We start from the raw sequence: 57671 nt of genomic DNA on the forward strand, positions 1-57671 counted from the left end.
CCGACGGCGCCTTTTTCGTCCGCGTTACCGTGGGGGACGTGGAAAAGCAGAAGACGCGCCGCTTCGATCTCGAACGGGGTATCGTGGAGATCGACGACCGCGCGGCGCGCACCGGATAGGCGCCTCGACCCGCGGTCTGTGCCCGGCTTCACGGCGCAAGCCCGTTCCCGTCCACCTAATCAGTCGTTGGTCGACCTATGTCTGCCCCCGATCTGAAAACCGGACCAGCCCCGGTAAAACCCACCGATATCGTTCCGCCGGACCGGCTGAGCGAACTGCTGTGTCGACGCAACCTGCCGGGCTTCGTTTTCCTGACCGGGCATCTGGCGGCCACCTTGCTCACCGGATTCCTGGTGTCGCTCTCCCTGGGCACCTGGTGGCTGGCGCCGGCCCTCCTAGCCCATGGCGCCGTCGTGGTGCACTGGTTCGCGCCCTTCCATGAATGCTCCCACGGCACGGCCTTCAGAAGCGCGGCGATGAACCGGATCGTCGGCTGGATCACCGGCACCGGGCTGTTTCTCATCCCCGCGTACTTCCGCTACGAGCACCTGGCCCATCATTCCCACACGCAGATCACGGGGGACGACCCCGAGATGATCCCCATGGCGGAAAGCCTGGGAGGCTATCTCTGGTACGCGACGGGGATTCCCTATTTCTACAGCAACCTGACCGCCCTGGTACGGATGCTCTTCGGGCGGTTCAACGCGGTCGAGCGGAAGTTCCTGCCGCGGCGGGAACGGGGCAACGTGGTGATGGAGGCCTGGAGCATGGTCCTGGCCTACGGCGCGCTGGCGGCCGTTTCGGTCTGGTTCGACACGATGGCCGTGGTCCTGTACTGGCTGGCGCCCCGGTTCCTGGGCGAGCCCGTCATGCGTCTCATCCGCATGTCCGAGCACACGGGCTGCCCCCGCATCCGCCATATCCTGCTCAACACGCGCACCGTGCTGACCATCCCCCTGGTCCGGTGGCTGAACTGGAACAACGCGTACCACGCCGAACACCACGCCATTCCTACCGTACCCTTCCATGCCCTGGGCGATCTGCACCGGATCATGGGCCCCCACTTCGAGGAAGTACGGCCGGGATACGTGAATACGCAACTCCACCTGATGGCAAATGGGATGAAGAACAGCGCTGCGAAGGGCGGGTGACCGGCGCGAAGGGCGGCTGGCCGGCACGAAGGGCGGGTGACTGGTGGCTAGCCGTCGGCCGGTTCCGGGGAATCTCCTTTGGGCGTCAGAGGGTCAGCCGACACCAGGTCCGGAGGGCTCACTTCGGCGGCACGACGCACAGGAACCCGAGCGGTTCCTCGCCGATGCTTTCGAACTGGTGCTGTTCGTTGGGGGCGATGTATACCACGTCGCCCGGACCCACGTCGTGCACGTCCCACCCGATGAGCACCTTCGCCCGCCCCCGGAGGATGTAGATGCCGTGGTCGTGGGGATGGCGGTCGAAGGATGACTGTCCGCCCGGTTCGATTTCGAAGTAGCGGACGGAGAAATTGTTCGCCCCGTCGTCGGGACCGATGACCACCCGCACCGATCCGCCCACCGCCCCACCTTTGCTGTAGGGCTGCTTCTCCACGCCGGACCAGTCGTTCGCGCCTTGCTGTCCCTGGTGCTTATGGACGACACCCATTTCAAGCCTCTCCCAAAGACGGGCTATTCACGATGTAGTGAACGGATTACATGAAGTTCCGCACGCCGCTGCCGTGCAGTTCCGATATGCGTTCGGCATCCTTGCGGTCGAATCCGATGGCCACCAGTTCGCGCACACGCTTGCTGTGCATCTCTTCGTAGAGACCCATCACCGCGTCCCGCCCCCGCGCCAGTTGCTCCGGGTGCGAGCCGCCGCCGGCCAGCGTCATCATGGCTTTCAGCACGAAGGGACTGGAACCGGAAGCCTGCTGAAGGAACAGGGTCCGTTCCTCGGCCGCCCGCATCAGATCGTCCTTTATCGACGGGTCCTGCTCGATGTGGTAGGCGAAATGGGATATGCCGTACCCGACGTGCCGGCCCTCGTCCTGGCGCGCCAGCTTGAAGGTACGGGCGGTCACCGGGTCAGGCGCGACCTGCTCCAGGAACATGAGGAGTTCCATGAAGGTCCCCTCGCCCAGGACGTGCATGAGAAAGGAACCGTTGGAGTAATCGTCCTGCGCCAGCAGGCTGCGCAGGGACCATTCGGTCGCGGCCGAGACGTACTGCAGGCCGCCGCCGTTGGCGAGGGCGCGCTTGGTGAACACCTCCGCGTGCCGCGCCTCGTCCATGACCTGCGTGGCCAGGAAGAGGACCACTTCGGAGAACTGGGGATCGATGCGGTTCATGAACTTGGCGGGCAGGTACATGGCCAGGTATTCGTTCTGGATGAGGAAGGTCATGACCTGGCACACCGCCTGCTCCAGGTCGTCCGGCAATACGGGCAGGTCATCCCACGGGATGTCCGTCGTGGCGTCCCACTGCCCCGCCTTGCCCTGCTCGTACAGATCCGCGATGTTATCGGCCCAGACCAGCTTCTTTTCCCGGATGGCGAATCCGAAATCGGGCGTTCCGGGATCGACGACCGAACCCCGCTGCGCCAGGCCGTGTCCGTCGAGCGCCACTTCCGGCACTTCGCCCGCCCTGCCGACCTGGCAGTCCCGCATGAGGATGCCGCGGCCGTCCGCGGGTTTCACGCGGATGTCTCGGTCGGGCTCGCCCCAATCGGTCGTATCGGGCAGTGGAATAGCGAAGTCGGAAGGTTTGTGCTCGTCGGGCTTGGATTCTTCGGACACGGGGTCTTCGGACACGGGGTCTTCGGACACGGGGTCTTCGGACTTGTAGTTTTCGGACATGTTCAGGCCTGTTCCCGAGCGAAAATTGACTTAATGATTCTCGGCAAGTATATGTATGATACTGGGTTTGCCGTTCGATGACAAGATGAAGGTAGAAAGGCGCATCATGAATCTGTCGAGGCTCCGGGTGTTTCGTCTCTGGCGCGTGATGGCGAGGCGCTTCAGGCAGCGCCTGCACGCCAATATCGAGCGCATGCGGACGACCGACCAGGTCTTCGTGATCAGCGCCGCGGTACTGATCGGCGTGCTGGGCGCGGGAGGCGCCATCGCATTCCGCGAACTGATCCTGTTCATCGAGTCCGTGGCCTGGGGCGGTGGATTGTCCGATCGTGTTTCGCTCACCACGCTGGCGGTGCTCACGGTGCCCACGGCCGGGGGCCTGATCGTGGGCATCCTGATCTACTTCAGCACCCGGGAAGCCCGCGGGCTGCCGGACGTCATGGAAGCCGTGGCCCTTCGCGGCGGACGCATCAGACCCCGGGTCGCCGTGGAGACCTCGCTGGCTACCGCCATCAGCATCGGCACGGGGCTGTCGGTGGGCCGCGAAGGCCCCATCGCCCAGATCGGCGCCGCCATCGGCTCCACCTTTGGCCGGCTGTCGCACGTCAACGTCCATCGCATGCGGACCTTCGTGGGGTGCGGCGCGGCCGCGGGCATCGCGGCGACCTTCAACACGCCGATCGCCGGCGCGCTGTTCGCCCTCGAAGTCATCCTGGGAAATTTCTCCTTCAGCCGGTTCAGTCCCATCGTGATCTCTTCGGTGGTGGCTACCGCCATATCCCGCTATTTTCTGGGCAACCAGCCGGCCATCATCGTGCCCCCGCACGGCGTGAACCACCCGCTCGAATTCGCCCTGTACGCCATACTGGGCATCCTGGCCGCTATCGTGGGCACCCTCTTCGTCCGGGCGTTATATGGCGTGGAGGACCTCTACGGAAAGGTGCCGCTTCCGGATTACCTGAAGCCCATGACCGGCGGTCTGCTTGTCGGCGCCCTGGCCCTGCTCTATCCCCAGATCCTCGGGGTGGGATACGATACCATGGACCGGGTCCTGTTCTCCGAACTGGAGTGGCAGTTTCTGCTCATCCTGGTCTTCATGAAAATCGCCGCCACGTCCTTTTCCCTGGGATCGGGCGCCTCGGGCGGCGTGATTGCCCCCTCCCTGTTCGTCGGTTGCATGCTGGGCGGTGCTTACGGCGCCCTGGTCAACCACCTGCTGCCCGGAACGAGCGCATCCGGGGGCGCATACGCGCTGGTGGCCATGGGTGCACTGGTTTCTTCGACCATCCGGACCCCCATGACGTCGATACTGATGATCTTCGAAATGACCGGCAACTACGAACTGATCCTGCCGCTGGCGATATCCGTCATCGTCAGTACGGCACTGTCCGCCTACCTGCTCAAGCCTTCCGTATACACAATGCGCCTCCTTAGGAGAAACGTGGACCTGGAAAAGGGCGAGGAGACGAACATCCTCAGATCGTTGAACGTGGGGCAGGCCCGGGCGGGCTCGTTCGAGACGATACCGCCCCAGGCGCCGCTCGACGACCTGATGTCCCGCCTGGCCGAGAGTACGGACACGGAGTTTTACATCACGGACGATGCGGAGCGTTACCAGGGCACGGTCACATTCGACCGCATCCGAAGTCTCGTCGCGTACGGTGAGGATCTCGAAGGCGTCGTCGTGGCCCACGACATCGCCCAGTTCGACCTGCCGACGGTCACCGACGGCGACACGCTGGACCGGGTCATGCTGCTCTTCGGTAGGCACCAGGTGAACGCCTTTCCCGTCGTCGATCCGGACTCGGGCCGCCTGGTCGGCGTCATCAGCCGCGAGCACGTCATGGACGCCTATAACCGGGAGACGGCCAGACGGGACCTGGCCGGTGAATTCGGGAGCATGGTCGACACGCTGAGCGAAGGACGGGTCGTACAGCTGGGGGACGACTACGCCATGGTCGAAATCAACGCGCCCCGGCAGTTCACGGGCCGTAGCATCCGGCGCCTTCAGATCCGCAGCCGGCACGGGGTTCAGATCCTGCTCATCAGGAAACGGGAGCACCGGGCCGGCCAGGCGAACCAGGCAGAACAATCCGACCGGGACGGCCAGGCGCACTTCGTCCCTGAACCGGACTATGTGATCCGGGAGGAAGACGTCCTGCTCGTCGCCGGAGAACGCGACTGTATAGAACGTATCGTTAACCTGTAATATCTACTTGACAAATGTTTAGTTAGACAGTATATTAGTGGGCTGTATTGTATCGATCGTATTAGCTCGATGAATCGTTGACATCAAGAGGTTCCTTATATACCACATCACATCATGGGAGCGCGAAAATGGGTACCTTTTTGTTACGCAGATTCCCCGCCTGGCTGACGGTCCTGATGCTCGCGGCGATCCCGGCCGCCGCCCAGGAGAATGGAGATTCGACCGTTTCCAGCCTGGTCGAAATCTCGGGGTTCGTCGACGCCAGTTACACCTACTCCAATCTTGACGATGCGAACACCTTCGGTCTCGATCAGGTGGAGATCGATCTGTCGAGGAACCTGGGCGATATCGGCTCGTTGCGTGCGGACCTGGAATGGGTGAGCGACGGCGAAGGCGGGTTCACCCTCGACGCGGAGCAGGGGTACGTGACCCTGGATCTCGGCCTGGGCCGCAGTGAGGGAAACTATCCGACGCTCACGTTCGGCAAGTTCAACGCGCCCATCGGGTTCGAGCTTCTGGACGCGCCGGACATGTACCAGTACTCCCACGCGCTGGTCTTCGATCTGGGACTGCCCACCAACCTCACCGGCGCCATGCTGTCCATGGACCTGGGCGGCGGTATCGACGTGTTGGTCCACCTGTCCAACGGATGGGACCGGAATGTCGACGAAAATACCAACAAGATGATCGGTGGCAGACTCGGTTACAGCCACGAGGATATGGGCGGGATCGGCTTCTCAGCCATGCGTGGCGACGAATCGGGCTTCACGGGAAACCTGACAGTCTACGACATCGACCTGACCCTGACGCCGACGCCGGGACTCCTCATAGGCGGGGAGTTCAACAACGGCCGGACGGACCTGGACGAGGCACTCAAGCAGGAATCCAGCTGGAACGGCTACATGGTCATGGCTCACTTCAGTGTGAACGACGTCATGGGGATTACCGGACGATACGACTACTTCACTAGAGAGGTCGAAAGCAATTATCCGAGTTTTCGGGTTGCGGCGCGTCGCAGCGGAGCGCAGGACCACCCGGTCAGACTGGAAGAAACCCGCCAGGCCCTCACCATCGCCCCGACGTTCGCGCTGACCGACGGCCTGGGGTTCCTCATGGAACTCCGCCGGGATTTCTCCGACGATGAGATTTTCGGGGATCCGGAAGACGGCACATTAGAGAAGTCGATGGTCAATTTCGCCTTCGAGATGACCTATTCGTTCTGAGTCGAAACGGATCCGCAGGTTTTGCCATCCCATCATGGGATCATGAAAATGGGTACCTTTGTGTTACGCAGATTCCACGTCTTGCTGACGGTCCTGATGCTCGCCGCCTTCCCGGCCGCCGCGCAGGAAAACGGCGGGGATGACATGGAGACGGAAGGCGGTGGCACCGCCATCTCCGGCCTGGTCGAAATCTCGGGGTTCGTAGACGCCAGCTACACCTACAACAGTACGGATGATGCAAACTCATTCGGCCTCGACCAGGTGGAGATCGATCTCTCGAGGAACCTGGGCGATATCGGCTCGTTGCGCACGGATCTGGAGTGGGTGAGTGACGGCGAGGGCGGGTTCACCCTCGACGCCGAACAGGGGTACGTGACCCTGGATCTCGGGCTGGGCCGCGGGGAGGGGAACTACCCGACCCTGACCTTCGGTAAGTTCAACGCGCCCATCGGGTTCGAACTCCTGGACGCCCCGGACATGTACCAGTATTCCCACTCGCTGGTCTTCAATAATGGACTGCCCACCAATCTGACCGGCGCCATGCTGTCCATGGACTTGGGAGGAGGTTTCGACGTGGTGGTTCACCTTACGAACGGATGGGACCAGAACGTCGACACCAATACCAACAAGATGATCGGCGGCAGACTCGGATATAGCCATGACGATATGGGCGGCATCGGCTTCTCGGCGATGCGCGGCGACCACGAGGACCCGGTATACGGCTCGGACTTCGTACTGGTCAGCAATCTGACCGTATACGACATCGATCTGACCCTGACGCCGATCCCGAGATTCATCATCGGAGGGGAGTACAACAACGGTAAAAAAGAACTGGCTGTGTCTGAAACAGTACTCAACTGGAACGGCTACTTGGTGATGGCGCACTACCGTCTGACCGACGTCATGGGGTTAACGGGCAGGTACGACTATTTCAACACCTACTCCACCATTACGACACGAGGGGGCAGAATGAACGTTTTTTCAATAACCCGTCAGGCCCTCACCATAGCACCGACGTTCGCGCTGACCGACGGCCTGGGGTTCCTCATGGAACTCCGCCGGGATTTCTCCTTCTATGAGCGCGATAAGGGTTCCGGCGAACGTGAGGATGAGGAGTCGATGGTCAATTTCGCCTTCGAGATGACCTATTCGTTCTGATCCGGACGATCCGCCTGGTCCGCCTGGTCCCGCCCGGTCCGTCCGGTCCGCCCTACCTGAAAGGTTTGATACCTCCGCCCCGGACTGAACGGGACGACTCCTCGGGACCGCTTCAGTACAGATCGGCTTCGCCGGCACTCGCCCGCAGGATCTCGGGCTCCTCGCCGGTCAGATCGACCACCGTGGACGGCTCCGGAACAATGACGCCGCCGTCCACGATGACGTCCACGACCTTGCCGTACCGGGCCGCGATGGAATCGGCGTCGTTCATATCGCTTCCGTTAGCTGAGGCCTCAATACCGGAAGGCGCGATGCTGGTACTCAGCACGGGCCGGCCGAGCGCCTGCACGATTTCGAGGCATATCCGGTTGTCCGGCACCCGGATACCCACCGTCCGGCGCTTGCCGATCATGAACTTCGGCACGTCTCTCGAGGCCTCCAGAATGAAGGTGTAGGGGCCGGGCAGCAGGCGCTTCATCATGCGGTAGGCCGCGTTGGAGATGTTCTTCGCGTACCGTGCGAGATCCTTCAGATCCGAACAGACGAAACTGAGCGGCTTCCCGGCGGGAGCTTGCTTGATCTGGTAGATCCGGTTGATGGCCTTGCGGTTGAAGATATCGCAGCCCAGTCCGTAGACCGTGTCGGTCGGATACACGATCACGCCACCCCGATGCAGGGCTTCGACGACCCGGTCGACATGCCGTTTCTGGGGATGTTCGGGATGGAGTTGGAGGATAGCGGCCATGGCGGGTCGGGAATCGCTGGTCGGGAATCGCTGGTCAGGAAACGCGGGTCAGCACTTTCCTGCAGACTTCGATGGCCAGATCGATCTGTTCGCCGCTTACGTCCAGGTGCGTAACGGCGCGGATGATGCCGGGTTTCATGGCGAGCATCCGCACGCCTTCCACAGACAGGCGATCGACGGCTTCGAAGGGGTCGAGGCCGTTCCGCAGGCTGAAGAAGATCATGTTACTGTGGATCTCGTCCAGGTCGATCTCGACGTTCTCCAGGTCGGCGAGCGCCTCCGCCAGCCGGGTGGCATGGCCGTGGTCCTCGGACAGCCGGGAGATGTTGTGTTCCATGGCGTATAGACCGGCCGCCGCCAGGACGCCCGCCTGGCGCATTCCGCCTCCCAGCATCTTCCGGTAGTAGCGCGCCGCGTCGATCGTGGCCTGGTCGCCCGCCAGCACGCTGCCGACCGGCGCGCCCAGGCCCTTGGACAGGCACACGGATACGGAATCGACATGCTGCGTGTAGGTCTGTGCGGTCAGGCCCGTCGCCGCGCAGGCGTTGAACAGCCTGGCGCCGTCCATGTGGACGCGCAGGTTGTTTGACCTTCCGCATTCTCCTACCCGGGACAGCGCCTCCACGGGCCACGGATATCCGCCGGACTTGTTGTGGGTGTTCTCCACGGCGACCAGCGCTGTCCTGCCGTAGTGCACGTTGTCGCCCCGCTGGATCACTTCCTCCATCTGCGCCGGCGTGAATACACCCCGTTCTCCCGTCAGCAGGCGGACCTGCACGCCCGACAGTGCGCCGAGTGCACCGGCTTCCGCGTTGAACATGTGGCAGTACTTTTCCGCGATGACATCGTTGCCGTGATGGGTCTGCGACCGGACGGCGAGTTGGTTGCCCTGCGTGCCGCTCGTGACGAAGAGCCCAGCCTCCTTTCCGAGCAGTGCGGCCATGGCTTCTTCCAGCCGGTTGACCGATGGGTCTTCGCCGAAACAGTCGTCGCCGACCTCGGCGTTCGCCATGGCGCGGCGCATGGCTGGCGTCGGCCGAGTCATGGTGTCGCTGCGAAGTTCGACGATTTGCATGGACGCTCCTCAGTGGCCGTACTTGATCAGGGTCACGCTCGTGCCGTGCTCCGTGATATCGAACTCGACTTCGTCCATAAGGGCCTTGATCATCAGTATGCCCCGGCCATTCTCCTTGAGCAGGTTGTCCGGGTTACGCGGGTCCGGAAGGCCGTCGGGATCGAAACCACCGCCACAGTCGCATATGTGTATACGGAACAACGTCGAACTGCATTTGCAGGAGATAATGACCTGCTTGGACTCGTCGCACCGGTTTCCATGGAGTATCGCGTTCTTGACCGCTTCGTTCACGGCGATCATGATGTCGCCCCGCGTTCCCTGGTCGAAGCCGGTCTGCGCAGTCAACTCCTCAATGCGGCGGTCCACCTCCGCGGTCAGATCGGGATTGCTCGGGATCGTCAGTTCCAGCGTCACGCCGCTATCCGCCCCGTCCTGTCGAGTTTCGCCCATGCAAGAAACTCCATGATTCCACCGCACGAACGGCCTGCGTACGGCCCGGATCCTGCCGGAACGATGCGTACAATCCGCACGATCCAGGATACACGGTATCTACCTTTCGAACTCAATCAAGGTATGAGGTGGGTAGTGTCGTGTCAAGCCGTGTCAAGTGAAGGGGATGGGATACGGCGCAAGGACGACATCCATTCAAGACGGATCAATCTTCCCGCTCGGCGTCACGAACCATCTTGAGGTAGGCGTCGCGTATTTTGTTCTTGAAGGGCCTTCGCGCCTGCCGGGGAGCGCGCAATTCGCACGGCTCCCACCAGGCCAGTTCGTTGAGGTGGTCGGCGGGGACGGGAAAGGCTTCCTGGCGTACTGTTTTCGAACCCAGTCGGTCCGTCCACGCGGCCGAGGTCACAGACACCAGCCCATCGTTGTCTCCTTCGCGTCTGGCGATGTATTTCCAGGGCAGCTTCAGCGGGGTGAATATCCGCCCATGCCTTTGGTGGGCGGCATAGGTGGCATACCTGACGTGGTTTTGCGCTTCGGCGTTCAGCGCACGCTCGTTGAAGGCTGCGGCAGCCTCGGTACTGAGATCGCGGAAGCCCTCGAGATTAAGGCCGAAGAGGCTGGTGAAGCCGATCAGCCAGTTCACTTTGGCAAGACCGAAGTCTGCGAAGCAAGTCCCGCAGTGCGGCGTGCCAATGGTCGTCAGCGTTGCGACGTGATCGGCCATGTCGAAATCAACGATCATGTGGCGGGCGTCGAGACCACCCATACTGTGGGCGATGATGTGAACCCGGTCAGCTCCGGTGCTTTCGAGGATGACTTCGATGCGGCGTTTCAGGGCCAGCGCGCGCTTATGTACCTGGGCTGCGAAGGGTACGCGGGGGGCGAAGACGGTGTAACCGTGGTTTTCGAGATGACCGGCGATCCCGCTGAAGTAGTCGTACTTGTCGGGCTGGCGAAGGAGTCGGCGCAGCCCCGCCTGGAGGAGCGGCCGGTAAAGCGCGTCGAAGGGCACGATGCCGTGGGCGAGGATGATCGGAAGACTTATGGCGTACACTCCCTCGACGTTCAAACTGACCTTCAAGTTTTCACAAGACAACTCGCGTCGGGTTACGTTCCACGTGCAATCGTGACCTTTTACTTGTACAGTATTCGGTATAGCGAAAATATACCATAATTTAACATTTCTTTTAAAACAATAGGATTTTGAATGCATATGGAATCTCGTCTGAACCGTATGGAATGCCTTTATGCAGGCATGCAAGCTACACCGGCACAAGATATCACATGGCCGGAACGACTTCCTGCTCGCCGGAGATCATCGGGACGGGGCAAAGTATCGAGTCAGATGACTGGATTTGGGGGTATGTAACTTAATGACCTTAAGAGACTTACGAGGACCTGTTGAATCTGCGTTCGATCTCTTCGAGTGGCATGCGGACCACGGTGGGTCGCCCGCGGGGCGTTACATAGGGCATTTCCGTGGCGAACAGATCGTTGACGAGTCCGTTCATCTCCTGCTGGGACAACGGGTCGCCCTTCCTGATACCGGCATGGCCGGAGAAAGTAAGGGCGATACGTTCTTCCGTTTTGAGGTTCTTTTCCGGCATCTCCTGCAGGTTTTCAATCATCCGGTGAAACAATGTGTCTACTTCCTGGCTGCTTGCCATGCAGGGTACGGCGTCGACGACCACGGTCTGCTCGCCGAATAGTTTCACATTGAACCCCAGCCGGGCGAAGTGATCGAAATGTTCCCGGACCAGCGCGATCTGCGGCACCATGAGATCGAGGGTAACCGGAAACAGCAACTGCCGGGAGGGCGCGGATTCGTGGTCCATCGTCTTCAGCGCCCGTTCGAAAAGCACGCGTTCGTGGGCGGCGTGCTGATCGATGAGCATGAAACCGCCTTTGACCTGGGCCAGTATGTAGGCGTTGTGCAGTTGCCATAGCGACACCATTTCCGCGTCGCTGTGCTCCCTGACCGTTCCCTGTCCCCCTTCGTCGCGTTCCCCGCGATCCGTGCCGGCCGGGGTGTAGGTCCACTCGCCCGAAGGATCGCCGCCGTTTCCGCGCACGGGACCGAACAGGTCTATCTGGGTTCTGCGCGCCGTGCCCGGATCGTGGTCGGGCATATGCGCGCCGCCGGACGCCGCGGCCGGCGTCATTCCGGTGATGTCCGGCGTGTCCGTTTCGAAAACGGGCACCACGTCCGAGTTCTGTAACGACAGCCGAACGGCCCGCAGGAGCCGCTCATATACCCCGGACTCGTCGGAGAACCGGACCTCTCGCTTTGCGGGATGGACATTGACGTCCACCTGGTCGAGATCGATGTTCAGGAAAACGATGGATACGGGAAACCGTTCTTTGGGTAGAATCGAACCATACCCTTCGAACACGGCGCGGTTCAGGGCGCGGCTGGATACCGGTCTGAGGTTGATGTACAGATGCTGGTGGGTGCGGGAAACCCTGGCGGCGTCGGGCCGGCTGATGAACCCGTGTATCTTGACGAGATCGTCGTCGAACGTGACCGGGATCATCTGGTTCATGAGCGTGTTGCCCATGACGGCCTGCGCGCGGGTATAGGTGTTGGACACGGCGGGCAGGGACAGGGTATCCCGGCCGTCGACCGTCAGCGTGATCGCGATCCCGGGATAGGCCATGGCGATGGCGGAAACCACGGAAACGACATGGCGCGTCTCCGTACCCGTCGTCCTCAGGAACTTCCGGCGGGCGGGCACGTTGTAGAACAGCTGCGATACGGCGATCGTCGTACCCGCTGCCCGGCCGGCGTCCGTAACTTTCGGCGCCGAACCCCCGTCGATGCGGACGCGGGTCCCGGCCGCTTCGCCTTTCGTATTCGTCGTCAGGTCTACCCGGGCCACGGAGGCGATGCTGGCCAGCGCTTCGCCCCGAAAGCCGAAGGTACCGATGCGGTAGAGGTCGTCTTCGCCGGTGATCTTGCTGGTCGCATGCCGCTCGAAGGCCAGTACCGCGTCCTCCCGGGACATGCCTGCGCCGTCGTCCATGACGCGGATGAGCTGCTTTCCGCCCGCCTTGATCTCCACGGAAATGCGCTTGCCACCGGCGTCGATCGCGTTCTCGGCCAGTTCCTTCACGACCGAGGCGGGGCGTTCGATCACCTCGCCCGCGGCGATCATGTTCGCCAGCTTCTCGGGCAACACCTTGATCTGATCAGCCATTCGTCACCGGAGTTACCAACGTTTATTCGCCGTACGTGATCCGGTAGATCACCCCGGCGTAATCATCAGAAACGAGCAGGGACTCGTCCGGCATGACCTCCACGTCGGCCGGTCGCCCGGAGTACTCCTCGTCCACGAGCCAGCCCGCGGCGAAATCCTCGTAACTCACGGCCTCGTTGCCGTCCAGGCGCACCAGGGTGACCCGGTACCCGATCCGATTGTCCCGGTTCCAGGACCCGTGTTCCGCGATCAATACCTGGTGACGGTACTCGGGCGGGAACATGTCGCCGGTGTAGAACCGCATGCCCACCGCGGCCACGTGCGGACCGAGGTCCTGCACGGGGGGCACCAGGGAGTCCAGCGGACGCCTGCCGCCGAATTCGGGATCCGGTATATCCGTGCCGTGGTGATAGGGGAAGCCGAAATGCTGCCCTGCTTCGGTCACGCGGTTCAATTCGTCCGGCGGGATGTCGTTGCCCATGAGGTCCCGCCCGTTGTCGGAGAACCACAGTTCGCCCGTGTCCGGGTGCCAGTCGAAGCCCACGGTATTGCGTACACCGCTCGCGTAGACTTCCAGGTCCGTTCCGTCCGGGTTCATGCGCATGATGGTCGCGTAACGCGGATCGGCGCGTTCGCAGACGTTGCACGGTGCCCCCACGGGAACGTAGAGCTTGCCGTCGGGGCCGAACCGGATGAACTTCCAGCCGTGATGGCGGTCGGTCGGGAAGCCCCGGCTGACCACAACGGGATCGGGGGGATCGTAGAGCCTGTTTTCGATGTCGTCGTACCGGAGCACCACGTTGATATCGGCGACGTAGAGTGCTCCTTCGCGAAAAGCGATGCCACTCGGCATCTTGAGCCCGCTGTCGAGGGTCAGCACCTCGTCGGCGACGAAATCTCCGTTCAAGTCCCTGACGGCGTACACGTTCCCGGCGCGCCGGGAACCCACGAAGAGGGTGCCGCCGGGGCCCATCGCCATGGCCCGCGCATTGCGGACGCCGCTGGCGTAAACGGAAATCCTGAAGCCTTCCGGCAACTGGATTCGGGACAGGACGGGATCGGATTCAGAGGATTCGCCACCGGGCGCGGGTGTCGTCCCGCATGCGGCGCCCAGCAGGAAGCCCAGTAGGAACAGACGTGGTGTCCAAATGCGGATCGCGGTCATTGAATCGGGCCGGCGGTGATCGTTGCGGGCGTGAATTTCGGCCGGAGACGCGCCGAGCGCGCCAGGGTCCTGAAGTACGTTACGGTTCCTTCCATGGTAATGATCCGGGGGAGGCAGATCAAGGACAAACTGATGCTTGCTTTTGATGAAATCGACCGTTAATGTTTACCACGAGTTTGCCTGAAGGAATCCACTGGAAGGCCGGCCATGTCGCGTATCGAACGCCTCCACAGCCAGGGTATTCAAGCGTATCCCGCCCGGACCGGCCGGACGCACACGGTGCGGCGGGCGCGGGAATCCGGAATCGCCGGAAACGCAACCGTTATCGCAGGCCGGCTGGTCCAGCTGGATACACGGACCGGGAGCGGCGCGCTCGAGGACTGGACGGGTACCGTCGACCTCGTCCTGGACGATCCGGCCTTGTCCTGCATGCTCCGCCGGGTCCGCGCCGGCGACCTCGTGGAATGCGCGGGTACATGGGAGAGCGACGTATACACCGTTACCGGTCTCAAACTCCTGGCGCCCTGCCTGCGCGGCGCGCCCGAACCGGATGCGACCGGCGGTGCGCCCGAACCGGATGCGACCGGCGGCGCGCCTGAACCGGAAGCGACCGGCGCCGTGCGTATCCGGGCGCGTATCATGGCCGGGACCCGTGCCTACTTCGAATCCCGCGGTTTCATCGCCGTGGATACGCCGACCTTCATGACCGTTCCGGACCTGACGCCGGCCCTGAGTTCGTTTCGAACGGAATACGTGGACAGCGAAGGCGGAACGCGGACCCTGTACCTGCAGACCTCGCCAGAACACTACATGAAACGCCTGCTGGCGGCGGGCTGCGAACGGATCTACCAGATTTGCCGGTTCTACCGCAACGGGGAACGGTTCGACACCCACCATCCGGAATTCACCGGACTGGAGTGGTACGAGGCCTACGCCGACTACGAGACGGTCATGGCCACTACGGAAGATTATGTGACCTCGCTGGCTAAAACGCTTAACCATGCCGGCGGACTGACCTACCGCGGTTCCACGATCGATCTCCGGCCTCCCTGGCCGAGGTACAGGGTGCGAGACTGCTTCCTGGACCGGTCGGGGATCGACCTGGATGCCTGCGACGACCTGGAGGCGTTCGCGTCCGCGGCCCGGTCCATCGGTTACGAGGTTCGGGAAGACGATGACTGGGACGACCTGTTCCACCGCGTTTTCCTGACGGCCGTGGAACCCGCGCTGCCCTCGGACCGGCCGGTCTTTCTTACCGAGTATCCCGCCCGGCTGCCGTCGCTGGCGCGCCGCGTTCCCGGCAACCCCAGGTACGTGGAACGATTCGAACTGTATATGGGCGGGCTGGAGCTGGCCAATGCCTTCACGGAGCTGAACGATCCGGTGGAACAGCGTGCCCGTTTCGAGGCGGAACTGGAAATCAAGCGATCGAAGAAAGGACCGGACCGCTACGACGGCGGGGTGGACGAAGCGCTGCTGGCGGCGCTCGAATACGGGATGCCTCCTTCGGGCGGCATCGCCCTCGGACTGGACCGGCTGGCGATGTTGTTCGCCGACGTCGATACGATCGATCCCGTGATCATGTTCAGGAACTACTGACCGATGCCGGGGGATCTGAAACACACCGGCCGTGCGTTATGAAAGTTGCCGGCCGTACTCAAGGAGGAAGGCATGCAGGCACTGATGTATCTGGGAACGCGCCAGATGGAAATGCAGGAGGTTGAAGAGCCCACGGTCACGCCCGGCCACGCCGTGCTGAAGGTCGGCGCGGCGAGCATATGCGGTTCGGACCTGCACGGCTTTCTGGGCAAGAGCGCAAAGCGGGTCCCGCCGCTGATCATGGGACACGAATTCACCGGCGAGGTGGTGGACCTGGACCGTGGCGCGGAAGGGTTGTCCGTCGGCGACCGGGTCACGATCAACCCGATCCTCTCCTGCGGCCGGTGCGACGAGTGCCTCCGGGGACGCACCAGTATCTGCCCCCATCGAACGGTCATCGGCATCGAGCATCCCGGAGCCTTCGCCAACTACGTTTCCGTGCCAGCGGCGTCCTGCTTCAGGCTGCCGGACCATGTGGGCGACCTCGAGGGCAGCATGGTCGAATCCCTCTCGAACGCACTGCATATCTTCGACCGAAGCCTGCACGGGTTCATCCGGAGCGTGGCCGTCATCGGCGCGGGCACCCAGGGGCTCCTCGCCCTGCAGGTGGCCCGGCACATCGGGGCGACCCGCATCGCGGTGACGGACAGGGTGCCCTCGCGCCTGGCGCTGGCCACTTCGATGGGCGCGACCCACGCCATCGACGTCCATGCGGACGACCCCGTGGAAGCCGTGTTCGACATGACGGACGGCCAGGGGGTGGATCTGGCGGTCGAAGCGGTGGGCCACACGGCGACGCAGGAACAGGCCGTGCGGATGCTGCGGCAGGGCGGCGAGGCCGTGCTGCTGGGCCTCGGCGCCGAAGCGCCCATGGCCATCGACGGCGTAGCCATGGTGAACAGGGAACTGGTCGTGCGCGGTTCCTATGCCTACACGAGCGTGGACTTCGCCTATTCCCTCGAACTCATCTCCACGGGAAGGATCGACGTCGCCTCCATGGTCGTCGAAAGGGACCTGGAGCAGGGACCCGGGATTTTTACGAAACTGGTGGACGACCCCGGCGACCTGATCAAGGTGGCGCTGGTGCCGGGTTCCTGAAGCGAGCCGCCTTGCGCCCTGCGACGGAGGAAGGGGCAACGTTCCGTGACCCCGCGGCCGGAATAAGGATCAGCGGTCCGGACCGTGCAGCCGCAGGGCATTTCTGAAGCGCTCCTGGGAGACCCAGCGCGTGTTGTATGCACTTCGGTACGCGCGAAGGCCGGTATCGTCCGGATAAAGGGATGCCGGACCGTAAGGGTAGCCGGCCATCCCGTGGAAGGGCAGCGGTTCGATCGTGGCGGCCGTCGCCGTGTTCAGATCGCCCTCCTTCAACCAGCCGTCGGTGTGCAGGATAAAGTCCCTCGTCCAGCCAGGCGGCGGTTCAGGCAGGTCGGCCGCATCGAAGGTCACCTTGATTTCCTCGCCCGAACTGTAGATGACATAACGGTTGTCGGATGCCCGTAGCAGGGGCGTCACGTCGCCGTACCGCGTCCGGTATCCCGCGAAGGGCAACCACTGGGGTTCGCCGCTCAGCACCTGGTAGTCCCGGATAAACGGGCCATATAGCGCGGTCCGGTACTCCCGCGAGTAGCCGCGGTAGTGCAGATCCGCGGTATCGGGCGACAGCCGGGTGATGCGGTTTTCGACCCGCTTGGGTTCGTCGACGGTGAAAAAGGCCTCGCTCCAGTACAACTCCAGGTTCGTGGTCAGCCTGACCCGGTAGTCTTCGGCGGGAAAACGGTCCGTCACATCGATGAAAACGGTCTTGTGTTCTCCCGATGGAAAGCCGGTGTACGGTATCACGGTCCTCCACTGCCCCTCACCGTCCGGCACTTCCAGGTACGGAGGGACCACGGCGGCGTCGCTGCGCTGAGACAGGGCCAGGTTGGAACTGGGCTCGATCGGCATGATCCAGCCGCACAGGTACAGGTGGATCCGGTCCGCACCTTTCAGGTCGCCAAGGTCCATCGTGATGGAATGCACTTCGGGAACGCCCTGGAAGTCGCCGAGTCGGTAGTCACCAACGTACAGGCTGTCCCGGGCGGCGAGGGCGGGCAGGATGTCGTTGCCGCGGTGGTCGCGGGCCGCTACGGGCAGGCGCGGGTCCGTCACCGTATGGATTTCGAGATCCGGGTAGGGCGGCGGGAGGTACTTCTCATCCACGAAGATATCCGTCTCCGCCGGGTGGTCGACGACCAGCAATTCCATTTTGTCCATGTACACGGCGTCCCACAGTTCCTCCACGACCCGGACCTCGAACTTCCCGTTTCGCATCCGCAACTGGTCGCCCCGGATTTTCACATAGTCGTTCGCGGCGTCCGGCCAGGCCGGCGCGCCGGTTTCCGTCAGGGCGCCGATGGCGCTCCGGGTCATCAGGTGGGTGACGAATACATACCGGTCGCCGTTCCAGGTGTACAGCGACGGGCACGATCCCTTGAGCCGCTGCGGTTCGACGACGAGCGTCCGGGATTCCGGATCGATCCGGTTCTGGGGGACGCCGTTGCTCCAGACGACCCGGATCACGTCGGCCGTATCCCGGCTACCGAGACCGACGTGGGTGACGGCCGCGTCGACCCGCAGAGACTGGTAATGCGACCCGGCGTTTACCTCTATGGTCGATCCTATGCCATAGAAATTGTTCTTCCCGCTTCCTTCCAGGGCCGCGGCGAGCTGTACCTTGAGCCAGCCGTTCGCGTTGCCGCCGTCGTTCCGCAGCACCAGGGGACGGCCATCGGAAAGCACTGCGAGATCCAAGTCGCCGTCGTCGTCCAGGTCGCCGACCTCCACGTCAGCGACGTTCCCGGGCAGACGGGGTAGCAGGTCGGCCCGTTCTTCAAATGCACCGTTGCCCAGGTTCCTGACCAGCCTGAGTCCCGACAGGTCCGGCACCGAAGCGCCGGCGAGCGCGAGATCGATGAATCCGTCATTGTCGAAATCGAAGGGCCGGACGACAACGACATCGAGGCCGTCACAGGCGTCGCCGAACGCCGGGGGCGTGTCCTCCCCGTCGAATCCGCGCCCGTTGTCGTTCCACAACAGCCGGCAGCCGTCGGCGGCAGTCCCCGCCATGAAGAGATCCAGTGCACCGTCGTTATTTAAATCGGCCGCGGCGACCGTCTTCGCGCCGCCCCACCGGATTCCGCGGAAACGTTCCGTCCAGTCCACCCACCTGCCCTGCCGCAGGTTCCGGTAGTACCGGTGCGCGCCGTCGTCGAACAACGCGATTACGTCCACGGCCCCGTCCATGTCGAAGTCGCCCCAGGCCAGCGACTGGCCGGACCGCAACCTGGAATCACCAGCAGAGGAAACACCATCAGCGTTCCGGCCGAGAGCGCCAGACGCCGATTCGAGGAAACCCGTGGCGGATGTAGCTTCTTCAAAAACCCCGTCCTCGGTGTGTCGATAGAACCGAAGTGAGCCCATATTGGATTCCAGGATATCCAGGTCCCCGTCGTGGTCGAAATCCGCCCGGGAGGCGGAGGTGAAGGACTCCGGATTCTCCCCGGGGTCCAGGGTCTGTGCCAGGCCGAATGTCCCATCCCCATCGTTGCGGTACAACTGGGGTGACGGTGTGCCGGCTACCAGCATGTCCATATCGCCGTCATTGTCGAAGTCTCCCGTGGCCAGTTGAAAAACCGCGTCTCCCTGTGCCGGTATCGATTCCTCCCGACCCGACCATGGACTCGAAACGGTCTCCCGGCTGTCCAGGGGGCTGCGCAGTACGAACAGCCCTTGCCGACCCGCCAGTGCCAGGTCCAGCCGCCCGTCCCCGTCAACGTCCGCCAGTGCCAGGTCCGTCCATTGCTCCTCTTCAGGCAGGATACTATCAATCCATACGTCGCCCGCATCCACGAACTGTATATCAACGAGGGAATCCGCGGCCACTACCGCCAGGTTGGGCGGCGCCGTCCGGAAATCGTAGAGCGGGGGCGACTGCTGCGAAGGATCCCCCAGGCGGTCCCGCGAGGCCCGGTAGGCCGGGTCCACCACCAGCAGGTTGCCCAGGATGCCCGCGCTGGATTCGGCTTCCGCTCCATCCCCGCGATCCAATGCATCTAACGTCCGGTCCAACCAGGTTTGAATGTCTTCTGGAACGGGTTCGAGCAACCCGGACATCCGCCGGTACCCGGCCGATGCTTCCTGCGACCGCCCCAGCCGGACCAGGGTGGCGTTCAATTCAACGAGCACGGCCAGGTTTTCCGGTTCGTATTCGAGCATGGCCTGCAGCTCTTCCAGGGCATCCTCCTCCTGGAGATCCGGACCCCGCAACCTTCTCAACTCGGTGAGGTACTTGTACCGGAGCACCACGTCGGACGCGTTGAGGCCAACGGCATGGGCCAGCAGGCCCAGGGCGGCTTCGCGATCTCCCCGCGCCGCCACGATGTCGGATTTGATGGAAAGGACTTCACCGTCTTCCGGGGCAAGATCCACGGCCCGGTCGACGGAGGCGGCGGCCTGCTCGTAGTCTCGAAGTTTCAACAGCGCCAGGGCCCGGTTCGCGTGACCGAGCGGCTCGCGAGGCACCAGCCGGGCTACCGACTCGAAGGAACCCGCCGCGCCTTCCAGGTCATTCCGATACAGGTAGGCCAGCCCGGTGTGCTTCGCGGAAAGGGCTTCCTCCCACACTTCGCGGGAAGGGGCGGACTCACCACAGCCCGCGAGCAGGCACGCGGCCATCGTTATCCACGCGGTCATCGACATTCCCGTAACGCCGTTTACCATCCGCATTGAGCGTCACCTCGTATTGGAAAGGACTAAAACCGGTTGCTGGCCATCAGTTCGCTGTTTCCGTCCCGCGTCACCCATTTCAGGGCGATGGCCACCCGGTTTTCTTCGTCGAGTGCGTCCCAGTACGTCTCCATGACCTCTTCCGGTCCGCCTCCCAGGGGCATGAGCAGGGGATCGTCCGAAAACGCCGGCAGCGGTTCGCCGTCTCCCATGTAGGTCGTCAGGCACAGTCCCAGACCGGGTGGAGGAGGGTCCGGACGGTACGTCAGCCGGTCGGTATGGGCGGGATCGGCCGGATTCGCCCGGAGTACGCTCAGGGACAGGGCGGGCGGCCCGTTCAGGTCCAGCATTCCGCTGATGCGGGGTGTGTAGTTCGGCGCGTCGGGCTCCCGCTCCCGGGTGGCCAGGGCGGCTTCGAAGGTCCCGCCGCCGCGCAGTGCGTCGTGAATCGTCCGCGACTGGTCACCGTTGGCAACGATGTATATCCCCGGCAGTTCGAGCATGGCCGGATAGATGATCAGTTCCGGCGCGTCCAGTTTCGCGGGATCGACCGGTTCCGTGCGGAGCACAGACCCCTCGATCGCGAACCGCCGGTTCCGGCTGCTGTCGCTGCGGCCCATGATCCAGTAGAGCAGGAACCATGCGTCGTCAGCGGCCGACCGACCGATGATCAGCCCCCGCCCCGGATATCGGTTCGAGGCGATATGCCTTGCGAAATTCCGGGCCGGGATTCCAGTGTCGTTCATGGGGCGTACCCGAACCGATCCCTTCATTCGAACAGACTCAACTGATTCGGGTCTTTCTCGAGGGTCCTTTCCCGGGGCGCCTGTTCCTCGGCAACGTCGCGGTCCAGGAGGAGCAGCGCGTCCGACACGTCGCCGGCCACTTCCGCTGCCGAACCCTCGTGATCGGGTTTCAGCAGCAAAACTTCCTCCGGTTCGATATCGGGATCGGACAACAGCGCCGCGCTGTGCGTGCTGACCAACACCTGCCGGCCGGTGTTCCGCTGCATGCGCCGGATCAAGGCGGCAAGCCGGTTGACGATGCCCGGGTGCAGGCAGAGCTCGGGTTCCTCCAGGAACAGCAGGGATTCCCCGTCGAGAAGTGCCCACAACATGCCGATGAGCCGCAATGTCCCATCGGAGAACTGGTCCTCCCGCTGGATGCCCGCCCTGGGCCGCCAGTGGGCGTACAGCGCCTGGAGATGGGGGCGTCCGGTCTCCGGGTCCCGAATGAACTCGAGCTGCTCGAGCCGCGGCACGACCGCCTTGAGCACCGCTTCGATCCGGGACAGGCGGGCTCTTCGGGTCCGGTCGTGTTCCCGGGCTATACGGTCCAGGAAGTCCTGCCCGTAGGGGTCGCCCTCGAGCGTCCGGCCGCCGATCAGGTCCGCATGGCGGAGCAGCGAAGGGACCAGGTGATGGTATGTGATGGCCTGAAAGTACCGGGCTATCTCCCGGAACGCCCGGTTGGCGGTGATCTGTTCCAGGTAGGTCTGGGTCAGCCGTACGATGTCTTCCCGGTCCTCCTCGTTCGGCCGTTCGAGAATGACGGTCTCGTCCCGGCTCACCCGCTCATAGGTAATCAGCGTGTGCCGGTTTCCCCTGGCCTGCTGCTTGAGTCCGAGCTCATAGCGCCAGGTTTCACGCCCGTTCACCGGGTCGCAGAAGCGCACCTCGATGGCGATATCCGGATCCCTGCGCGCGGCGAGATTCCGGATCTTGGTCATGCCGCCCCGGTCCGCGACGGCCTTCTGGAGACCCCCGCCCTCGACCTTGGCGATATCCCGGAGAAACCGGAACACGTCCATCAGGTTGGACTTCCCGGACGCGTTGGGGCCTACGACGAACTGCCGCTTTTGCAGGTCGACGCTGATCCGCGAGAAATTCCGCCAGTTTCTGACTTTCAGATGGCGCACATACATGGTCCGCTCCGGCGATCCACGGTGTACTAGTCGAAAAAGCCCTGGTCTTCTTCCTTCAGGTAGGGCAGTGCCCTGTCCGGCACCAGGTCGACCCCCAGGCCGGGACTGTCCCACACGTCGATGAAGCCGTCTTTCACAATCGTTTCCGGCAATCCCTCCACGATATCGTACCACCAGGCCGGGTTGCCGACGGGGTATTCGAAGGCAATGTAATTGGGCGGCATGGCGGCCGAGGCGTGCACCAGGGCGGCCAGGCCGATCAGGCCGTCTATGACGCCGTGGGGCGCCATGAGCACGCCGTGGAGGTCGGCGTATTCCGCGATCCACTTCAGTTCCGCGATCCCGCCCACGTCGGCCGGATCGGGGCCTACCACGTCCACGGCCCTTTTTTCGATGAGATCGACGAAGTTCTCCCGAAGATAGATCTGCTCCCCCGTGTGAATCGGCGTGGAAGTCTTCGAATTCACTTCCCGGTAGAGGTCGGCCAGGACGAAGGGCGTATAGTCGCCGGTAATCATGTCTTCCAGCCACATGATGTGCAGGTGTTCCACGGCTTTCGCCAGGCGCAGGGCGTCCGGCACGAGCATGCCGGGGCCGCAGTCGAGGGCCAGGCCGACTTCATCGCCGAGGACCGCCTTCATGGCCTCGATGCAGGCTACGAGGTGCTTCAGGCCCTTCTCGGTGAGCGGCCCCCGATTGCCGTGAAAGCCCTGCTTCTGCAGGTCGCCGTAGAAGAAGTCGGGGACCTGCGACGGCATCTGGCTGTGAAAGCTGATGCCCTGCTTGATGATGGTAAACCCCTCGGGCGCTGCCTTCATCCGGGCCATGTCCTCCGCGTAGTCCTCCACGGTGGCCCCCTTCATGGGAAACCGCACGGCGCCGTTGTACACCCGCACCCGGTCCCGCATCTTGCCCCCAAGCAGCTTGTACACCGGCAGTCCGGCCGCCTTGCCCGCGATATCCCACAGGGCCATCTCGATGGCGCTAACCGCGCTGCCCCAGGGCTTGAAGCTGCCCAACCGCCGTATGCTCGAGATCACGCGGTTCACATCCGTCGGGTCCTGGCCGATAATGTGGTCCCGGTAGAACAGGACGTGGGGCTTCATGTAGGGCTTGGAGTTCTCGATCTGTCCCAGCCCGTGGATCCCCTCGTCCGTCGTGATCCGTACCACGGGGTTCTGGCCGATTACGGCGCATCTCAGGTCGGTGATCTTCATGCGGGACTCCCAGTACTCCCTGTGGTCTGTTGCAGCCGGCGCTCCCATCCCGCCGGCCGGCCGGCCGCCTCCCACGCCTTCATTTCGTCCAGCAGACGTTCGACGATGTCTTTCGGCCCCTGGAATCCGCCCTGACGTTTCATTTCGCAAACGCCGTCGGACAGCAGGTGCCGGTGCTCCTCGATGGGACCCGCACCGGGCGTCCAGGACGCGTAGGACGTGCAGTATCTTTGAAACATGGTGCGCCGCGGCGGGTCACGCAAGGGCCAGGGCAGCGCACCGTGACAGAGCGCTTCGGTAAAGACGACGGCGTCCCCGGCGTTGATGGGCACGTTGACGACCGTCGGCGGTCCGGAGCGGATGTCGATGGGTGCAGGCCGTTCGAAATAGGTCTTGTGGCTGCCGGGAATGCACACGAATCCGGCCCCTTCGGGCACGTCCACCAGGGAAATGGCCGCGTTGATGAAGGTGGCGAACACTTCGCCGTCCGCGGCCTGGTAGTCGTTGGCCGGGTTTCTCCACGCCCCGGTGGCGCCGTTGTGCAGCGTGATCTCGTCGCTGTCCGGCCTGTTCACCGTAAGGGCCGACAGCAGGTGCTGGGGCCGTTCCCTCGTCAGGGCGAGCACGAGGCGCATGATCGGCAGGTTCAGTATGAGCCGGTCGAATACCGGGTCGGCGTACTCGGAGTGGAGAATGGCTCGCGCGGCCGTCGGGTTTTCACCGGGATTCTCATAGGAACAGAGCGGCTGCGGCAGTTCCTCCTCTTCCATCCCGTGCCATTCGTCGCACCGCGCGATCATGCGATCCAGGTCATCGGGCGTGACGACCTTGCGAAGGACGAGATAACCGTGCAGATCGAAAAGCCACTTCTCTCTATCCGAAAGCATGCGACCCACCCCGTCAGTTCACATAAGCGTTGTGGAACGCGATCCACTTCGGCAGGACTTCCTCGATCACCTCCCTGGGCGGCAGGAACGCGATCCTCAAGTGACTGGTGCCCGGCTGCTGCCCGAATCCCTCGCCGTTGACCGTGACCAGTCCGGTCCGCTCCAGAAGTTCCATGCAGTAGTCGAAGTCGTTCGTACCTTCCGGCAGCTTGTCCAGCCTGGGGAAGAGGTACATCGCCCCGGTTCGCCCGAAACAGGAAACACCTTCCATCTGATCGAAACCCGACCTGATCATGACCGCCTTATCGTGGAGATCTTCGAGGATCGTCCTGCGTTCATTCGTGAAGCGGCGGTAGGGCTCGGCGTTCTCGGGTGGCGGATTGACGAGCAGGTACATCATCAGTTGGCCGACCGTGTTCGAACAGATGTTCACCGACGCCTGTTTGAGCACGAGATCGGTAAACGACAGTTCGGTGTTCCGAACGCGCGGAGCATTCCTGATCTCGAGATATCCGCCCCGGTGGCCGCACTCGCCGTAGAAACCCTTCGAGGTGCTGTGCACGCTGAACAGCGGCACACCGCTACGACCCAGCACCCGGGCGAAGGACACGAACCCCGCATCCCCACCGTAGACGTTCTCCTGGTAGACCTCGTCGGCGATGATGGCCAGACCGTTGTCGCCGGCAAAGGCGACCACCTCCCTGACGGTCTCTTCGGCCAGCACCGCGCCGGTCGGGTTACCCGGGTTGATCACCACGATGGCCTTGACGTCCACGCCGCGCCCGCGTGCGTCTTCCAGGGAAGATTCCAGCAGGTCCCGATCCAGGGCCCAACCCGAGTCCTCATTTAGGAAATAATCGACCTGCACGCCGCCGCAGCGCTTGATAGCCGCCGAGTACAGCGGATACTGGGGAATGGGGATCATGATGCCGTCCGACGCGTCGTCGATCAACAGGTCGATGACGTACCGCACACCTTCGCTGGCGCCGTTGGTGATGAATACCTGCTCCGGATCGGAACGGGGAACGGCGCCGCGGTCCGCATCGTCCGCACCGTCTCTGCGGTCTATGAATGCCGCCACGGCTTCCCGGATGAACCGCGGTCCGCTGCTGTCCGAGTAGGCGCCCATGCCGGTCTCCATCTGCGACAGGTAGCGTTCGCTGAGATCGAGCACGTAGTCCGAGTGGAAGTCGTCATGTTCCAGTCCGCCTGGCCCGCCTGGTCCGCCTGCTCCACCTGGGCCGCACGATCGGTCCAGGGCGCCGCCGTTAAACAACGCTTTGAGTCTGCGTTCGCGCTCAATGCGAACGGGATGCTCGACCAGGCTCAGCACCTCACGATAAAAGGAGATGGGTCGCTGGCCAAGGGCCTGGGGATTGCCGAGATTGCACGGGATGATGCGTCTTCCCTGTTGCTTCAGTTCGGCCGCCCGCAGGGGAATCGGTCCCCGCACGGCGTACTCCATTTCGAGTATCCTGCGATTGACCGCCATGTCCCAGGGCGCTTTTAATTGCATGGTTCCCGGTTCCGGTGGGTTGCGTTTTCAGATTCACTTAGATTATAGAATCACGCTACGTATTTGTCGATGTATAAATGACCGGCCCCGCGATCGTATTTGGCGATTATTGCTTGACCACCCTTTGGCCACGGGGTAACTTCGCCTCATACCGACAATCTATGCAGACCGAGAAAGGTACGAACTTTCCATCTTCGCCTGCAGGCAGACTGCCGCCATACCAGACAGCCCGTCGAATCGCGCCGGCTATACGGCCGGACTTCAAATGAATACCGGCGAAGGGCGTGTGCTGGATAAATGCGGAACGAGCGCAGGAGAAACCCGGGAGGAATCATGATTCGAAGGTCCTTTATACACATGGCTACGAGTGCCCTGGCCGCGACAGGAATTGCGTTCCTTGCGGTCGCGTGCGCGGACATGGAGGTGGCTGAACAGACCGCTGACGCTGACGCTGACGCCGACGCCGTGATGGCGCCGATGTTCGAGGTGGACCCCCTGTGGCCCAAGCCGCTGCCCAACCACTGGATCCTGGGTTCCGCCATCGGCGTAACCGTCGACGCCAACGACAACATCTGGATCATACACCGCGGAAACGGTAACCCGAGCACGGAACTGGGCGCTGCGCAGGACCCGCCCGTGGCCGAATGCTGCATTCCCGCGCCGCCGGTACTCCAGTTCAGTCCCGAGGGCGATCTGTTGAACCATTGGGGCGGACCGGGAGAAGGATACGACTGGCCGGGTTCGAATCACGGGATTACCGTCGACCCGATGGGTAATCTATGGATCGGCGGCAACGGGGGCGACGACGCCCACATCCTGGTTTTCGCCCAGGACGGCACCTTCCTGAAGCAGTTCGGCGAACCGGGCGCGCGAAGGGCCGATGGCTTTGACGAGGCCGATCCGGCGTGGAGTGGCAACAGCATGGATCCGGGGAATTTCGGACGTGTGGCCAAGATCTCCTTCGATGCCTCCGCGAACGAAGCCTATGTGGCCGATGGGTACCTGAACAAGCGCGTTGCGGTGCTCGACATCGAGACCGGGGCCCTGAAGCGGTACTGGGGCGCTTACGGCAATGAACCTGATGACGCCAATATCGGTAGATACGATCCCAAGGCGCCGCCGGCCCAGCAGTTCCGCAATCCCGTCCACGCGGCCGATCCCTCGAACGACGGTCACGTATACGTCTGCGACCGGCCCAACAACCGTGTCCAGGTTTTCCGGACGGACGGCACCTTCGTGATGGAGAAAGTCCTCTCCGGCAACACGCTGGGCGCCGGGTCTACCTGGGACGTCGCCTTTTCAAAGGACGCGGACCAGAAATACCTGTACGTGGCGGACGGCCAGAACATGAAGGTGTACGTGCTGTTGCGGGAGACCATGGAAGTGCTGACCACTTTCGGAGACGGTGGCCGCCAGCCGGGCCAGTTCTTCGGCACCCATAGCATCGCGACCGATTCGAAGGGCAATATCTACACCACGGAGACCTACGAAGGCAAGCGCGTGCAGAAGTTCACCTATATGGGTGAGGGCCCGGTCGATCAGCAGGACCAGGGCGTGATATGGCCCTCCGCATCCCGGTAGGCACGACGGATCGGGTCTCTCCTCTTACGGGACGACGGACGGCGACCAGCCGGGTTGCCGTCCGCGTCCTGCTTTTCCTGGCCATAGCCGGACTCACGGCAGCCGTGCCGTCACCCGGCGCCTTCGGCCACGACATCCCCTCCGACATCACGGTACGCGCTTTCATCAAGCCGGAAGGCCAGCGCCTCAGGATGCTCGTGCGCGTACCCCTCGAGGCCATGGTCGACGTCACCTTTCCTCTGACCGGCCCCGGCTACCTCGACCTGTCCCGCGCCGACGAGTCCCTGCGTGACGCCGCCATGCTGTGGCTCGGGCAGGAGGTGGCGATCTACGAAGACGGATCGCGCCTGGCCGTGCCCGAACTGATGGCCGTCAGGGCCTCCCTGCCTTCCGATCCATCCTTTCAAGCGTACGATTCCGCGCTGGTTGCCACCCGGGGGCCGCCGCTCCCGGCCGGTACACAGATCTTCTGGCAGCAGGTCATGCTGGACGTGCTCTTCGAGTACCGGATCACATCGGATCGTTCGGAGTTTTCGATTCTCCCCGGACTCGAAAGGCTGGGTATGCGGGTCTCGACCGTGCTGCGCTTCCTGCCTGTTTCAGGGGGCGAACGTCTCTACCAGTATACCGGTAATCCGGGCCTTGTCGTACTCGATCCCCGCTGGCACCAGGCCGCGTTTCGTTTCGTGCAACTCGGTTTCACCCACATCCTCGACGGCATGGACCATCTCCTGTTCCTGCTGTGCCTGATCATCCCCTTTCAGCGGCTGCGCGTACTCGTGATCCTCGTTACGGCCTTTACCGTTGCGCACTCGGTCACGCTGGTCGCTGCCACGCTGGGCCTGACGCCCGCCGCCCTTTGGTTCGTCCCCCTCGTGGAAACGGTGATCGCCGCCTCCATCGTCTACATGGCACTGGAGAACATCGTTTCGCCCGGCCTGCGCCGGCGCTGGATGGCCGTATTCGGGTTCGGACTCGTGCACGGATTCGGATTCGCCTACGCGCTGCGGGACATGCTGCCTTTCGGCGGAGATCACCTGGTGGTCTCGCTGCTGGCGTTCAATGTGGGGGTCGAGATCGGTCAGCTACTCGTGATTCTGATCTGTGTCCCGATACTGCGTTTACTCTTCAGGTACCTTCCGGGTGAGCAACCCAGGCAAAGTATGCAGGCCGGCAAGATCGGGCAGACCGGACGGACCGGATGGACCGGATGGACCGGGCATCCCAGGCGGATCGCCGCGGTCATCCTCTCGGTCCTCGCGGGTCATACGGCCTGGCACTGGCTGGTGGAGCGCGGCGCCGTGTTGTGGGAATACGATGTGCTGGCCACGACGCCGGACAGCGCGCTGTATGGAGTGGCGGGACTCCTGGTACTGATGTTGATCATCGCCGCCTTCGCGGGATGGGCGTTCCTTCGTTCTGACCGGGCGGACCGGACGAACCGGTCTGATTAGGCGGGCTGGCCAGGCTGACCGGGCGGACCGGACGAACCGGTCTGATTAGGCGGGCTGGCCAGGCTGACCGGGCGGACCGGACGAACCGGTCTGATTAGGCGGGCTGGCCAGGCTGACCGGGCGGACCGGACGAACCGGTCTGATTAGGCGGGCTGGCCAGGCTGACCGGGCACTTCAATGAAGGCTTCGGACAGCGCGAACACGCAGGAGCTGCGCTCTCCGCCGAGACTGGGCTTCCATATATCGACCGGATAGGGTTCGCCCGGAATCATGTGACCGTTGAACATGATCTGGGCGGACCGTGCAAAGTACAGGCAGGAGAAAACGTCCCATCCTTCCCGGAATCTCGGAGCGGGCGCTTCGAGCAGTTCGGGAGACCGCAGGCCGCCCCAGCGGGCGATGACCTGGTCTTCCTCCGTTTCGATCGTCCACGCGGGCGCGTCGAGCACGTTGCCGCTCCGCGTGAAGGAAGCCGGCACCACCTCCAGTTCCATGTCGTACATGCCGCCCCGGCCGCTCATCCAGGTCTGAATGAATGTAGTCATCTCCGGGTTGTCGGTGCAGATCCTGTGATACGAGAATCCATCCTCGATAAGGACATAGGCCACGGTCCCTTCGCCGGCCGAACAGTAGTGCGTATGCCAAAGGCTGACCATCGCACTGTTCTCCCCGGCACCCGCGGGACGAACATAGTTGATCCAGTGCTGTCCCGTCCAGAACAGCCTGCCCGGGTTGACGATCGGCCTGTTCATCCGGTTCCTCCAATACCCAGCGTAGCCGGTCCACGGTCCGCGTAGCCGGTCCACGGTCCGCGTAGCCGGTCCACGGTCCGCGTAGCCGGCCCATGATCCGCGAAATCGCTCACGGCCCGAATCCATGTAAACTGATCCGGGTGGGGCCGGACGTCAAGGGCGGACTGGGAGACCGGCCGGCGAGGCCCTTGCGAGCGGCACTTCCTCTCAGACCTTCCGCATAAATCGCTTGCCCGGTTTCGGTCCGTCCTGTACATTTTCCGCATCGGGTCTTACAATCGGGAGGCCGGGCAATAAGGTTAGTTCAAGCAAGCGGGCGGTCTTTCTCTCACTCCAGGAGCCAAACGGCATGATCGGCGATATCGGCATGCAGGAACTGATGGTGATCTTCCTGATCGTCCTGCTCTTGTTCGGCGCGGACCGGATCCCGGCCCTGGCGAGGGGACTGGGCAAGGGCGTGCGGGAGTTCAAGCGGGTCGTGAACAATGCGAATACTGAAATCCAGCGCGCCATCGACATCGACGAGAAGGAACCGCCCCCGCGAAAGCCACCGCCGACAAAGGAACTGGACCGGTCATAGGACAACGGAACAGCAGGCTTGACGAATGGGCGTGCCGGCCGGTGGACGGTGCGCCCGTTTTGCATGATCCGGAGCCCGCAGCGCTATCCACGACTACAGGACATGTCCACTGCCGCCCTTCGCAATGACGCACGGTGCATTTTCGACGCGGCCCTTCAAGCTGTAGATCCAGCGTCGGCCATCCGGCGCCATGTCGTACGTGAAGGAAGCCGGCTGAAAGTCGGCGGCCGCGGTTACGACCTGGACCAGTTCGAGAACGTCTACGTCGTCGGTGCCGGCAAAGCGGGTTCCGTGATGGCCGGCGCCATGGAATCGCTACTCGGCGACCAGCTAACCGGGGGCGTGGTCAACGTCAAGTACGGACATGCTACGCCGCTGCGGCGCGTGGAGGTGGTCGAAGCGGGCCATCCCATTCCCGACGCGGCGGGCTTGGTCGGAACGCAGAAAATCGTTGAGCTCCTGGCGCCTGTCGGGGAAGACGACCTGGTGTTCTGCCTGCTTTCGGGTGGGGGATCCGCGCTCCTGCCGCTACCTGCCGATGGGGTGACGCTGGAGGAGAAACAGGCGGTCACGGAGCTGCTGCTTCAGTGCGGCGCGACGATCAACGAAACCAACACGATCCGCAAGCATATCTCGCGGGTAAAGGGTGGACAATTGGCCAGGCTGGCCTCGCCCGCGCGGGTGGTGAGCCTGGTCCTTTCGGACGTCATCGGGGACCCGCTCGATATCATCGCGTCGGGGCCCACGGTGCCGGATGAAAGCACTTTTGCCGATTGCCGGTCTATTCTTGATCGGTACGGTCTGCAGGATAGACTGCCTGTTGCGGTGATTCGCCACCTGGATGCGGGGTCGAAGGGAATCGTACCGGAAACACCGGACTCCGGCGACCCGGTCTTCCATCGAATGCAGACGGTCACTGTCGCCAACAACCGCCAGGCACTGGATTCCGCCCGGATCGAGGCGGAAAAGAGAGGATACAACCCGCTCGTGCTGTCCAGTTCGATCGACGGCGAGACCCGCGAGGTCGCTCGTATCTACGCCGCCATGGCCCGGGAGATCGAAGGGTATGGCGATCCGGTTAGGCGCCCGGCGTGCGTAATTTCCGGCGGCGAGACCACGGTAACGCTGAAGGGCGGCGGCAAAGGCGGACGTAACCAGGAATTCGTACTGGCCACCGTATCGGGCATCGAGGGACTGGAACGAACCGTCGTATTCAGCGCCGGAACGGACGGGACGGACGGTCCTACCGACGCCGCGGGCGCGGTGGCGGACGGACATACGCAGGCCCGGGCCGTCGAAATGGGGCTGGACGCCGACGCCTGCATGGACCGCAGCGACGCCTATCACTTTTTCGAACCGCTGGGTGACCTCGTCATGACGGGCCCTACCCATACCAATGTCATGGACCTGCGACTGTTACTCGTCGGTTGAGGACACATAAGGCTGGGATCGACCATGATGACCGAAGCGCAAAGGTACCTGTTCGACCTGACCGGTTTTCTGCACCTGGATGGCGCCCTTGGAGAAACGGCGCTCGCCGAGGCGCTTGATGCTGCGGAGCGGTATATCCGGACGCCCGCCGAAGACCTCCCGCCGGACTTCGGGAGCAGAGACGGCCGCATCTACGACAACGGATTCGCCTTCGACAAGTCACTGGAGCGGCTGGTCTTCGAGCCAAGCTACTGGCCCATCGTAAAGGAGTTCACGTCCGGCAAACCCCGTTTCGTCCGGGGGTCCATGCTCGTGAACCAGCCCGGCGGAGTCGTCGATCCAGGATCGCTCCACTGCGCACGCGAAGCCTACGGTTGGCAAAGCACGCGCTACGATTGCCGGGACGGCCGTATTTACTGCGATGATTTCGTCGTATTCATTTATCTCACCGACGTGAATCCCGGCGACGGCGGACTCGTGGTCGTGCCCGGGTCGCACAAGTGCAATTTCGACCGCCCCGATTCGGTCTTCGACGGGGGTGACCTGGAAGACGACGCGCCACCAGGCACGATAAACGTCACCCCCAGGGCGGGCGACGCGGTGATCATCTCCGAGTTGCTCACGCACGGTACCCTCCGGTGGAAGCCAACCGACCGGAAGCGTATCGTGCTCGTGCTGCGGTACGCACCCCAGTACAGCGGTGGCGGACCGTGGACGACGGACACGCTCAAGGCCCGGCTTTCTCCCGAGACTAATGAATTGATGGCCCTGGCCTCCTTTACGGAGGTCAAGGACGTCGCCCAGAGGGAAGTGGTCACGTTAACCGAATGATCCGTTCGCGTCTTCCATAACGGCCCTGACCCGGCAGCGGCCCTGACCTGGCGGCCCTGACCCGGCACCGCCCGGAGCGGCGCAAAGGCAAGGTACATGGACTCAGCCTGGCAGGAACAGATCGCGAAAGAGACCGACTGCGCGTTCCGATTCGACGAAACGGCCAGGGTCCTGTACAGCACGGACGCCAGCATCTACGAAATCCAGCCGCTGGGCGTCGCCTATCCAGCCCACGCGGACCAGGTCTCCCGCATCCTCCGTTTCGCCTACGAAAGAGGCATCCCCGTCACGCCCCGCGGCGGGGGCACCAGCCTGGGCGGCCAGGCGGTAGGCCGCAGCATCCAGGTCGACTTCTCCCGGCACATGAACCGGATCCTCGAGGTCAACGTCGAGGAACAGTGGGCCAGGATCCAGCCCGGCGTGGTGCTCGACGAACTGAACGACCACCTGAAACCTATGGGACTGCTCTTCGCCCCGGACGTCTCCCCGAGCAACCGGGCGAACGTCGGCGGCATGATCGGCAACAACTCCTGCGGTTCCCATTCCATCATATACGGCAAAACGATCGACCACGTCCTGGAACTCGACGTGGTCCTGAGCGACGGCACCCAGACGGTCTTCAAGCCGGTTGGCGACCGTGAATACGGCCAGAAGGCCGCACTCGGCGGACTGGAGGGCCGGATCTACCGCGAAATCCGCCGCATCGCCCACGAAAACCGGGACGAGATCGCGGCCCGGTACCCCCGGATCATGCGGCGCGTGGGCGGATACAACCTGGACGAGTTTACCGGAGAAGGTCCCTTCGACCCCTGCAAGATGATCGTCGGGTCCGAGGGCACCCTGGCGGCCGTGACCGAGGCGCGCGTCAACCTGGTGCCGCTTCCTGCCCACAAGGCCCTCGGTATCTGTCACTTCTCGGACCTGATCGAATCCATGGAAGCGACGGTGGAGATCCTGAAGACCGATCCCTCCGCCGTGGAACTCACCGACAAGACCATACTGGATCTGGCCAAGGAATCTCCCGCGGCCGCCCATCAGCGGGACTTCATCGACGGCGACCCGGAAGCCATCCTCATGGTCGAGTATTACGGGGAGACGGAAGGCGAGGTCACGGACCGCCTGGACGCCCTCGAATCCCTGCTTCGGGAGAAGCACCTGGGCTACGCCTGCGTCCGTGCCTCGACTCCTGCCGCCCAGTCGAACGCCTGGACCATCCGGAAGGCGGGACTCGGGTTGCTGATGGGCATGAAGGGGGATACCAAGCCGGCGACTTTCGTGGAGGACACGGCGGTGTCGCCGGAGAAGCTTCCGGACTACATCCGCGACTTCCGCGACATCGTCCACAAGCACGGCACGGTGGCGTCCTACTACGCCCACGCCAGCGTGGGCACGATCCACATCCGGCCGCTCATCAATCTCAAGGAAGCCGAGGGCATCGCGCGCATGCGGGTCATCGCCGAAGAAATCCGCGACCTGGTCCTGGCCTACGGCGGCGCGGTCAGTTCCGAGCACGGCGACGGACTCGTGCGGAGCGAGTGGAACGAAAAGGTGTTCGGCCCGCGGCTGTACGAGGCCTTTAAGGCGGTCAAGGCCGTGTTCGACCCGAACGGCATCATGAATCCAGGCAAGATCATCGCGAACCAGAAGATGACCGACAACCTGCGATTCGGCCCGGCATACCAGGCGGAGGAGATCAACACGTATTTCGATTTCTCGGGCGACGGCGGGTTCTCGCGGTCCATCGAGCTCTGCAACGGGGTCGGCGCCTGCCGCAAGAAGCTGGTGGGAACCATGTGCCCGTCCTATATCGCCACGCTCGACGAGGAGCACAGCACCCGGGGCCGCGCAAACGTGCTCCGGGCAGCCCTGTCGGGGAAACTGGACGACGAGGGGTTCACAAGCGACCGGGTCTACGAAGCCCTCGACCTCTGCCTGGAGTGCAAGGGCTGCAAAGGCGAGTGCCCCTCCAACGTCGACATGGCCAAGATGAAGTACGAATTCCTCGCCCACTACTACGAGAAACACGGGCTGCCCCTGCGCAACCGCCTGTTCGGCCGTATCGAAACGCTCAACCGGCTCGGTTCCGCCTTTGCGCCGCTGAGCAACCGGATCGTGAACCATCCCTGGCACAAGCGGATCCTGGAACGGACGATCGGCGTGGACAGGCGGCGGTCCCTTCCGGAGTTCGCCGAAGTCACGTTCGAACAGTGGTTCTATCAGCGCGGTTCCGGTAGCGCCGAGAACCGTGATCGACCGACCGTCGTCTTCTTCCCGGACACCTTCGTCAACTACAGCGAGCCCCATATCGGGATTGCCGCCGTGGAGGTACTCGAAAGCGCCGGATACCGCGTGGTGCTGGCCGAACCCCGCGCCTGCTGCGGCAGGCCCCTCATCTCGAAGGGCATGCTGCGCCAGGCCCGGGAGGCCGCCGAATACAACATCACCCAGCTTGTCCGGTACGTGGACCGCGGATGGACCATCGTGGGCTGTGAACCCAGTTGTGTCATGACGTTTCGGGACGACTACCGCGACCTCGTGGACGACCCGCGTGCCGACCGGCTCGCAGAGGGCATGCTCATGATCGACGAGTTCCTGGCCCGGGAGCACGGGGCCGGTCGTCTATCGCTTCCGGTCCGGCCCACTGGCCGGTCGATCAGTCTGCACGGGCACTGCCAGCAGAAGGCCATCGCTGGTACCAACTCCACTGTGGCCGCCCTGGAACTGGTGCCCGGGTACGAGGTCACGACGTTGAACACCGGGTGCTGCGGCATGGCCGGCAGCTTCGGCTACGAACGAGAGCACTACGACCTGTCTATGAAAATCGGCGAAGACCGCCTCTTCCCCGCTGTCCGCGCCGCCGACGAAGGGACGGAACTCGCCGCGACGGGGACCTCCTGCCGGCACCAGATCGCCGACGGCACGGGCAGGACGGCCTTCCATCCTATCGAACTGATCAGAAATGCCCTCGGCGACCGGCGGAGCATCCAGCGTTGAACCGCGCCCCCTGTTTCTCCACTTTTTCCATCGTCGCCCTGGACCCCGATACGGGGGATCTCGGCGTGGCGACCCAGTCTAAGTATCTCGCCGTTGGATCCGTGGTCCCCTGGGCGCGGTTCAACGCCGGCGCCATCGCCACGCAGGCCTGGGCCAACGCGTCCTTCGGCCCCAGGGGGCTCGACCTGCTCGAACAGGACGTTGGCGCCATCGACACCCTCGAACGCCTGATCGATTCCGATGCCGGCCGGCAGTCCCGCCAGGTCGGCGTGGTGGATCTCGACGGCACGGCGGCGGCCTTCACGGGTACGGCATGCCAGGAGTGGGCGGGGCACGTAACCGGACCGGGCCACGTCTGCCTGGGCAACATCCTCGCGGGTGAAGAGGTGGTCGAGTCCATGGCGGCAACCTTCGAGGCACCCGGTGCGGAGGATTTTGCGGCGAAACTGCTCACTGTACTCACGGCCGGCCAGGATGCCGGCGGCGACCAGCGGGGCATGCAGTCGGCCGCCCTGCTCGTGGCAAGGAAAGGCGGAGGTTGTGGCGGCACCTCCGATTTCCTCGTGGACCTGCGGGTCGACGACCATGCCGAGCCCATCGAGGAATTGAAGCGCCTGTACCTGCTCCATGGAAGGCTCAGTCCATGAAGTCCGACATGCAGCGCGCCAAACTCGCACTGCTCACCGTGGTTCACTTCCTGGTGGACCTCTTCTCCTCCCTGCTGACGCCCATTCTTCCCGCGCTCGTTTCGCGACTGCAGCTTTCCCTCACGCAGGCCGGCCTCCTCGCCGGCCTTCCGGCCATGACCTCCTCCCTGGTCCAGCCACTGATGGGCATCCTCGGGGACCGGATGGAGAAACGCTATTTCATCATCCTCGGTCCGGTGTTCTGCGCCGTCTTCATGTCCGCCGTGGGACTGGCGCCCTCCTTTCTCGTCCTGCTGCTGTTCATCATCCTGGGCGGGTTCGGCACTGCCAGTTTCCACCCGCAGAGTGTTTCCATGGCCGGTGATGTCAGCGGATCGAGACGCGGATACGGCGTATCGCTTTTTATCGTCGGGGGAACTGCGGGGCTGGCTGCGAGTCCCTTCGTGGTGCCTCGCATCGTGGAGCGCTACGGTCTCGAAAGCCTGGTCTGGCTCGCCGTTCCCACGGTGATTGCCGTACTGGCCATGGCCCGGGTCATCCCCATCCGGAACGAGGACCGGCGGGTAACCCGGTTGGCTGATGTAGGCGCTTCGTTCCGGCCGAATCTGTGGCCCATGGTCAATCTCACGGTGGTGGGCATCATCCGGACCATCTCCGGGGTCGGGTTCGCCACTTTTTTCGTGTTGCTGCTCAAGGACCGTGGCCTTACCCTGCAGCAGGGGGGCGACCTGCTCTTCGTCTTCCAGGGCGGTGCGGTGATCGGCGGGTTCGTCGGCGGGTGGCTTTCGGACCGGTTGGGACGGAGTCGCGTGATCTGGTCCACGATACTGCTTTCCACCCCCTTCCTGTTCGCTTCGCTCTACGATACCGGTCCACTGCTCCCCGTCTGGCTGTTCCTGGGCGGCTTCATGAACATGGCGTCAAATTCCGTTTCCGTCGCCATGGCCCAGGAGCTCGTTCCGGACAGCGCGGGAACGGCCTCCAGTTTCCCTATGGGCTTCAGCTGGGGCGCGGCGGGTGGCGCGCTGATCGTCTTCGGCGGTATCGCGGACCGAATCGGCGTGGTGGCGACGCTTGAAGTGCTGGCACTGATCCCGCTGGCCGCCGTGGCACTGGCCCTGATGCTGCCGCGGGACCGGGAATTCCGAAGGGCCGTTACCCAGGTGCGCAAGGCGGCTGCGGCCGTAGAGGAAGTGAACTGATCTCTGCTGGATGTGGATGCGGGGGTCGTTGTATCGAAATCGAATCCGGGGATGACTGGCAGAACCCCGGTGTTTCAAGGAGACCCATCATGTCCGAACGTGTCGTGCGCCTGACCGAACTTGCGGCGCTGGACGAGGCCATCGCCTCGTCGTCCGAACGTCCCGTGTTCGTCTACAAGCACAGTACGGTGTGCCCGGTGAGCGCCCGGGCCGCCGATCATTACCACGACTTCGCGGACGAACACGCGGACGGAGATACCACCGAGGAGGCGTCCACGCCCCCGCCGCTGTTCACCCAGGTCATGGTCATAGAAAACCGTGATCTTTCCAATGAGATCGAATCCCGCCTTGGGGTCCGGCACGAATCGCCGCAGCTGTTGCTGATCCGGGACGGGAAGGTTGCCTGGCATGCTTCCCATTTTTCCATCACGAGTAAGGACATAAGGAACGCACTGGAGGACTGAGCCATGTCGAGACGAGCCGTCATCGTCGGCGCGGGGGTGACCGGTCTCAGCACGGCCTACCATCTCGCCCGCAAGTCGTACGGAAGCGTCACGGTCGTCGAGAAGGGACGCGTGGGAGACGGCGCCAGCAGCCGGGCCGCAGGGATCGTTACGGGACTGCTCTGGTCGGAAACCGGCGTTCTGGCTCGCAAGATCAGCCTGGCCCGGTTCAGGGAACTGTCCGGAGAACTGGATGGCTACAGGTTCCAGGACGTAGGTTGCCTGAACCTGTTCGATGCGGCGAGCTGGCCGGAACGGGAACGGCTGTTGCCCCTGTACGACCGCCTGGGTGTGGATTACACGGTCATGGACCGGACCGAGATGGCCGCGGCCTGGCCGGACCTGGCGCTGTCCGGTGAGCTGGTCGGGCTCTTCGATCCCCTGGGCGGCTACAGCGAACCGGACCACTACCTCCCGGCCCTGGCGGACGGATGCCGCGCCCTGGGTGTGGAGATCAGGGAGGGCTGCATGGTCTCCGACTTCATCGTGGATGGGGGACGCATGGCGGGCGTCGTCGCCGATGGCAGGCGCATCGAGGCCGATGCCGTGGTGAGTACGGTTCACGTCTGGACCCTTAAGGTTCTGGAAACCATCGGACTGCAACTGCCCTTGAAGTCGTTCGTGCACCAGCGTTACGTCACGGCGCCGCTACCCGCCCCGGTCCGGATCCCCGCGGTCAATGCCAATCCTTACGGCGGATACCTCCGGCCGCATTACGGACAGCGCTTGCTGGCGGGCATTGAGAACCCCGAAGCGACGGAGTTCCGCGTACCCGACCGCAAATTCCTGATGTCGACGATTACCCCGCCGCCCGGGCTCGACGAGGCCGCGCGGGAAAACCTGCTCCCGCTCGTACCCGGGGCCGGTCAGGCTGGCCAGACCGGCCTTATCGGCTGGGAAATAGAGAAGGCGGGACTGCTGTCCTTCTCCGCGGACGGCGAACCGGTACTCGGACCCGTGGAGTGCTTTCCGGGGCTGTACGTGGGCGTCGCCTTCCATTCCGGTGGCTTCGCCTACAACCCGGCGGCAGGCGTATTGCTGGCGGGATGTGTCGCAGACGGGCGGCCAGAAATCGATATCGGGGATTTCTCGCCGAACCGTTTCGATCCCCAGGAGACGGAAGCCTACAACCGGACCCGGATCACCCACGGAAAATACAGCATGCCCGGCCTTACCCGCCGGCATTGACAGGAAGGCGCCTGACCATGGACACGAACGCGGAGAACCGGCTGGACGCCAAACAGGTCGACGCGTTCCGCCGCGCCCTGCTCGACTGGTACGGCGAGAACCAGCGGGATTTACCGTGGCGGAGTGTCCGCGACCCTTACGCGGTCTGGATCTCGGAGATCATGCTCCAGCAGACGCGGGTAGACCAGGTACGGCCCTACTACGACCGGTTCATGGAACGTTTTCCCACGGTAGCGCACCTGGGCAAGGCCCCGCTCGAGGATGTCCTGAAGGCGTGGGAAGGCATGGGATACTACGCCAGGGCGAGGAACCTGCATCGCGCCGCCCGCCGGGTCGTCGACGAACACGGCGGGCAGATACCCGATGATCCCGCGCGGATCTCCGATCTGCCGGGCATCGGACCCTACACGGCTGCCGCCATATTGAGTATTGCCTTCGGGAGGGACTGTCCGGTCGTCGACGGCAACGTCGTTCGCGTATTGAGCCGCCTTTTCCACCTCACCGACAACCCGTCTTCCTCAGCGGCCAGAAAGAGAATGGATGGCCACGCCGGGCGACTCCTCGCCCGAGGGCGGGCGGGCGACTTCAACCAGGCCATGATGGAACTGGGGGCCACGATTTGCACGCCGCGCAACCCCCGCTGCGATGAATGTCCTGTGAATACTTTTTGCGAAGCCCTCAAGTTGCTTCCGGACCCTTCCGTGCTGCCGCGAAAACGGCCGCGCGCGCACCGGCCTCACCGTCATGTCGCGGCCGGCATCGTACGCCGGAACGACAAGGTGCTGATCGTCCGGCGGCCGACGGACGGCCTGCTGGGTGGACTGTGGGAGTTCCCGGGAGGAACCGTCAGTAAAGGGGTCGAAGGGGAAAAGTTTCTGGCTGAAGAAATGAAAAACACGATGGGGATTGATATCCGTGTCGATCGCGCCGTGGCCACCCTCAGGCATGCCTTTACGCATTTCGAAATGACGCTACAGGGCTACAGCTGTTCATACCTGGAAGGGGTAGCCCGCCATCGCGACGGAAACGAATGCCGATGGGTTCGATTCGACGACCTCGGCCGTTTCGCTTTCCCCAGGGCTTATCAGCGCTTGATTGAAGCCTCGGCGATGGTCCGAGAAGACCGGCAGCCTGCCGGTTACGCGTAACGTGCGCGCCGGACGGGTGCTACCCATCCGGCGCAATCCCGTCCGGCACGGCATACTACCGGGCGCTACCGGGCGCTGCCGGGCGCTACCGGGCGCCGACGCCGATTCAGCGCCGCTTCGCCGACGATTCGGGACGGGCGGCCGGTTTCCCGGCGACGCCGTTGTTTTCGACGGATTCGTCCTGACCCGGCGGTGCGAAGATCGCACGGACTTTCTCTTCGATCTCACCGGCGAGATCCCGCTGTTCCCTGAGCAACTGCCGCACGTTCTCGCGGCCCTGCCCGAGCCTTTCGTCATTGTAGGAAAACCAGGTCCCGCTCTTTTCTATGATACCGTTGTTGACCCCGAGTTCGATCAGGTCGCTCTCTTTGGAGATCCCTTCCCCGTAGATGATATCGAACTGCGCTTCGCGGAAGGGCGCCGCCAGCTTGTTCTTTTTCACGGTACCCCGTACCTGGATGCCCGCCGAGGCGTCGTCTCCCTTGATGTTCCCGATCCTGCGCACCTCGATCCGGACCGAGGAATAGAACTTCAGGGCCAGCCCTCCGGTCGTCGTTTCCGGATTGCCGTACATTACCCCGATTTTCTGTCGGATCTGGTTAATGAAGATCAGGCAGGTCCTGGACCGGTTGATAACCGAGGTCAGCTTCCGGAGTGCCTGCGACATCAGTCGGGCCTGCAGGCCTACATGGGAATCGCCCATTTCTCCTTCTATTTCGGCCCTCGGGACCAGCGCGGCGACCGAGTCGATGACGATCACGTCCACTCCGCCGCTGCGGACCAGGATCTCGGCCACGTCGAGGGCCTGCTCACCCGTATCCGGCTGATGGATGAGCAGTTTGTCCATGTCCACGCCGAGGGCCCGCGCATAGCGGATGTCCAGCGCGTGTTCCGCGTCGATGAAGGCGGCCATCCCGCCCAGTTTCTGCGCCTCGGCCACGATATGCTTGGCCAGCGTGGTCTTTCCGGAGGACTCGTTACCGTATATTTCCACCACGCGACCGCGCGGCACGCCGCCGATACCCAACGCCAGATCGAGGGTCAGGGATCCCGTTGGTATGGACTCGACGGACAGTTGGGGGTTCTCGTCTCCCATCCTGATGATGGAACCCTTGCCGAACTGCCGCTCAATCTGCGATATGGCGCCGCTCAGCGCCTTCTCCCTTCCCGGATCGTTATCGTTCATGTCCGCGATCTCCCCTTCGTTGATGCAAGTGAACGTCCTTTTGGCATACCCTGTCCAATATGCCAAACATTTGTGTAGTGTCAAGCGAATTTCGCCTGACTATAATGAAATGGTCGTAAACCGGGTGAGGAAACTTGGAAAAAAGTATTTCAGAACGACCCGAAAGTAAAGTAATTTCGCGCCGAACCGGCCTGTTGCCCTGCACATGGAAAAAAACCGGAGAGGAAGGGCTTCGAAAGCCGTATATTATGACTATACACCCCCGTCTCCGTCGCTGGACCAGTCGACTAATGCGGAGCGTGAAATGATTGCTTTCAGGAAAATCTTCTGTCTCGGCGCAGCGGCCGTCTGCCTCCAGTGGGCATCATCGGGCTGTGCGGGAGCGGGTGCGCCGAGAACCATTTCCGACGACGCCGACAGCGCGAGCGTAAAAGCAACCGGTCTCGCGTTGATGAACGAAGGTGACTACGAAGGCGCCATCGCATACTACCGTCGGGCGCTGGCCCTGGACCTGACGGACTCCGAGGCCTTCGGAAACCTGAGCGTGGCCTTCTACTACCTGGGCAGATACGACGAGGCGTTGCGGGAAGCGCTGCAGGCCGTCGTTCTTTCACCCGACGAGATCAACTGGCGGCTCAACCTGGGCGCGATCTATACCCGCAAGGGGAACCAGGAAGGAGCGGCGAGAGCCTATGGCGCAGCCGTCGGTATCGCCCGCGGCCTGCCGGAGGAAAGCCGCTATCAACTCCGGAACGCCCTGATGGGCCTGGGCCGGTCCAGCGAACTGTCCGGTGCGTACGACCAGGCGCTGGACGCGTACGAGGAGGCGCTGGTATTTGCACCCGATGACGTGGCGCTGCTGACCGGGGTCGGCAACATTTACTTCCGCCAGGGACGGTTGGAAGAGGCCGAAGCGGCGTATCACCGGACGTTGGCACAGGATTCGACGCACACCGTGGCCAGGTACAATATGGCGCTGGTCTATTCCAGGACGGGGCGATACGACGAGGCGTTCGGACTGCTGGCGGACAACCCCGTTCTGGACCGGCGGCTCGAGAGCGCACTGGAAGGCAGTACCGTAAGCGCCGTGGACCGGTCGAGGACCCAGAGCATCGCGGCTTACCGCGCCAGGTTCGGGAGGATGGGCGGACCCCCGTCTCCCGGCAGCCGGCAGGGACGCCGGCCGCCGCCCTATGTCCATGTGAGGGGGCTGACCTATTACGAACAGGGCGCGTACGCGGAGGCGATGCAGGCCTTCGAACAGGCTCTGGCCGAGGATCCCGGGCTTGCGGAGGCGCATCTGTACATCGGAAACATCTTTGCACTGCAGGACCGCCAGGTGGAAGCGGTCGAAGCCTATGAAACGGCGATCGCCGTCGACGGGCAGTTCTTCGAAGCCTACAACAACCTGGGTACCATGTATGCCAACATGGACCGGACCGAAGATGCCATGGACGCCTACGGGAAGGCGCTCGCGTTGAACGACCGTTTCTACGACGCCCGTACCAACCTCGGGCTGCTGTACGCGGAGGCGGGCAGACTGGACGAAGCGGTCGAGGAGTTCAAGAAGGTCATCCGCGCCGAAGTAGGCATCGCCGAGGTCCACAACAACCTCGGCATCGTGTATCTCAGGCAGGGGAAGAATGAAGAGGCCAGCGAACAGTTCAAAAGGGCTATCGAGCTTCGCGGCGATTTCCCGGAAGCCTACAACAACCTGGCGCTCTCCTACAGCCGGGACGCCGGCCTGGACGACGTGATCGAGACCTGGCACGGACTCGCGGCCGGATGGGCAGGCCGCGATACCTCGAACCGCGCTGGCTTCGACCGGATGCCGCTCCGGCGGGTGGCCGCCCGTTCCTCCGCCGTTGGGGGGGAAGCGCGGTCGGCGTACCGGGACGGGGTCGAAGCCGCCTTCGGTTACGATCTAGAAACCGCGCTTTCACACTTCCGGGAAGCCCTTGCGGCACGGCCTGGGTGGAATGCCGCGCAGCTGGCCGTGGCCGCCGTATTGCTGGCCCAGGGGAAGTGGGAGGATGCGGCGACATCGGTCGAGCAGGCGATTGACCTGGAGGCCGCGGACCCGCTGCCCAACGCCATCCTGGCCATCGCAAGGGTTTCCGGCGGCGATTTCGAGTCTGCACTCGAAGCATGGGGGGATGCGGTACGCCTGTCCGGTGAGCAGGACGGCTCCGCCCCGTTCGAGGCGCTGACGGCGATGCGTGCGAGGACGGAAGCCGCGGACCGGGTGTTGCGCGCCCTGGACCAGGCTGTGTCGCTGCGACCGCGGTTTACGACCGCGCATTTCAATATTGGTCTTGTCAATGATATGCTCCATCGCTACCATCAGGCCATACAAAGCTACCGGGAAGTCGTCCGTTTCGCTCCGGAGCTGGGCGCCGGGCATTTCCGCCTGGGTATCGCGTACTTCCGGATAGGCGATTTCGAGAACGCCCGGGATTCGCTGCGTGCGTACATTCGACTCTCCCAGGACCCCATGCTTCTTCCCCAGGTGGAGACTTTTCTGAACAGATCGGGATAACCGGCGTGGCCGTATGCCCGGAAGAGAAACCTTCACGCCAATGACGGAAAAAACGCTCGAACAGGTCGTCGGGGAGAGACCGTTCCCCGAGTATGCTGCCTGGTGGCCGGTAGGGAGCGCATTCACCGCGTTCATGTCCGATGCCATCGTCGGCGAGTGGAAGGCGCTGGAACCCGACAGCGGTGCGCTGAACGACGTCCGGGAAGATGCCGAAAAGTACATCCGGACGGTTTACGGCAGGCCGGCCAGGCAGGAGTTGGTGGAAGCCTTCGTTCACCGGGACGGTGATTCGGCGCTGCAGTCGGGCGAATTCGACGCCCTTTCCTATGCCTTCTACAGATCCGCGTTCCGGCACATCGAAAGGCATACGGACCGCTTCTATGAGGGACTGGAAAGGGAACGCCGGCTGTTCACCATCCGGGTGGGCAAGCTGTTCTTCGACCGCCTGAATCGCCACCTCGCGCTGGACCTGCCCGATGGCCTGAACACGCCGGGGCAGCTCGAAAGGTTGTCCGCCGCCATCGACCGCGTCGGCCGTTTCCTGCACGACCAGGGATATCTCCGCAGTCATTTCGCCTTCAGATTCGACGTGGACATCGAGCAGGGAGCATCTCGAACCATCCAGCATGCCGGTGAAGTCGTCTCCCGTCTGAGGGAGGGTCGACTGGCTTACGCGCTGTACGAGATGGGCTATCCCGTCATCCTCCCCTCCGCGGTTTATCTCTACCACACGATCGGGGAAGCGCAGCATCATTCTTCCCGGACCATCGAGAACCTGTTCGGGGAAGTGGGGTACGACGCGAGGGAGACGGACGACTTCGATCCCATCGGTTATCCATCGGACATGGTGGTGGAACTCTGGGAGATCCGCAGCCTGTAGAGCCGATCGGTCGACGCGATCCGGGCGGCCCCGCACAGGGAGTACCAGTACCATGAAAACCACAAGTCCCGCCGCGCTGGTGGATGTCCGCCGGTACCCGTTGGAAGACCTTGGCAGCCGCGACGGCCAGGCATTCCTCGAGTCCTGCCGATCCGAGCTCGAGGAGAAATCCATTTGTGTACTCGAAGGGTTCTTGAATTCGCGTACGGTGGCCGGCATGGTGCGGGAGACCAGCGCCTTGATCCCGCTCGGTTACTACTACGACCGGCCGCGCACCAGTTACGAAGGAAACGACAACGTCGACCGGACCTGGCCCGCCGGCCATCCCCGGACCGTCGAGCATGTCAATCGATACCGCCAGGTCCTCAACTACCAGATCCCCAACGACAGTCTCGTGCGCAGCGTGTTCCACTGGCCGGCCCTGACCGAATTCGTGCGGAGTGTGCTCGGTTTCGACACCCTGTATACGAGCGCCTGTCCCCATCTCGCCCTGACGTTGCAGATCGCGCACGAGGGAGACAGCAACGGGTGGCACTTCGATTCCAATAACGGCAATATCACGCTGCTGATCCAGGCGCCCGATGCCGGCGGGGTATTCGAATACGTACCGGACCTCAGAGCGGACCACGACGAGCACTACGACGACGTGCGCGCCGTCTTCGAAGCGCCGGGGAAACGCGTTCGCCGCACGGACATCCGGCCGGGGACGCTGGTGCTGTTCAACGGCAAGTACGCCCTGCACCGGGTGTCACCGGTCGGTCAGACGAAACGGCCCCGGATCATCGCGATCTTCAGCTACGACAAGCGTCCGGACCAGCTATTCTCCCGGGACTATATCGAGATGGTACGCGGCTTCAGGCAGGACGCGCCCACGGGCTGAGCCCGCGTCCGGCAAGCGTAACGCTCGTCTGGTCGCGCAAGACCTAAAGACCGGAGCGCCTGGCCATGGTTTCCATAGAACCCTACGTGGTCGCCTTTTCCGACCTGGCCTGGTCCTACGTATTCTACCTGGTCATCGGCGGCGGTGCCCTCCTGCTGCTCTACAGCCGCTTCATGCCGTTCCGGTATTTGAAGCACGCCATCGACCTGGTACGCGGCAAGTACGATAATCCCGACGACCCCGGCGACGTCTCCCATTTCAAGGCGCTGGTCGCCGCCCTCTCCGCCACGATCGGCATGGGGAACATATCCGGCGTGGCCATCGCCATCACCACGGGCGGCCCCGGGGCGATCTTCTGGATGTGGGTCAGCGCCTTCGTAGGTATGACGACCAAGTTCTTCACCTGCTCGCTGGCCGTCATGTACCGTGGGCGGGATACCGCGGGCCGCATCCAGGGCGGGCCGATGTACGTGATTTCCGAAGGCCTGGGGGGCATCTGGAAACCGCTGGCCGTCCTCTTCGCCGTCGCCGGCGTCATCGGCTGTCTCCCGCTCCTGCAGCCCAACCAACTGATTCAGATCGTCCGGGACGTCGTTTTTTCGCCGTATCTGTCCTTCGAAGGCGGTCACTTCCGGTTCGATCTCGTCGCCGGCCTGATCCTGTCCGGTCTTGTGGCCACTGTGATTTTCGGCGGGATCACCCGCATTGCCGAAGTCGCCTCCCGCGCCGTGCCGGCCATGGTGGTCCTGTACATGGTCGCGACGCTTTGGATCATCCTGTACAACGTGGAGGAGGTTCCAGGATACCTCGCACGAATCGTTACGGATGCCTTCACCGGTGCGGCGGTGGCGGGTGGGGTAGTCGGCACGACCATCGTCACGGGGGTCAGGCGCGCGGCCTTTTCCAACGAGGCCGGCATCGGCACGGAAGCGTTGGCTCACGGCGCCGCGAAGACCGGAGAGCCGGTTCGGGAAGGCCTGGTCGCCATGATGGGCCCCGTTATCGATACGATGATCGTCTGTACGTGCACGGCCCTCGTGATCCTCATGACGGGCGTCTGGCAGACGACCGCGGACAACGGGGTGACGCTGACTGCAAGCGCTTTCGAAGCGGCCATGCCCGGTTACGGTGCTTACGTCCTGACCGTGTGCGTCTTCTTTTTCGCCGTAACCACGCTGTTGACCTACTCCTACTACGGCGCCAAGTGCCTGAGCTTTCTGATCGGCGCCGGGTATGCAAAATACTACAACGCGGCCTACGTGGTATTCGTCGTAGTCGCATCCGTCGCTTCGATCGACGCGGTGATCAGTTTCGCCGATGGACTGTTTGCCCTCATGGCGATTCCTACCATGACTTCCGCCTTGCGGCTCGCGCCACGGGTAATGAAGGCGTTTCGGAAGTACAACCCTTCCGCATCTACTGGTGGAACCCCGATCGGCCGGCCTTCTCCGGCATAATGATGTGCATCCGGAAAATGCCGGATTTGGTCAAACCCGCCTGATGGTCGGTTTACTAAAAAAACCAAACAATTTGTATTTACAACTTCACCTGATTACGACATATTGTAGTTACTACCTGTATCCCACGCCAATTCACTCTCACAAATAGGAGGAGGAATACTATCGATTCCACCATCTAATCGTAAGGAGAATCGTCATGAGACACCGCAAGTACCTTTCCTGGTTGGCCATTGGGCTGTTCGCCCTGGTTTCGACCGACGCCATGGCCCAGCAGGAAGAGGAATTGGAAGGCGTCGATTTCGTCGCTGAAGAAGTGACCGTAACCGGTTCCCGCATCAGGGGCGAAGCCGCAGAATCCACCGCCCCCGTTGTCATCCTTGCCAAGACCGAGATTCAGGAAAAGGGGCTCGCGTCCATCGGCGACGTGCTCCAGACCCTCACCGTCCAATCCAATGCCATCAATACCCAGGCCAATAACGGCGGCGACGGATCCACCCGGATCAGCCTCCGCGGACTGGGTGCCGGTCGAACACTTGTTCTGGTCAACGGCCGCCGTTTCGTGCCGGGCGGTACCGGGGCGAACTCGTCCGTCGACCTGAATTCCATTCCGGCATCCGTCATAGAACGGATCGAGGTGCTCAAGGACGGCGCTTCGGCCGTGTACGGTTCCGATGCCGTCGGTGGTGTAGTTAACGTGATCACGCGGTCCGACCTGGAAGGCGTGGAGTTCGAGTACTACCAGGGTGTCTCGGGCGCGGGCGACGGTGACGTGATCGACGCCAGTTTAACCGCCGGTCTGCGAAGCGGCCGGGGCAGCATCCTGTTCTCCGCGGGATACCACAACCGCAAGCCCGTCTGGACCGGCGATCGCGATTTCAGTAATGCGGACAAGGCCTACGACTGGGAGGCGAACGACGGTACCTTCGCGACGAACGGCAGTTCGGCCACACCTGAAGGAACGATCATCGACCGGCTGGGGGCGGAAGGCAACGCGGCCTGGCAGTCGATCGTACAAAGAGCCGGCGAGGACGCCGGGGTCTACTTTAACGCCCCATCGGGCGGATGGCGACCCATGAATTTCGGCGGTAACTCGGACGATGGCTCCGGCGACCTGTACAATTACCAGCCCGCGAATTACCTGTATACACCGCAGACCCGGTATTCCGCGTTCCTCAGCGGGAACTACCTGTTCAACGACTACCTGACCGGATTCTTCGAGGTGTCCTATACCAACCGGCAGTCGGACCAGAAGCTGGCGCCGACCCCGCTGTTTATATTCTTCGAAGATGATGTCTCGGTGTCGGCCGAGAACCAGTACAACGAATACGGACGCGACTTTCTCGACGTGCGCCGGCGCTTCGTCGAGGCGAGCAACCGCAATTTTCTGCAGGACCTGGACACCTACCGGATCGTCCTCGGAATGGAACATGAGTTCCAGGGATTTTCCGGGGACCTGGCCTTCTCTTACGGCCGTACCAGCGGAACCAACGTCAACGAAGGCCGGTTCATCCTGAGCAATGTAAGAAGGGCGCTGGGACCCGATTCGGAATGTGTGGCACCCTGCGTACCCCTGGACCTGCTGCATGGTCCGGGTACGATTACAGAGGACATGCTTAATTACATCTCGTATACCGGAATCGCAAGGGGATATACGACCCAGAGGGTCCTGCAGTACAACCTGACCGGCGACCTGTACGACTTGCCGGCGGGGCCCCTCGCAGTGGCCGTAGGGGCATCGTCCCGGTGGGAAGCGGGTGGCTCCATTCCTGATCCCATTACCGCCACAGGCAATACCACGGGTAACAAGGAAGAAGCGACCGAGGGCGACTACTCGGTCCGCGCGGTCTACGCCGAAACCAGCATTCCCGTTTATCAGAATGATATGGGCGGCCTGAACATTTCCGCCGCCGGCCGGCTGTTCAATTACGACACCTTCGGGTCGGACTTCACATACGAAGCGGGCGCCCGGCTCGAGCTGCCTCGAGGCCTGGCCTTCCGTTCCACGTACTCGAAGGCATTCCGCGCGCCAAGCATCGCCGAGATGTTTCTGGGCCAGAGCGACAGCTTCCCGCTGGTCAGCGATCCCTGCAGCGTCGTGGACGAAGCCGGCAATCCACGCAACCTGACCTCGCAGCAGATGCGCAACTGCGCTTCAGCGGGCGTACCGTCTGATTACGAAGACACCCGTGCACAACTCAGGGCCAGGGTCGGCGGTTCTACGGATCTCGATCCCGAGCGAGCCAACACAATGACGGCCGGTCTGGTGTACCAGCCCGAGTTCCTGGATAACCTCGACATTGCGGTCAGTTACTACACCACCAAGATCGAGGATGAAATCGGCGCGCTCGGTGCGGGCCTGATCCTGAGCAACTGCTACTCTCAGGACAGCCCTTCGGACTGCGACAAAGTCCAGCGTGACCAGAACGGCGTGATCAGAAACATCTTCTCGACCGCCACTAACATCGGCGAGACGGAAACAAACGGGTTGGACATCGAACTGAACTACATCGACGACACGCCCCTCGGTCTGCTATCGGCGCGGCTCGAGTCTAATTACCTCTTCGCCTACGACGTAATGCTGCCTGTAGCGGGTGGTTTCGAACTGGTACAGGGCAGGGGTTATTACGACCTGGGCGTATTCCCGAACTGGCAGCACAATGCCAATGTCGGGCTGAAGTGGGGCCGGGCATCGGCAGGTGTGAACTGGCAGTACATCGGTAGTTTCCAGGAGTGCGAGGACGACGACTGCAAGGGCCTGTACCGTGACGATGTGGGTACGGCCCCTCCGGTCCGGGACGTGGACGCGAACCACAGGTTCGGTATACAGGGATCCTACCGGTTCTTCACCGGCGCCGGTGGCACCGTGCTGACGGTCGGGGTGAACAACGTGTTTGACACACCGCCCTCGGTGATCTACAATGGATTCCTTGGCACGTCGGACGCTTCGACGTACGACTACCTGGGAAGGTACTTGTACGTCAGGCTGTCCCACTTCCTGTAGGCTGACTGAACGGTAAACAGACGGGTCCCGGTATTGATCTACGGACGAACATGGCTGTTGGCACTGTTGGCGGCGTGTTTATTCGTGGCGCCCACCAGTACCGGGATCCTCGCCCAGGACGCGGACGACCCGGACTCCCTTCAGATCGAATACGTCTTCGAAGAATTGACGGTGACCGGTTCCCGAATCCGGGGCGAGGCGGAAGGTTCGACGGCCCCGGTGGTCATCCTCGCCCGCGAGGAGATCCGGGCCCGGGGGCTCGCCTCCGTGGGGGACGTCCTCCAGTCGCTCACGGTCCAATCAAACGCCACCAACACCCAGGCGAATTACAGCGGTGACGGGGCCACCCGCATCAGCCTCCGCGGACTCGGCGCCCAAAGGACGCTGGTCCTGGTCAATGGCCGCAGGTTCGTGCCCGGCGGCCTCGGCGCGGACGGCGCGGTCGATCTGAATTCCCTCCCATCCACTGTCATTGAACGGATCGAAGTGCTTAAGGACGGTGCCTCCGCGGTCTACGGCTCCGACGCCGTTGGCGGAGTCGTCAACGTCATCACACGATCGGACCTGGACGGCGTGGAATTCGAGGCCTACCAGGGCGTATCGGGTGCTGGAGACGGCGCGGCCATAGACCTGGCTTTTTCCGCGGGCATCGGAAGAGACCGGGGAAACATCCTGTTTTCCGCGGGGTACCACGACCAACGGCCGGTCTGGACCTACGAGCGTAGTTTCAGCGAAGCCGACAAAAGCTACAACTGGACGAAAAACGACGGATCCTTCACGACGAGCGGCAGTTCGGCGACGCCGGAAGGCCATATCATCGACCGTTCGGGCGCGGCGGGGAACGACGCGTGGAAGGCGGTCAACACGGCGGCTGGTGACGAAGCCGGCGACTACTTCCTCGATCCGTCCATGGGCTGGCGGCCCTTCAATTACGCGGGGAACTCACTGGACGGCACCGGCGACCTCTACAACTACCAGCCCGAAAACTACATCTTTACGCCACAAAAACGGTACACCACGTTCCTCGGCGGCACGCACCGGTTAAGCGACCGGCTGCGGCCGTTCTTCGAGGTGGTGTATACCAACCGGCAGTCCGAACAGAAGCTTGCGCCGACCCCGCTCTTCACCATCGAAGAAGGCACGCCGGTCTCGGCGGGCAACCGGTACAATGCGTTCGGGCGGGACTTCGTGGACGTGCGGCGCCGCTTCGTGGAAGCCGGCAACCGGATCTTCAACCAGGACCTCAGCACCTTCCGCATCGTACTGGGCGTCAAGAGCCGCCTCGCAAGCTTCGACTCGGACGTCTTCTATGCCTTCGGGCGCACCTCCGGAACCACGGTCAACCGGGGCCGGTTCATCCGGAGCAATCTCACGAGGGCGCTGGGGCCGGACGAGGAATGCACGGGGAACTGCGTCCCCCTCGATATATTGCACGGCGCCGGGACCATCACGCCGGAGATGCTGGCCTATATCCAGTACACCGGCGTTGCCCGGGGCTACACGCAGCAGAAGATCCTGCAGTGGAACCTGACGGGCGACCTGGCGGAACTCACGCACGGTCCGCTGTCCGTGGCCGCGGGCGTGTCCTCGCGCTGGGAGTCCGGCGCCTATACGCCCGATCCCGTTACGGCTTCGGGCAACACCACAGGGTTTCGAACCGAAGCGACCGAGGGGGACTTCTCGGTCCGCGCCCTGTACGGTGAGTCCCGGCTGCCGGTTTACCGCGGGAACGGCATCGGGTTCCACCTGAACGCAGCGGGAAGGGCGTTTCACTACGATTCCTTCGGTGCAGGGCTGACCTACGAGACCGGAGCGGGGGTGGAACTGCCCCGGGGCCTGACGCTGCGGGCCACCTACTCCAACGCCTTCCGTGCTCCCGGCATCGCCGAGATGTTCCTCGGTGCGAACGACGTGTTTCCCCTGGTGAGCGACCCCTGCAGCGTGGTGGACGAAGCGGGCAACCCGAGGGAGCTTACCTCGCAGCAGCGGCGGAACTGCGCCGCCGCGGGCGTCCCGTCAGGGTTGAGGGACACCCGCGCCCAGTTGCGGGCACGGGAGGGCGGGTCGACCGAACTCGAACCGGAGCGCGCGGGGATGATCACGGCAGGCATGCGCTACCGCCCCGGTTTCGCACCGGACCTCCAGCTCGACCTGAACTACTACCGGAACCGGATCGAGGACGAGATCGGATCCCTCCCCGCGGGCGTCATCCTGAGCAATTGCTACTCGCAGGACAACCCCGCCAGTTGCGGTCAGATCGTCCGGGACCCCGCTACGAAGCTGATCTCCCACATCGTGCAGACCAATACCAACGTCGGCGAGACCGAGACCGCCGGACTGGACCTGGAAGCTGCATACAACGGAAACACCTCCTGGGGCATCCTGTCGGCGCGGCTGGAGGCCAACCTGCTGTTCCGGTACGACCAGTTCATTCCCGCGGCCGGCGGCACGGAGGTGATCAAGGCCAGGGGATACTACGACGTGGGCGTGTTTCCCCGGTGGCGCCACAGCGCCGCGCTGGACCTCAAGTGGCGGCGCGCCTCGGCGGGACTCACGTGGGAATACACCGGTGGTTTCGTGGAGTGCGAGGACAACGACTGCAAGGGCCTGTACCGGGCTGACGTCGTCGAGACGCCGGCCTACAGGGATGTGGAGTCCAACAGCGTACTCGGCCTTCGAGGAACGTACAGACTGTTTACCGGGGCGGGCGGTACCGTGCTGACCCTGGGGATGAACAACGTGTTCAACCAGCCGCCCGCGGTGGTCTTCAACGGGCTGCTGGGGACCTCGGATTTCTCCACCTACGATTACATGGGCCGGTACCTGTACCTGCGGGTGTCGCACTTTCTGTGAGCGGTGGGAGGACTTGGTGTTGGAGACAAATCACTGAAATCCTACTTGAGTACGTTGGTGACTGATCTGCAGGCCCGTTAACTCGAACTTCGTTTCTTCACAACTTCTGCTATGCTTCCGAAATCTGAGGGATGAGTACGCTTAAGTATCTGAACGCCGATTCTATCACTGCCTTTCCGCATCAGACGATATGGTCTCTGTAATCATACTAGTATCATCACCCTCTGCTTCATCAGGAGTCTGTTTAGGATCACGTTTATCAATAGATGGTGGAGGGGGTACCCACTTACGTAGGTTCTGGCCGATGCGGTCATAGAATCCGGGAATCGCTTTTTCGAGGTCTTCAATGAATGTTGACCGGCCGGAAAACCGACCCGCTAGATCTGAAATGACCAAAACCTCAAAAGAAACCGGAACAGCGCCAGGTCGATCTATTTCCAAACTTCCTGGATTTTCTTGAACCTTCTGCAAAACAGCCTGCGTAGACTGACTACGTCCTGACCAGTACGCACGAACGAATACATCATCTCCTTCAACATTGCGCAATTGGCGTAAAATCCAGTTAACCCTTGATATGGCTCTCTTCCTATCGCCGGGGGCCGCCAACTTCATCGAACAAGAAATCGTCCTTCTTTGAAGATTCACGACAACTTCTAAGTCACTGGCGGCATTAGGAATCGAGAATCCGGATGTTAACTCGTTGTCACTAACAAGAGAATCACAGGCGTCCCTTAGTCTAAGTGCTGTATCGGTTCGGTATTTACGAGGAAGGCGTATATCGACCCGTTCACCGATACGGCGTGTCAGTATCAAGCAGACATCTCTTTCCTCCTGATGCCAACTTGCAACAGTGTTTTCAATCTCAGGCGATGTTCTTTGAAACTGTTCGCCATGTCTGATACCTAGAACGAGTTGACGCCACTCCCTGTTCATTTGGTCAAATCGCTTGACTCCTGAATTCGAATGTTCGAAGTATCGAACCATTTCCTCCAAGATGAAACGTTGTTCCGCAGTCAGATCCTCACTGTCTTTTAACGTCAGCATGGCTTGCGTACGAATGCTCGTCCACGAAACGTGATAAAACTCCAGTTTTCGAGACAGGCGCTTGGGAACGGAATAGGGAATATGTGTAGGCAACGGGACGAGTTGATTTGAAAGTGTAATCACTGTGTTGATCCCATGCGAACGTGCGACCTCGCCATATCTAAGGACTTGTTCTTCGTCAATCTCTGCATTATCAACTTTCGCCTCAAACAACGCAGTCCATTGTACGTTGCTGCGACTAGTAACATTTAAAACACCATCTGGCCGTTCAGTACGATTCGGGTCTGACGTTGGAAAGACTACCTCCGTGTAACTGTCAACATCTGAAGTCTTTCCAACTCTGACACCACAGAATCCTAGTAATTGCGCGGCGAACGGTCTTACAGCACCTAACACTGCCAGCAATACCGATACCAACTTCTCTTCTTTTCGAGACTCAGCGAGACTAGGGATCAACCTCGCACGTTTGGCATTGCACAAGACTTCATCGAGCGAATTCATAGATACTCCAATCGTTTGAATCGAGTTAGGAGTCTATTGTGTAGACGGAACAAACATCACACTAACTACCGCAATTCCAAGTAGTTAATCCTTAAACGATCCTGCAGGTGGATCGGACTTTTAATCTCGATTTGGTGGAGTTTGCTCTTCATCAGGTTTGATTCCCAAGCTGTCCTTTGAGTCTTTATCATTTTCCGGAGTCTTACTATCCGATTCTGTGGACGACTCCGGCTTTTCCCGACCTTCTTCAGTCCCTTCCCCTTCATCGTCGGTATCCCGCCCGACGGACTCGTCAGATCCGCCGGTCTCGTCCGCACTGGTCTCGTCCGTTTCCGCCTCTTCCTGATCTACCTCGTCACTCTCCGCAGGGCCATCATCGCCTTTTTGGCCGTCCTGGTCCGGCTTGTCAGGCTTGTCCTCCGGCTCTTCGGAGTACCCCATCTCGACATCGTAGTCGTAGATGAACTCGTCGTCATCAGGCCAGTAGCCTCTGCCGGTACGCTGCTCGCCAGCCGGGGTCGACGCATCGCGGGGAAGGGTCGGGGTATCGGGCTCGCCGGTGGTCAGCGCGGGCCGCTCCCCGTCGTCTTCACCGCCACCGCCTTCTCCACCACCGTCACCGTCGTCATCCCCCTCCTCCTCCTCTTCCGCCTCTTCGGCTTTCCTGCGGCTGCGGCCGATCAGCGCGGCGATCCCCATGCTGATGAAATACAGCACCACCAGCGGAATCGCCACGAGGGTCTGGGTGTAGGGATCGCCGGTGGGCGTGATGACGGCCGCGGCGATGAATATGACGACCAGCGCGATGCGCCACACCCGTTTGAGCACGCCGGCATTCAGGATGCGAAGCCAGGTCAGAAAGGCCACCACGGCCGGCATCTGGAACACGACGCCCATGATGAGTACCATCTTGTTTACGAGTCCGATATAGAACCCGATGTCCCACTGGGGCTTGATGTCCGGTACATGGAGCTGCACGAAAAACCGGACCATGACCGGAATCAGGACGTAAAAGGCGAAGGCCGCGCCGACGAGGAACAGGACGCAGCAGAAGAAGATGACGAGGGGAACGTACTTCTTCTCCTTGTCAAGCAGGCCGGGCGATATGAATGTCCAGAGCTGGTAGAGGACGTAGGGCAGTACGAGGGCGAATCCCAGCAGCAGCGAGATGTTCACCCTGGCCGTGAACATGCCGGCCGGCCGGATGGCCTGAATTTCGATCTCGGTCTTGAGGTTTTCCTGGAAGGTCGGCGAGAGCAGAAAATTGATGATGTAGTCGGCAAAGGTGAAGCAGAGGACCATGCCGACCAGGATGGCGAGTACGGACTTCAGTATGGCCCTGCGAAGCTCTTCGAGATGTTCCAGGAAGGACATCTCGCCGCTGCGGATTTTCGCTGGGGACATGGCTGATCCTCTCGCCGGCAAGTACTTGCGATAACGCGCGGTAAGTAAGCCAGGACAATGGTTCCTGTCAAGCAAATCCCCCGTATCCTCCGCCTCCAACGGCCTTGACGAGGACAGGTTTCGAACATAGTTTTATCGAGTCGTTTCAGAGGATTCCGCAGGGGTTGCAGCGGGCTGCGGATCATGGACTCCGACAGGTCTCGATCTGCCGCCGGGAGCCGCCGAAGCATGGACGACAACGGGTTGGTCAGAGGCGTCATTCTGATTGCGAACTGCGATGAAACCGGGCCTTCCGAATGGGATGGCCGCCCGGATCTGCTCCTTCCCCTGGCCAACAAGCCGCTTGTCGAGTGGATGCTGTCTGAATATGCACGGGCCGGGATTCGGGAAACGCTCATCGCGGCCGGACGGGACACCGGGGAAATCGCGGCGCGGTGTGGCAACGGAGCGCGGTGGGGCATGTCCCTCGCCTATCTGGATGCTCGGGATGCACGAGACGCACGGGATGCCCGGGACGCACGGGATGCACCGGCCGGGCGGCGCCTGCATGAACGCATCAGGGAAGTGGTGGAGTTTGCGGAAGACGCGCCGATCCTGGTATCTTCCGGTCCTCTGCTGCTGGAATCCGAGGTTTACGGGCAACTTGTACAAACGTATTGCGAGCGCCGACCATGTGGGATCCGTGCGGGGCGAAGTTCCGGGCACTCCTCCGGAACGTCGCGAGAGGCCGCTGAGCATACCCATATCTATGTAATGACGCCCCGGATCTGCGAAGCCCTGGAAGACTTTGACGTCCACAACTATACATTGAATAGTCTGTTTGACGTGGCGCTTGATGGTCTCGCCGATCGCGGCGAAACCGTGCTGAGTATAAATGTCGACCATCCGCCTTACGACGTGAGATCGCCTGAGGCGTACCTGGCATCGAACGAACGGCTTCTTGCATCACGCCCGGAATGCATGAGGACGGGATTGCCGGAGATCATGGACGACAACTTCTCGTCTCCGAATCTCGTGATGCGACCGCCGGTTATCGTCGACGATTCCGCCGAACTCGAACGTTGCCGCATCGGCCCCGGCGTCAGTATCGGCCCCGAAGCTCGCATCGGTCACGGCGCGGCCATCGAACACAGCGTCATCATGGCGGGCTCGGATATCGGCGACGGCGCATCGATCTCCTATGCGGTCATCGGCAGAAACGCCGGCGTCGAGAACCGGGCCATCCTGCATGGAAGGGCGGACCGCGTGATCGTCGTCCGGTCCGATTAGATCAAATCGTCCATTCACACTACCGTCACAACCACGATCCTCAAGCAACCATGTCCCATCTCACCCTAGGCACGGCCGGACATGTCGACCACGGCAAGAGCGCCCTGGTGGAAGCGCTGACCGGCGTTCATCCCGATCGCCTCAAGGAGGAACGTGACCGGGGCATGACGATCGACCTCGGTTTCGCCTTCATGCCCCTGAGCGACGGGCGGGAAGTCCCCATCGTCGACGTCCCGGGCCACGAGCGGTTTCTCAAGACCATGGTCGCCGGAGTGAGCGGCATACACCTCGTCCTCTTCGTCGTGGCCGCCGACGAGGGCGTCATGCCCCAGACTGTTGAACACCTGGGCACGGTAAGGTACATGGGCGTCGATGCGG

The 57671-nt window shown here is 62.5% G+C and carries 43 protein-coding genes (1 of these 43 running past the window's edge); 25 read left to right on the forward strand and 18 right to left on the reverse strand.

Annotated features, from left to right (window positions below; all coding sequences use genetic code 11):
- Positions 1-197 precede the first annotated feature (197 nt).
- The gene (locus OXH56_11205) at positions 198-1151 is read left to right on the forward strand and encodes a fatty acid desaturase (GenBank protein MCY3555872.1); all 954 of its coding nucleotides are present in this window, start codon (positions 198-200) and stop codon (positions 1149-1151) included.
- Between the two features lie 118 nt (positions 1152-1269).
- On the opposite strand, the gene OXH56_11210 is transcribed toward OXH56_11205, so the two are convergent.
- Together OXH56_11210 and OXH56_11215 are read right to left on the reverse strand one after the other, a co-directional pair.
- Positions 1270-1638: a cupin domain-containing protein gene (locus OXH56_11210; GenBank protein ID MCY3555873.1), complete on the reverse strand. Its 369-nt coding sequence runs from the start codon at positions 1636-1638 to the stop codon at positions 1270-1272.
- Between the two features lie 46 nt (positions 1639-1684).
- The gene (locus OXH56_11215; protein MCY3555874.1) at positions 1685-2830 is read right to left on the reverse strand and encodes a ferritin-like domain-containing protein; all 1146 of its coding nucleotides are present in this window, start codon (positions 2828-2830) and stop codon (positions 1685-1687) included.
- A gap of 106 nt (positions 2831-2936) precedes the next feature.
- Between OXH56_11215 and OXH56_11220 the strand changes: the two genes are divergently transcribed.
- The 3 genes from OXH56_11220 (at position 2937) to OXH56_11230 (ending at position 7420) form a co-directional block, all read left to right on the forward strand.
- Positions 2937-5039, forward strand: a complete 2103-nt coding sequence (locus tag OXH56_11220) for a chloride channel protein (protein MCY3555875.1) — start codon at positions 2937-2939, stop codon at positions 5037-5039.
- A gap of 128 nt (positions 5040-5167) precedes the next feature.
- Positions 5168-6262: an outer membrane beta-barrel protein gene (locus OXH56_11225; GenBank protein MCY3555876.1), complete on the forward strand. Its 1095-nt coding sequence runs from the start codon at positions 5168-5170 to the stop codon at positions 6260-6262.
- Positions 6263-6322: 60 nt separating this feature from the next.
- Positions 6323-7420: an outer membrane beta-barrel protein gene (locus tag OXH56_11230; GenBank protein MCY3555877.1), complete on the forward strand. Its 1098-nt coding sequence runs from the start codon at positions 6323-6325 to the stop codon at positions 7418-7420.
- Positions 7421-7532: 112 nt separating this feature from the next.
- Here OXH56_11230 and OXH56_11235 read toward each other — a convergent pair whose 3' ends face one another.
- The 6 genes from OXH56_11235 to OXH56_11260 all read right to left on the reverse strand — a co-directional run bounded on the left by OXH56_11235 (position 7533) and on the right by OXH56_11260 (position 14055).
- Positions 7533-8165: an L-threonylcarbamoyladenylate synthase gene (locus OXH56_11235; protein ID MCY3555878.1), complete on the reverse strand. Its 633-nt coding sequence runs from the start codon at positions 8163-8165 to the stop codon at positions 7533-7535.
- 34 nt (positions 8166-8199) lie between these two features.
- A complete protein-coding gene (locus OXH56_11240; protein MCY3555879.1) occupies positions 8200-9240 on the reverse strand; it encodes an aminotransferase class I/II-fold pyridoxal phosphate-dependent enzyme in 1041 nt (346 codons plus the stop codon).
- Between the two features lie 9 nt (positions 9241-9249).
- Positions 9250-9690 carry an ATP-binding protein gene (locus OXH56_11245; GenBank protein MCY3555880.1) on the reverse strand — a complete coding sequence of 147 codons (441 nt, stop codon included), beginning with the start codon at positions 9688-9690 and terminating at the stop codon, positions 9250-9252.
- Positions 9691-9895: 205 nt separating this feature from the next.
- Positions 9896-10762 (reverse strand): alpha/beta fold hydrolase, encoded by an 867-nt coding sequence (locus OXH56_11250; protein MCY3555881.1) that lies wholly within the window; start codon positions 10760-10762, stop codon positions 9896-9898.
- 319 nt (positions 10763-11081) lie between these two features.
- Positions 11082-12890: a DNA mismatch repair endonuclease MutL gene (mutL, locus tag OXH56_11255; GenBank protein MCY3555882.1), complete on the reverse strand. Its 1809-nt coding sequence runs from the start codon at positions 12888-12890 to the stop codon at positions 11082-11084.
- Between the two features lie 22 nt (positions 12891-12912).
- The gene (locus OXH56_11260; GenBank protein ID MCY3555883.1) at positions 12913-14055 is read right to left on the reverse strand and encodes a sorbosone dehydrogenase family protein; all 1143 of its coding nucleotides are present in this window, start codon (positions 14053-14055) and stop codon (positions 12913-12915) included.
- A gap of 207 nt (positions 14056-14262) precedes the next feature.
- Between OXH56_11260 and epmA the strand changes: the two genes are divergently transcribed.
- Positions 14263-15654 carry an EF-P lysine aminoacylase EpmA gene (gene epmA, locus OXH56_11265; GenBank protein ID MCY3555884.1) on the forward strand — a complete coding sequence of 464 codons (1392 nt, stop codon included), beginning with the start codon at positions 14263-14265 and terminating at the stop codon, positions 15652-15654.
- Positions 15655-15726: 72 nt separating this feature from the next.
- Positions 15727-16752, forward strand: a complete 1026-nt coding sequence (locus OXH56_11270; GenBank protein ID MCY3555885.1) for an alcohol dehydrogenase catalytic domain-containing protein — start codon at positions 15727-15729, stop codon at positions 16750-16752.
- Positions 16753-16821: 69 nt separating this feature from the next.
- Here the strand turns inward: OXH56_11270 and OXH56_11275 are convergent, their stop codons facing one another.
- The 6 genes from OXH56_11275 to OXH56_11300 are packed head-to-tail and all read right to left on the reverse strand — an operon-like array spanning position 16822 to position 25965.
- Positions 16822-20388: an FG-GAP-like repeat-containing protein gene (locus OXH56_11275; GenBank protein ID MCY3555886.1), complete on the reverse strand. Its 3567-nt coding sequence runs from the start codon at positions 20386-20388 to the stop codon at positions 16822-16824.
- Between the two features lie 59 nt (positions 20389-20447).
- Complete coding sequence (locus OXH56_11280) at positions 20448-21167, reverse strand: inosine monophosphate cyclohydrolase (protein MCY3555887.1); 720 nt, start codon at positions 21165-21167, stop codon at positions 20448-20450.
- A gap of 23 nt (positions 21168-21190) precedes the next feature.
- Positions 21191-22345 (reverse strand): AAA family ATPase, encoded by a 1155-nt coding sequence (locus tag OXH56_11285; GenBank protein ID MCY3555888.1) that lies wholly within the window; start codon positions 22343-22345, stop codon positions 21191-21193.
- A 26-nt stretch (positions 22346-22371) separates the two neighbouring features.
- The gene (locus OXH56_11290; GenBank protein MCY3555889.1) at positions 22372-23562 is read right to left on the reverse strand and encodes a mandelate racemase/muconate lactonizing enzyme family protein; all 1191 of its coding nucleotides are present in this window, start codon (positions 23560-23562) and stop codon (positions 22372-22374) included.
- On the reverse strand, positions 23559-24449 hold the full coding sequence (locus OXH56_11295) for a phytanoyl-CoA dioxygenase family protein (GenBank protein MCY3555890.1): 891 nt from the start codon (positions 24447-24449) through the stop codon (positions 23559-23561). The genes OXH56_11290 and OXH56_11295 overlap by 4 nt, the downstream gene beginning before the upstream one ends.
- A 13-nt stretch (positions 24450-24462) precedes the next feature.
- A complete protein-coding gene (locus OXH56_11300; protein MCY3555891.1) occupies positions 24463-25965 on the reverse strand; it encodes an aminotransferase class I/II-fold pyridoxal phosphate-dependent enzyme in 1503 nt (500 codons plus the stop codon).
- A gap of 333 nt (positions 25966-26298) precedes the next feature.
- Between OXH56_11300 and OXH56_11305 the strand changes: the two genes are divergently transcribed.
- Positions 26299-27546, forward strand: a complete 1248-nt coding sequence (locus OXH56_11305; GenBank protein ID MCY3555892.1) for a hypothetical protein — start codon at positions 26299-26301, stop codon at positions 27544-27546.
- Positions 27525-29000, forward strand: a complete 1476-nt coding sequence (locus OXH56_11310) for a HupE/UreJ family protein (GenBank protein ID MCY3555893.1) — start codon at positions 27525-27527, stop codon at positions 28998-29000. Before OXH56_11305 ends, OXH56_11310 begins: the two co-directional genes overlap by 22 nt.
- A 143-nt stretch (positions 29001-29143) precedes the next feature.
- On the opposite strand, the gene OXH56_11315 is transcribed toward OXH56_11310, so the two are convergent.
- A complete protein-coding gene (locus OXH56_11315) occupies positions 29144-29752 on the reverse strand; it encodes a hypothetical protein (GenBank protein MCY3555894.1) in 609 nt (202 codons plus the stop codon).
- Positions 29753-30101: 349 nt separating this feature from the next.
- Between OXH56_11315 and OXH56_11320 the strand changes: the two genes are divergently transcribed.
- The 9 genes from OXH56_11320 to mutY all read left to right on the forward strand — a co-directional run bounded on the left by OXH56_11320 (position 30102) and on the right by mutY (position 40276).
- Positions 30102-30332, forward strand: a complete 231-nt coding sequence (locus OXH56_11320) for a twin-arginine translocase TatA/TatE family subunit (GenBank protein MCY3555895.1) — start codon at positions 30102-30104, stop codon at positions 30330-30332.
- Positions 30333-30434: 102 nt separating this feature from the next.
- Positions 30435-31763: a glycerate kinase gene (locus OXH56_11325; GenBank protein ID MCY3555896.1), complete on the forward strand. Its 1329-nt coding sequence runs from the start codon at positions 30435-30437 to the stop codon at positions 31761-31763.
- Positions 31764-31787: 24 nt separating this feature from the next.
- The gene (locus OXH56_11330) at positions 31788-32594 is read left to right on the forward strand and encodes a phytanoyl-CoA dioxygenase family protein (GenBank protein MCY3555897.1); all 807 of its coding nucleotides are present in this window, start codon (positions 31788-31790) and stop codon (positions 32592-32594) included.
- Between the two features lie 96 nt (positions 32595-32690).
- Positions 32691-35588, forward strand: a complete 2898-nt coding sequence (locus OXH56_11335; protein MCY3555898.1) for an anaerobic glycerol-3-phosphate dehydrogenase subunit C — start codon at positions 32691-32693, stop codon at positions 35586-35588.
- Positions 35585-36235, forward strand: coding sequence for a DUF1028 domain-containing protein (locus OXH56_11340; GenBank protein ID MCY3555899.1), 651 nt, complete (start codon positions 35585-35587; stop codon positions 36233-36235). Before OXH56_11335 ends, OXH56_11340 begins: the two co-directional genes overlap by 4 nt.
- Positions 36232-37437 (forward strand): MFS transporter, encoded by a 1206-nt coding sequence (locus OXH56_11345; GenBank protein ID MCY3555900.1) that lies wholly within the window; start codon positions 36232-36234, stop codon positions 37435-37437. Before OXH56_11340 ends, OXH56_11345 begins: the two co-directional genes overlap by 4 nt.
- 89 nt (positions 37438-37526) lie before the next feature.
- Positions 37527-37901, forward strand: a complete 375-nt coding sequence (gene ytxJ, locus OXH56_11350; GenBank protein ID MCY3555901.1) for a bacillithiol system redox-active protein YtxJ — start codon at positions 37527-37529, stop codon at positions 37899-37901.
- Between the two features lie 3 nt (positions 37902-37904).
- Positions 37905-39128: an FAD-binding oxidoreductase gene (locus OXH56_11355; protein ID MCY3555902.1), complete on the forward strand. Its 1224-nt coding sequence runs from the start codon at positions 37905-37907 to the stop codon at positions 39126-39128.
- A gap of 17 nt (positions 39129-39145) precedes the next feature.
- Complete coding sequence (mutY, locus tag OXH56_11360; protein ID MCY3555903.1) at positions 39146-40276, forward strand: A/G-specific adenine glycosylase; 1131 nt, start codon at positions 39146-39148, stop codon at positions 40274-40276.
- A gap of 106 nt (positions 40277-40382) precedes the next feature.
- Here mutY and recA read toward each other — a convergent pair whose 3' ends face one another.
- The gene (recA, locus tag OXH56_11365; protein ID MCY3555904.1) at positions 40383-41462 is read right to left on the reverse strand and encodes a recombinase RecA; all 1080 of its coding nucleotides are present in this window, start codon (positions 41460-41462) and stop codon (positions 40383-40385) included.
- A gap of 304 nt (positions 41463-41766) precedes the next feature.
- Here recA and OXH56_11370 point away from each other — a divergent pair, with 304 nt between their 5' ends.
- From OXH56_11370 to OXH56_11395, 6 genes are all read left to right on the forward strand, one after another.
- Positions 41767-44001 (forward strand): tetratricopeptide repeat protein, encoded by a 2235-nt coding sequence (locus tag OXH56_11370; protein ID MCY3555905.1) that lies wholly within the window; start codon positions 41767-41769, stop codon positions 43999-44001.
- Between the two features lie 40 nt (positions 44002-44041).
- Positions 44042-44881, forward strand: coding sequence for a hypothetical protein (locus tag OXH56_11375; protein MCY3555906.1), 840 nt, complete (start codon positions 44042-44044; stop codon positions 44879-44881).
- Positions 44882-44933: 52 nt separating this feature from the next.
- Complete coding sequence (locus OXH56_11380; GenBank protein MCY3555907.1) at positions 44934-45761, forward strand: hypothetical protein; 828 nt, start codon at positions 44934-44936, stop codon at positions 45759-45761.
- Between the two features lie 65 nt (positions 45762-45826).
- Complete coding sequence (locus OXH56_11385) at positions 45827-47218, forward strand: amino acid carrier protein (GenBank protein ID MCY3555908.1); 1392 nt, start codon at positions 45827-45829, stop codon at positions 47216-47218.
- Between the two features lie 199 nt (positions 47219-47417).
- Complete coding sequence (locus OXH56_11390; protein ID MCY3555909.1) at positions 47418-50222, forward strand: TonB-dependent receptor; 2805 nt, start codon at positions 47418-47420, stop codon at positions 50220-50222.
- An 84-nt stretch (positions 50223-50306) separates the two neighbouring features.
- Entirely contained in the window at positions 50307-53075 is a 2769-nt protein-coding gene (locus OXH56_11395) for a TonB-dependent receptor (protein MCY3555910.1), read from the forward strand.
- A gap of 165 nt (positions 53076-53240) precedes the next feature.
- Here the strand turns inward: OXH56_11395 and OXH56_11400 are convergent, their stop codons facing one another.
- Together OXH56_11400 and tatC are read right to left on the reverse strand one after the other, a co-directional pair.
- Positions 53241-54620 (reverse strand): hypothetical protein, encoded by a 1380-nt coding sequence (locus OXH56_11400; GenBank protein ID MCY3555911.1) that lies wholly within the window; start codon positions 54618-54620, stop codon positions 53241-53243.
- A gap of 120 nt (positions 54621-54740) precedes the next feature.
- Entirely contained in the window at positions 54741-56024 is a 1284-nt protein-coding gene (tatC, locus tag OXH56_11405; GenBank protein MCY3555912.1) for a twin-arginine translocase subunit TatC, read from the reverse strand.
- Positions 56025-56252: 228 nt separating this feature from the next.
- On the opposite strand from tatC, the gene OXH56_11410 reads away from it, so the two are divergent.
- Positions 56253-57293, forward strand: a complete 1041-nt coding sequence (locus tag OXH56_11410; GenBank protein ID MCY3555913.1) for an NDP-sugar synthase — start codon at positions 56253-56255, stop codon at positions 57291-57293.
- Between the two features lie 50 nt (positions 57294-57343).
- On the forward strand, positions 57344-57671 hold the 5' end (the start) of the coding sequence (gene selB / locus OXH56_11415; GenBank protein ID MCY3555914.1) for a selenocysteine-specific translation elongation factor. 1631 nt of this gene lie beyond the right edge of the window; only the first 328 of its 1959 coding nucleotides appear in the window; the start codon lies at positions 57344-57346; the stop codon falls past the right edge of the window.

The organism is Gemmatimonadota bacterium, assembly GCA_026702745.1.
GTDB lineage: Bacteria > JAAXHH01 > JAAXHH01 > JAAXHH01 > JAAXHH01 > JAAXHH01.

What these genes read in the sequence shown, in the direction of transcription:
- epmA (MCY3555884.1), top strand. Translation starts at nt 14,263, where the DNA reads ATGTCGCGTATCGAACGCCTCCACAGCCAGGGTATTCAAGCGTATCCC.
- mutL (MCY3555882.1), bottom strand. Translation starts at nt 12,890, where the DNA reads ATGGCTGATCAGATCAAGGTGTTGCCCGAGAAGCTGGCGAACATGATC.
- OXH56_11320 (MCY3555895.1), top strand. Translation starts at nt 30,102, where the DNA reads ATGATCGGCGATATCGGCATGCAGGAACTGATGGTGATCTTCCTGATC.
- OXH56_11205 (MCY3555872.1), top strand. Translation starts at nt 198, where the DNA reads ATGTCTGCCCCCGATCTGAAAACCGGACCAGCCCCGGTAAAACCCACC.
- ytxJ (MCY3555901.1), top strand. Translation starts at nt 37,527, where the DNA reads ATGTCCGAACGTGTCGTGCGCCTGACCGAACTTGCGGCGCTGGACGAG.
- OXH56_11385 (MCY3555908.1), top strand. Translation starts at nt 45,827, where the DNA reads ATGGTTTCCATAGAACCCTACGTGGTCGCCTTTTCCGACCTGGCCTGG.
- OXH56_11215 (MCY3555874.1), bottom strand. Translation starts at nt 2,830, where the DNA reads ATGTCCGAAAACTACAAGTCCGAAGACCCCGTGTCCGAAGACCCCGTG.
- OXH56_11225 (MCY3555876.1), top strand. Translation starts at nt 5,168, where the DNA reads ATGGGTACCTTTTTGTTACGCAGATTCCCCGCCTGGCTGACGGTCCTG.
- OXH56_11370 (MCY3555905.1), top strand. Translation starts at nt 41,767, where the DNA reads ATGATTGCTTTCAGGAAAATCTTCTGTCTCGGCGCAGCGGCCGTCTGC.
- OXH56_11410 (MCY3555913.1), top strand. Translation starts at nt 56,253, where the DNA reads ATGGACGACAACGGGTTGGTCAGAGGCGTCATTCTGATTGCGAACTGC.
- OXH56_11300 (MCY3555891.1), bottom strand. Translation starts at nt 25,965, where the DNA reads ATGCAATTAAAAGCGCCCTGGGACATGGCGGTCAATCGCAGGATACTC.
- OXH56_11355 (MCY3555902.1), top strand. Translation starts at nt 37,905, where the DNA reads ATGTCGAGACGAGCCGTCATCGTCGGCGCGGGGGTGACCGGTCTCAGC.
- OXH56_11285 (MCY3555888.1), bottom strand. Translation starts at nt 22,345, where the DNA reads ATGTATGTGCGCCATCTGAAAGTCAGAAACTGGCGGAATTTCTCGCGG.
- OXH56_11375 (MCY3555906.1), top strand. Translation starts at nt 44,042, where the DNA reads ATGACGGAAAAAACGCTCGAACAGGTCGTCGGGGAGAGACCGTTCCCC.
- OXH56_11305 (MCY3555892.1), top strand. Translation starts at nt 26,299, where the DNA reads ATGATTCGAAGGTCCTTTATACACATGGCTACGAGTGCCCTGGCCGCG.
- OXH56_11245 (MCY3555880.1), bottom strand. Translation starts at nt 9,690, where the DNA reads ATGGGCGAAACTCGACAGGACGGGGCGGATAGCGGCGTGACGCTGGAA.
- OXH56_11325 (MCY3555896.1), top strand. Translation starts at nt 30,435, where the DNA reads ATGTCCACTGCCGCCCTTCGCAATGACGCACGGTGCATTTTCGACGCG.
- OXH56_11270 (MCY3555885.1), top strand. Translation starts at nt 15,727, where the DNA reads ATGCAGGCACTGATGTATCTGGGAACGCGCCAGATGGAAATGCAGGAG.
- mutY (MCY3555903.1), top strand. Translation starts at nt 39,146, where the DNA reads ATGGACACGAACGCGGAGAACCGGCTGGACGCCAAACAGGTCGACGCG.
- OXH56_11345 (MCY3555900.1), top strand. Translation starts at nt 36,232, where the DNA reads ATGAAGTCCGACATGCAGCGCGCCAAACTCGCACTGCTCACCGTGGTT.
- OXH56_11295 (MCY3555890.1), bottom strand. Translation starts at nt 24,449, where the DNA reads ATGCTTTCGGATAGAGAGAAGTGGCTTTTCGATCTGCACGGTTATCTC.
- OXH56_11260 (MCY3555883.1), bottom strand. Translation starts at nt 14,055, where the DNA reads ATGACCGCGATCCGCATTTGGACACCACGTCTGTTCCTACTGGGCTTC.
- OXH56_11400 (MCY3555911.1), bottom strand. Translation starts at nt 54,620, where the DNA reads ATGAATTCGCTCGATGAAGTCTTGTGCAATGCCAAACGTGCGAGGTTG.
- OXH56_11220 (MCY3555875.1), top strand. Translation starts at nt 2,937, where the DNA reads ATGAATCTGTCGAGGCTCCGGGTGTTTCGTCTCTGGCGCGTGATGGCG.
- OXH56_11290 (MCY3555889.1), bottom strand. Translation starts at nt 23,562, where the DNA reads ATGAAGATCACCGACCTGAGATGCGCCGTAATCGGCCAGAACCCCGTG.
- recA (MCY3555904.1), bottom strand. Translation starts at nt 41,462, where the DNA reads ATGAACGATAACGATCCGGGAAGGGAGAAGGCGCTGAGCGGCGCCATA.
- tatC (MCY3555912.1), bottom strand. Translation starts at nt 56,024, where the DNA reads ATGTCCCCAGCGAAAATCCGCAGCGGCGAGATGTCCTTCCTGGAACAT.
- OXH56_11280 (MCY3555887.1), bottom strand. Translation starts at nt 21,167, where the DNA reads ATGAACGACACTGGAATCCCGGCCCGGAATTTCGCAAGGCATATCGCC.
- OXH56_11240 (MCY3555879.1), bottom strand. Translation starts at nt 9,240, where the DNA reads ATGCAAATCGTCGAACTTCGCAGCGACACCATGACTCGGCCGACGCCA.
- OXH56_11315 (MCY3555894.1), bottom strand. Translation starts at nt 29,752, where the DNA reads ATGAACAGGCCGATCGTCAACCCGGGCAGGCTGTTCTGGACGGGACAG.
- OXH56_11310 (MCY3555893.1), top strand. Translation starts at nt 27,525, where the DNA reads ATGGCCCTCCGCATCCCGGTAGGCACGACGGATCGGGTCTCTCCTCTT.
- OXH56_11330 (MCY3555897.1), top strand. Translation starts at nt 31,788, where the DNA reads ATGATGACCGAAGCGCAAAGGTACCTGTTCGACCTGACCGGTTTTCTG.
- OXH56_11275 (MCY3555886.1), bottom strand. Translation starts at nt 20,388, where the DNA reads ATGACCGCGTGGATAACGATGGCCGCGTGCCTGCTCGCGGGCTGTGGT.
- OXH56_11335 (MCY3555898.1), top strand. Translation starts at nt 32,691, where the DNA reads ATGGACTCAGCCTGGCAGGAACAGATCGCGAAAGAGACCGACTGCGCG.
- OXH56_11380 (MCY3555907.1), top strand. Translation starts at nt 44,934, where the DNA reads ATGAAAACCACAAGTCCCGCCGCGCTGGTGGATGTCCGCCGGTACCCG.
- OXH56_11210 (MCY3555873.1), bottom strand. Translation starts at nt 1,638, where the DNA reads ATGGGTGTCGTCCATAAGCACCAGGGACAGCAAGGCGCGAACGACTGG.
- OXH56_11235 (MCY3555878.1), bottom strand. Translation starts at nt 8,165, where the DNA reads ATGGCCGCTATCCTCCAACTCCATCCCGAACATCCCCAGAAACGGCAT.
- OXH56_11390 (MCY3555909.1), top strand. Translation starts at nt 47,418, where the DNA reads ATGAGACACCGCAAGTACCTTTCCTGGTTGGCCATTGGGCTGTTCGCC.